General features: G+C 48.3%; 47 protein-coding genes, 2 pseudogenes and 1 other annotated feature (1 of these 50 running past the window's edge). Of the genes and pseudogenes, 13 read left to right on the forward strand and 36 right to left on the reverse strand.

Features of this window, described 5'->3' with window-relative positions; genetic code table 11:
* Positions 1-693: 693 nt before the first annotated feature.
* The 4 genes from plaP to CWM57_RS21700 all read right to left on the reverse strand — a co-directional run bounded on the left by plaP (position 694) and on the right by CWM57_RS21700 (position 4095).
* Positions 694-2052: a putrescine/proton symporter PlaP gene (gene plaP / locus CWM57_RS21685; protein WP_061153942.1), complete on the reverse strand. Its 1359-nt coding sequence runs from the start codon at positions 2050-2052 to the stop codon at positions 694-696.
* Complete coding sequence (gene yoeI / locus CWM57_RS28460) at positions 2042-2104, reverse strand: membrane protein YoeI (protein ID WP_096335043.1); 63 nt, start codon at positions 2102-2104, stop codon at positions 2042-2044. The genes plaP and yoeI overlap by 11 nt, the downstream gene beginning before the upstream one ends.
* Before the next feature lie 237 nt (positions 2105-2341).
* Positions 2342-3232, reverse strand: coding sequence for a LysR family transcriptional regulator (locus CWM57_RS21695; protein ID WP_100676353.1), 891 nt, complete (start codon positions 3230-3232; stop codon positions 2342-2344).
* Positions 3233-3270: 38 nt separating this feature from the next.
* The gene (locus CWM57_RS21700) at positions 3271-4095 is read right to left on the reverse strand and encodes an SDR family oxidoreductase (protein ID WP_074385334.1); all 825 of its coding nucleotides are present in this window, start codon (positions 4093-4095) and stop codon (positions 3271-3273) included.
* Positions 4096-4271: 176 nt separating this feature from the next.
* Here CWM57_RS21700 and hisL point away from each other — a divergent pair, with 176 nt between their 5' ends.
* The 9 genes from hisL to hisIE all read left to right on the forward strand — a co-directional run bounded on the left by hisL (position 4272) and on the right by hisIE (position 11511).
* Positions 4272-4322 carry a his operon leader peptide gene (gene hisL, locus CWM57_RS21705; RefSeq protein ID WP_004899375.1) on the forward strand — a complete coding sequence of 17 codons (51 nt, stop codon included), beginning with the start codon at positions 4272-4274 and terminating at the stop codon, positions 4320-4322.
* Positions 4298-4420 (forward strand) — a sequence feature (His leader region). Its footprint overlaps the gene before it by 25 nt.
* A 47-nt stretch (positions 4421-4467) precedes the next feature.
* Positions 4468-5367, forward strand: coding sequence for an ATP phosphoribosyltransferase (gene hisG / locus CWM57_RS21710; protein ID WP_002912152.1), 900 nt, complete (start codon positions 4468-4470; stop codon positions 5365-5367).
* Positions 5368-5406: 39 nt separating this feature from the next.
* On the forward strand, positions 5407-6711 hold the full coding sequence (gene hisD / locus CWM57_RS21715) for a histidinol dehydrogenase (RefSeq protein ID WP_100676354.1): 1305 nt from the start codon (positions 5407-5409) through the stop codon (positions 6709-6711).
* Positions 6708-7769 (forward strand): histidinol-phosphate transaminase, encoded by a 1062-nt coding sequence (hisC, locus tag CWM57_RS21720; protein ID WP_012967604.1) that lies wholly within the window; start codon positions 6708-6710, stop codon positions 7767-7769. Before hisD ends, hisC begins: the two co-directional genes overlap by 4 nt.
* The gene (gene hisB, locus CWM57_RS21725; RefSeq protein ID WP_032735996.1) at positions 7766-8833 is read left to right on the forward strand and encodes a bifunctional histidinol-phosphatase/imidazoleglycerol-phosphate dehydratase HisB; all 1068 of its coding nucleotides are present in this window, start codon (positions 7766-7768) and stop codon (positions 8831-8833) included. The genes hisC and hisB overlap by 4 nt, the downstream gene beginning before the upstream one ends.
* Positions 8833-9423, forward strand: a complete 591-nt coding sequence (gene hisH, locus CWM57_RS21730) for an imidazole glycerol phosphate synthase subunit HisH (RefSeq protein WP_002912227.1) — start codon at positions 8833-8835, stop codon at positions 9421-9423. Before hisB ends, hisH begins: the two co-directional genes overlap by 1 nt.
* A complete protein-coding gene (gene hisA / locus CWM57_RS21735; protein WP_061153937.1) occupies positions 9423-10160 on the forward strand; it encodes a 1-(5-phosphoribosyl)-5-[(5-phosphoribosylamino)methylideneamino]imidazole-4-carboxamide isomerase in 738 nt (245 codons plus the stop codon). The genes hisH and hisA overlap by 1 nt, the downstream gene beginning before the upstream one ends.
* A complete protein-coding gene (gene hisF / locus CWM57_RS21740) occupies positions 10142-10918 on the forward strand; it encodes an imidazole glycerol phosphate synthase subunit HisF (RefSeq protein ID WP_008804112.1) in 777 nt (258 codons plus the stop codon). Before hisA ends, hisF begins: the two co-directional genes overlap by 19 nt.
* Entirely contained in the window at positions 10912-11511 is a 600-nt protein-coding gene (hisIE, locus tag CWM57_RS21745) for a bifunctional phosphoribosyl-AMP cyclohydrolase/phosphoribosyl-ATP diphosphatase HisIE (protein WP_016161460.1), read from the forward strand. Before hisF ends, hisIE begins: the two co-directional genes overlap by 7 nt.
* An 88-nt stretch (positions 11512-11599) precedes the next feature.
* Here hisIE and CWM57_RS21750 read toward each other — a convergent pair whose 3' ends face one another.
* From CWM57_RS21750 to rfbB, 9 genes are all read right to left on the reverse strand, one after another.
* Positions 11600-12415: a glycosyltransferase family 2 protein gene (locus tag CWM57_RS21750; RefSeq protein ID WP_016161461.1), complete on the reverse strand. Its 816-nt coding sequence runs from the start codon at positions 12413-12415 to the stop codon at positions 11600-11602.
* Positions 12416-12426: 11 nt separating this feature from the next.
* The gene (locus CWM57_RS21755) at positions 12427-13347 is read right to left on the reverse strand and encodes a glycosyltransferase family 2 protein (RefSeq protein ID WP_100676355.1); all 921 of its coding nucleotides are present in this window, start codon (positions 13345-13347) and stop codon (positions 12427-12429) included.
* A 54-nt stretch (positions 13348-13401) separates the two neighbouring features.
* Positions 13402-17229, reverse strand: a complete 3828-nt coding sequence (locus tag CWM57_RS21760) for a rhamnan synthesis F family protein (RefSeq protein ID WP_100676356.1) — start codon at positions 17227-17229, stop codon at positions 13402-13404.
* Between the two features lie 13 nt (positions 17230-17242).
* Positions 17243-18604 (reverse strand): ABC transporter ATP-binding protein, encoded by a 1362-nt coding sequence (locus CWM57_RS21765; protein WP_100676357.1) that lies wholly within the window; start codon positions 18602-18604, stop codon positions 17243-17245.
* On the reverse strand, positions 18594-19367 hold the full coding sequence (locus tag CWM57_RS21770; protein WP_158609881.1) for an ABC transporter permease: 774 nt from the start codon (positions 19365-19367) through the stop codon (positions 18594-18596). The genes CWM57_RS21765 and CWM57_RS21770 overlap by 11 nt, the downstream gene beginning before the upstream one ends.
* A gap of 88 nt (positions 19368-19455) precedes the next feature.
* Positions 19456-20010, reverse strand: coding sequence for a dTDP-4-dehydrorhamnose 3,5-epimerase (gene rfbC, locus CWM57_RS21775; protein WP_047666783.1), 555 nt, complete (start codon positions 20008-20010; stop codon positions 19456-19458).
* Positions 20011-20024: 14 nt separating this feature from the next.
* Entirely contained in the window at positions 20025-20915 is an 891-nt protein-coding gene (rfbD, locus tag CWM57_RS21780; RefSeq protein WP_000698223.1) for a dTDP-4-dehydrorhamnose reductase, read from the reverse strand.
* A 31-nt stretch (positions 20916-20946) separates the two neighbouring features.
* Complete coding sequence (gene rfbA, locus CWM57_RS21785) at positions 20947-21816, reverse strand: glucose-1-phosphate thymidylyltransferase RfbA (protein ID WP_100632268.1); 870 nt, start codon at positions 21814-21816, stop codon at positions 20947-20949.
* A gap of 13 nt (positions 21817-21829) precedes the next feature.
* On the reverse strand, positions 21830-22894 hold the full coding sequence (rfbB, locus tag CWM57_RS21790; RefSeq protein WP_100676358.1) for a dTDP-glucose 4,6-dehydratase: 1065 nt from the start codon (positions 22892-22894) through the stop codon (positions 21830-21832).
* A gap of 852 nt (positions 22895-23746) precedes the next feature.
* Here rfbB and CWM57_RS21795 point away from each other — a divergent pair.
* Both CWM57_RS21795 and CWM57_RS27900 read left to right on the forward strand, forming a co-directional pair.
* Positions 23747-24751: an NAD-dependent epimerase gene (locus CWM57_RS21795; protein ID WP_061153931.1), complete on the forward strand. Its 1005-nt coding sequence runs from the start codon at positions 23747-23749 to the stop codon at positions 24749-24751.
* A gap of 397 nt (positions 24752-25148) precedes the next feature.
* Entirely contained in the window at positions 25149-25271 is a 123-nt protein-coding gene (locus CWM57_RS27900; RefSeq protein WP_004144151.1) for a small membrane protein, read from the forward strand.
* Between the two features lie 424 nt (positions 25272-25695).
* On the opposite strand, the gene ugd is transcribed toward CWM57_RS27900, so the two are convergent.
* The 17 genes from ugd to CWM57_RS21890 form a co-directional block, all read right to left on the reverse strand.
* Complete coding sequence (gene ugd, locus CWM57_RS21810) at positions 25696-26862, reverse strand: UDP-glucose 6-dehydrogenase (RefSeq protein ID WP_000704907.1); 1167 nt, start codon at positions 26860-26862, stop codon at positions 25696-25698.
* A gap of 163 nt (positions 26863-27025) precedes the next feature.
* Positions 27026-28396 carry an O9 family phosphomannomutase RfbK gene (gene rfbK / locus CWM57_RS21815; RefSeq protein WP_080820820.1) on the reverse strand — a complete coding sequence of 457 codons (1371 nt, stop codon included), beginning with the start codon at positions 28394-28396 and terminating at the stop codon, positions 27026-27028.
* Between the two features lie 21 nt (positions 28397-28417).
* Positions 28418-29833, reverse strand: a complete 1416-nt coding sequence (locus CWM57_RS21820; RefSeq protein ID WP_012967599.1) for a mannose-1-phosphate guanylyltransferase/mannose-6-phosphate isomerase — start codon at positions 29831-29833, stop codon at positions 28418-28420.
* Between the two features lie 227 nt (positions 29834-30060).
* The gene (gndA, locus tag CWM57_RS21825; protein WP_000043543.1) at positions 30061-31467 is read right to left on the reverse strand and encodes an NADP-dependent phosphogluconate dehydrogenase; all 1407 of its coding nucleotides are present in this window, start codon (positions 31465-31467) and stop codon (positions 30061-30063) included.
* Between the two features lie 135 nt (positions 31468-31602).
* Positions 31603-32670 (reverse strand): acyltransferase family protein, encoded by a 1068-nt coding sequence (locus CWM57_RS21830; RefSeq protein WP_100676360.1) that lies wholly within the window; start codon positions 32668-32670, stop codon positions 31603-31605.
* A 52-nt stretch (positions 32671-32722) separates the two neighbouring features.
* A complete protein-coding gene (locus tag CWM57_RS21835; protein WP_100676361.1) occupies positions 32723-34162 on the reverse strand; it encodes an MOP flippase family protein in 1440 nt (479 codons plus the stop codon).
* Positions 34163-34220: 58 nt separating this feature from the next.
* Positions 34221-35216 (reverse strand): hypothetical protein, encoded by a 996-nt coding sequence (locus CWM57_RS21840; protein ID WP_227520644.1) that lies wholly within the window; start codon positions 35214-35216, stop codon positions 34221-34223.
* Between the two features lie 19 nt (positions 35217-35235).
* The gene (locus CWM57_RS21845) at positions 35236-36390 is read right to left on the reverse strand and encodes a glycosyltransferase family 4 protein (protein WP_100676363.1); all 1155 of its coding nucleotides are present in this window, start codon (positions 36388-36390) and stop codon (positions 35236-35238) included.
* A 46-nt stretch (positions 36391-36436) separates the two neighbouring features.
* Positions 36437-37453: a glycosyltransferase family 4 protein gene (locus tag CWM57_RS21850; RefSeq protein WP_100676364.1), complete on the reverse strand. Its 1017-nt coding sequence runs from the start codon at positions 37451-37453 to the stop codon at positions 36437-36439.
* 43 nt (positions 37454-37496) lie between these two features.
* Positions 37497-38699 (reverse strand): glycosyl hydrolase family 28 protein, encoded by a 1203-nt coding sequence (locus CWM57_RS21855; protein ID WP_100676365.1) that lies wholly within the window; start codon positions 38697-38699, stop codon positions 37497-37499.
* 45 nt (positions 38700-38744) lie between these two features.
* Positions 38745-39548 (reverse strand): hypothetical protein, encoded by an 804-nt coding sequence (locus CWM57_RS21860; protein ID WP_100676366.1) that lies wholly within the window; start codon positions 39546-39548, stop codon positions 38745-38747.
* Between the two features lie 366 nt (positions 39549-39914).
* Positions 39915-41003, reverse strand: a complete 1089-nt coding sequence (locus CWM57_RS21865) for a glycosyltransferase (protein ID WP_165784239.1) — start codon at positions 41001-41003, stop codon at positions 39915-39917.
* Between the two features lie 60 nt (positions 41004-41063).
* Positions 41064-42491, reverse strand: coding sequence for an undecaprenyl-phosphate galactose phosphotransferase WbaP (gene wbaP, locus CWM57_RS21870; protein ID WP_100676368.1), 1428 nt, complete (start codon positions 42489-42491; stop codon positions 41064-41066).
* A gap of 106 nt (positions 42492-42597) precedes the next feature.
* Complete coding sequence (locus tag CWM57_RS21875; protein ID WP_100676369.1) at positions 42598-44760, reverse strand: polysaccharide biosynthesis tyrosine autokinase; 2163 nt, start codon at positions 44758-44760, stop codon at positions 42598-42600.
* Positions 44761-44774: 14 nt separating this feature from the next.
* Entirely contained in the window at positions 44775-45212 is a 438-nt protein-coding gene (locus CWM57_RS21880; protein WP_063119109.1) for a protein tyrosine phosphatase, read from the reverse strand.
* A 1-nt stretch (position 45213) separates the two neighbouring features.
* Positions 45214-46350, reverse strand: a complete 1137-nt coding sequence (locus CWM57_RS21885; RefSeq protein ID WP_065800833.1) for a polysaccharide export protein — start codon at positions 46348-46350, stop codon at positions 45214-45216.
* Positions 46351-46494: 144 nt separating this feature from the next.
* Positions 46495-47934 carry a capsule assembly Wzi family protein gene (locus tag CWM57_RS21890; RefSeq protein ID WP_100676370.1) on the reverse strand — a complete coding sequence of 480 codons (1440 nt, stop codon included), beginning with the start codon at positions 47932-47934 and terminating at the stop codon, positions 46495-46497.
* Positions 47935-48263: 329 nt separating this feature from the next.
* Between CWM57_RS21890 and CWM57_RS28465 the strand changes: the two are divergent.
* A pseudogene (locus tag CWM57_RS28465) lies at positions 48264-48347 on the forward strand (hypothetical protein); the annotation flags it as partial.
* Between the two features lie 545 nt (positions 48348-48892).
* On the opposite strand, the gene CWM57_RS21895 reads toward CWM57_RS28465, so the two are convergent.
* Both CWM57_RS21895 and galF read right to left on the reverse strand, forming a co-directional pair.
* On the reverse strand, positions 48893-49522 hold the full coding sequence (locus tag CWM57_RS21895; protein ID WP_100676371.1) for a phosphatase PAP2 family protein: 630 nt from the start codon (positions 49520-49522) through the stop codon (positions 48893-48895).
* A gap of 315 nt (positions 49523-49837) precedes the next feature.
* Positions 49838-50811 (reverse strand): annotated as a pseudogene (gene galF / locus CWM57_RS21900) (GalU regulator GalF).
* Between the two features lie 770 nt (positions 50812-51581).
* On the opposite strand from galF, the gene CWM57_RS21905 reads away from it, so the two are divergent.
* A complete protein-coding gene (locus CWM57_RS21905; protein ID WP_100676372.1) occupies positions 51582-53165 on the forward strand; it encodes a TerC family protein in 1584 nt (527 codons plus the stop codon).
* 738 nt (positions 53166-53903) lie between these two features.
* Here the strand turns inward: CWM57_RS21905 and asmA are convergent.
* From asmA to alkA, 4 genes are all read right to left on the reverse strand, one after another.
* A complete protein-coding gene (gene asmA / locus CWM57_RS21910) occupies positions 53904-55751 on the reverse strand; it encodes an outer membrane assembly protein AsmA (protein ID WP_100676373.1) in 1848 nt (615 codons plus the stop codon).
* Positions 55752-55781: 30 nt separating this feature from the next.
* The gene (gene dcd / locus CWM57_RS21915) at positions 55782-56363 is read right to left on the reverse strand and encodes a dCTP deaminase (RefSeq protein ID WP_004151145.1); all 582 of its coding nucleotides are present in this window, start codon (positions 56361-56363) and stop codon (positions 55782-55784) included.
* Between the two features lie 90 nt (positions 56364-56453).
* Positions 56454-57095 (reverse strand): uridine kinase, encoded by a 642-nt coding sequence (gene udk, locus CWM57_RS21920; protein ID WP_002912442.1) that lies wholly within the window; start codon positions 57093-57095, stop codon positions 56454-56456.
* Between the two features lie 114 nt (positions 57096-57209).
* Positions 57210-57671, reverse strand: partial view of a DNA-3-methyladenine glycosylase 2 gene (gene alkA / locus CWM57_RS21925; RefSeq protein WP_100676374.1) — the 3' portion only. 387 nt of this gene lie beyond the right edge of the window; the window shows 462 of its 849 coding nt (coding positions 388-849); its start codon lies off the right edge, out of view — the gene reads right to left on this strand; it ends in the stop codon at positions 57210-57212.

Genomic DNA, 57671 nt, shown 5'->3' on the forward strand with positions numbered 1-57671 from the left:
TACCTGCCTGGCGGATTTCATCATGGTTCGGGATAAAGAAATCCCATCAGAAACCGGATATATGGCTGCACCTACCCGTTTTATTACTGAACTGAAGAAAGCATTGCATTCCGGGAGCGTCCATATACGCTGCCTCGGCCCGACCCGAAGCCTGCAGGGATAAGTCGAAGGTACCACGAAGTGGCGATTTTGCTGGCCGGAGCCGGGGGGTACAGGGGGCGGCGGCGACTGGCCGCCCCCTGTGCGCTCCCTGCGCCATAAGAGACATAACGCAGAAGACTAACCGGGAGCGCAATGTGCGCTGAAGTCACTAATAACATAAAGGATCGCACGACGGTGCTTGCCCTCACCCTAACCCTCTCCCGGAGTGAGAGGGAACCGTCCGGCCGTCGTTTCCGTGGCCAACATATTGCCGGGTGGCGGCTGCGCCTGACCCGGCCTACGGAGTCTGAGAACGTAGTAAACCGATAACAGTCTCCCCGCCGCCGGGTAATACATCAGGCTCCGTGCCCAACATATTGCCGGGTGGCGCTTCGCTTACCCGGCCTACATAACCATTGAATTTCAGAAGGTTAACCATCACCGTAGGCCCGCGCAAGCGCAGCGCCGCCGGGCAAAAGATATCGCACCGGGCCAAACGAAAAAAAGCCGGAGGTTTCCCTCCGGCTTTTCTCATTTACATCACGCTATGCCTTAGGCCACATCTTCGTACTGCGGCACCGGGTTGCGGAAGCTTTTGGTCACGCAGGCCAGATAGACCAGACCGATACCGGCCCAGATCAGGCCCAGAATCATCGAGCTCTCTTCCAGGTTGACCCACAGCGCGCCAACGGTCAGGGCGCCGCACATCGGCAGGAACAAATACTGGAAGTGGTCTTTCAGCGTCTTGTTGCGTTTCTCACGGATCCAGAACTGCGAAATCACCGACAGGTTAACGAAGGTAAACGCCACCAGCGCACCAAAGTTAATCAGCGCCGTCGCCATCACCAGGTCGAAGTTAATCGCCAGCAGCGCAATAGCGCCGACCAGGATGATGTTCATCGCCGGGGTGCGCCAGGTCGGGTGGACGTAGCCGAAGAAGCTTTTCGGGAATACGCCGTCGCGGCCCATCACGTACATCAGACGCGCCACGCCAGCGTGCGCCGCCATACCGGAAGCCAGCACGGTGATGGTGGAGAAGATCAGCGCGCCAACCTGGAAGGCTTTGCCTGCTACGTAGAGCATAATTTCCGGCTGTGACGCATCCGGATCTTTAAAGCGCGAGATGTCCGGGAAGTACAGCTGCAGGAAGTAGGTGGCAAAAATGAAGATCAGGCCGCCGATCAGCGCGGTCAGGAAAATCGCGCGCGGGATGACGCGCTCTGCATCTTTGGTCTCTTCAGACAGGTTGCTGATGCCGTCGAAGCCGGTAAACGAGAAGCACAGGATCGTCGCCCCGGTAATCATCGGGATCACGTGCGCGTCACCGGACCAGAACGGACGGCTGCTGGCCAGCGTACCGGCGCCTTCGCCTTCAAACACGCCATAAATCACCATGCCGAGAATGACGGCAATCAGCACCACCTGCAGCACCACAATCACGGTGTTGAAGTTGGCCACGGATTTAATGCTGCGCAGGTTAAAGGCGGTCATAAAGGCGACCAGCGCGATAACAAACACCCACGAGGGTATCGAAGGAATGAGCGCTTCAAAATAGATTTTCGCCAGCAGAATGTTGATCATCGGCGCGAACAGGTAGTCAAGCAGCGAGGACCAACCCACCATAAAACCAACGGTCGGGCTGATGGATTTCTGGGCATAGGTATACGCCGAGCCGGCAGAAGGGTAACGACGTACCAGCTTGCCATAGCTCAGGGCAGTAAACAGGATAGCGATTAACGCAAAGGCGTAGGCCGTCGGCACGTGACCGTCGGTCATACCAGAGACGATACCAAACGTATCGAACAGCGTCATCGGCTGCATATAGGCCAGGCCCATCATTACAACCGGAACTAACGTAAGTGTTTTACGTAATTCCACGCGAGAGGTATTTGGAGTAGCGTTATGCGACATAGTTATCCCCTTTTACGGTGAACGCCAGCGCGTAAGCAAAAAATTGCCCCATTTCTTTCTATTCCTCAGCGACAACGACTGTCGGTTTTTAGTAAATATCTATCCGGTACGAAGCCCGGCCTCTTGGTATTGAATGATGTGTCTTTCGACCAAAAAAATAACCGACACTTTAAAAAAAAGCGTCGGCTAGTCTCTGGTTTTCAGGCCGCATATTTTGCAACAAATTCAACGGCGTTGACAAGATGCTATGAAGTTCATTGCGTAAGCATAATTTTTAACATGCTAATATCTATACGATTTCCGTATGATAAATTGCAAAAATAGCACTATTTGCTAATAGCGCTTCGCGCCACCATTTGCTCGCCAAACCGCAGGTGGCGTCATTCCAGGCGATCCAGGCATGCTGGCGGGGCGACTGCCCGCTCACGGCCATGCTGATGAGCTCGCCGCTCTCCAGCAGCCCCTGCACCTGATAGCGCGGCAGGCAGCCCCAGCCCAGACCCATGCGCAGCAGCGCCAGCTGCCCCGCGGCGTCACACACCGTCAGGGTCTCCTGATCGCTGAGCAGCACCCCGCCCTCGCCGGTGGCCACCGCCCGGTAACGGCGCAGGGTCCGCCAGCTCAGCGGAGCACGATGTCGCGCCAGCGGATGCTGCGGGGAAACCACCAGCAGCAGCTCCAGTTCGCCGAGGGGGAGAGAGTCATAGCCGCTCAGCGGCGGTGGCTCGCCGAGGGCGCCCAGCAGCAGATCGGCCTGCCCGTCGGTCAGCGGCCGCCAGTCAAACAGCGAGGGACTCAAACTGAAGTGCAGCCGGGTCAGCGGCTGTTGTTGATAAAATGCCGCGATCAGCGGCGAGAGCTGCGCTACGGGAAAAGTACTGTCCACCGCCAGGCGGAGGGTGTGCTCCCACCCCTGCTGCAACTTGACCGCCCGGATCTCCAGTTCGCGGGCGATATGCAGCACCTCCCGCCCTTTCTCCAGCAGCATTTGTCCGGTGGGGGTAAAGCGCGCACGGTGGCCGCTGCGGTCGAGCAACTGAATATTGAGATCGCTTTCCAGCCGGTGAATGGTGTAGCTCAGCGCCGAGGGCGTTTTAAAGAGCTTTGCCGACGCGGCGGCAAAGCTCCCCTCTTTTTCCAGGGCATCCAGGATCACGAGGACATCCAGCAGTGGTTTCATCGCTACCCCCTTACGGTATGCGAATCACCGCTGGCAGATCACTCCATCGGCATCACCAGCGGATCGGGGTACTGGTACTCAAACCCCAGCTCATTGCAGATACGATTGCCATCCACAATCTTGCCCTGACCGCCGTCCGGGCTGTCGCTGAACACCGGCGGCGGCAGCCCCAGCTCACGGGCCATCTGCGGATAAAAGAGGCCACGCGCCGGATGGCGGGGCGCACATAGATTATAGATGTGCCCGCCCTTCGGGGCCTGCAACAGCAGTTCGATAGCGGCCACCACATCCTGCAAATGCACCAGATTGACCACGTGCTGGCCATCCGGCGCCGACTTACCGGCAAAAAAACGTCCCGGATGACGGGAAGGCCCCACCAGCCCGGCCAGGCGCAAAATATCCACCGACGTCCCCGGCAGGTTGTGCAGCCAGTCCTCCAGCTCCTTGAGCACCTGCCCGCTGGCGGTTTGCGGCTGGCGCGGGGAGTTCTCTTTCACCGTGCCGTTGACGTTGCCATACACCGAGGTGGAACTGGTGAAGACGATCCGCGGAATATGGTGCGCCAGCGCGGTATCGACAATCTCCTGCACCGCCTGCAGATAAAACCCTTCTCCTGCCCCGGTACGCCGGGCCGGCAGCGTGATCACCAGCGCATCGACGTTCATCAGCGCGTCGAGGTCCTCGGTATCACAGACCAGCTGCGGCTCCAGGCGCAGCGGATAGCTGTCAATCCCGCACATCCGCGCCGCCTCCACGCCATCCTGCGTGGTTTTACTGCCAGTGACCTGCCAGCCTCGCGCCATCAACGACAGCGCCAGCGGCATCCCCAGCCATCCCAAACCGACTATCGCGACCTTTTTCATCCCAGGCTCCTGACTCTTTCGCTGTGCTGATTACAGGCTACGCCAGCCAGCGGCAACTGACAATTTCTTCGCTCAATGTGAAATGAATTAATGATAGAAAAAAGCCCTTGCTTTCTGCGGCGGAAGTGGTTTAGGTTAAAGGACATCAAATGCATAGTCATTCACAGAGAATTTTTATGAACCGCGTTCAATTTAAACACCACCATCATCACCATCATCCTGACTAGTCTTTCAGGCGATGTGTGCTGGAAGACATTTGGATCTTCCAGTGGTGCATGAACGCGCAGAGAGCCCCCGGAAGATTCACTTCCGGGGGCTTTTTTTTGGACCAAATTCGGACAGATTCAGACAGGTATTCAGAGGAAAAGAACAATGTTAGACAACACCCGTTTACGCATAGCTATTCAGAAATCAGGCCGTTTAAGCGAAGATTCACGCGAATTACTCAGCCGCTGCGGCATTAAAGTCAATTTGCACACCCAGCGTCTGATTGCGCTGGCGGAAAATATGCCAATCGACATTCTGCGCGTGCGTGATGACGATATCCCGGGCCTGGTGATGGACGGTGTTGTCGACCTCGGCATTATCGGCGAAAACGTGCTGGAAGAAGAGCTGCTCAGCCGCCGCGCTCAGGGCGAAGACCCGCGCTACTTCACCCTGCGTCGTCTGGACTTCGGCGGCTGCCGCCTATCGCTGGCGACCCCGGTGGATGAAGCCTGGAACGGCCCGGCGGCGCTGGACGGCAAACGCATCGCCACCTCTTACCCGCACCTGCTGAAGCGCTACCTCGATCAAAAAGGTATCTCCTTTAAATCCTGTCTGCTGAACGGCTCCGTGGAAGTGGCGCCGCGCGCCGGCCTCGCCGACGCTATCTGCGACCTCGTCTCCACTGGCGCCACCCTGGAAGCCAACGGCCTGCGCGAAGTGGAAGTGATTTACCGCTCCAAAGCCTGCCTGATCCAGCGCGACGGCGAGATGGCCGACGCCAAACAGCAGCTGATTGACCGCCTGCTGACCCGTATTCAGGGCGTGATCCAGGCCCGCGAGTCGAAATACATCATGATGCACGCTCCGACCGAACGCCTGGAAGAAGTGGTTGCCCTGCTGCCGGGCGCCGAGCGTCCGACTATTCTGCCGCTGGCAGGCGACAAGCAGCGCGTGGCGATGCACATGGTCAGCAGCGAAACCCTGTTCTGGGAGACCATGGAAAAACTGAAAGCGCTGGGCGCCAGCTCCATTCTGGTGCTGCCGATTGAGAAGATGATGGAGTAATCGGCCAGCCGGTCACGGGACACACAGGGGAAAACAATCATGAGCTTCAACACAATCATCGACTGGAACGGCTGTAGCGCAGACCAACAGCAACAACTCTTAACGCGCCCGGCGATTTCCGCCTCCGACAGCATCAGTAAAACGGTGGCGGAGATCCTCGATAACGTCAAAGCCAACGGCGACGCGGCGCTGCGCGAATACAGTGCGAAGTTTGATAAAACCACCGTCGCCGCGCTGCAGGTGAGCGAGGCGGAGATCGCCGCCGCCGGCGAACGCCTCAGCGACGAGCTGAAGCAGGCGATGGCGGTGGCGGTGAAAAACATCGAGACCTTCCACAACGCGCAACAGCTGCAGGCGGTGGATGTCGAAACGCTGCCGGGGGTGCGCTGCCAGCAGGTCACCCGCCCTATCGCCTCTGTCGGGCTGTACATCCCGGGTGGCTCGGCGCCGCTGTTCTCCACGGTGCTGATGCTGGCGACGCCGGCGCGCATCGCCGGCTGTCAGCAGGTGGTGCTCTGCTCACCGCCGCCGATTGCCGATGAGATCCTCTATGCCGCGCAGCTGTGTGGCGTGAAAACCATCTTTAACGTCGGCGGCGCCCAGGCTATCGCCGCCCTCGCCCTCGGGACCGAGTCGGTGCCGAAGGTGGATAAAATCTTTGGCCCGGGTAACGCTTACGTCACGGAAGCCAAACGTCAGGTCAGCCAGCGTCTGGACGGCGCAGCCATCGACATGCCGGCCGGCCCGTCGGAAGTGCTGGTGATCGCCGACAGCGGCGCCACCCCGGACTTTGTCGCCTCCGACCTGCTGTCGCAGGCGGAACACGGCCCGGACTCGCAAGTGATCCTCCTGACCCCGGACGCCGACCTCGGCAGCCGCATCGCTGAGGCCGTCGAACGCCAGCTGGCCACCCTGCCGCGTGCGGAAACCGCCCGCGTGGCCCTATCCGCCAGCCGGATCATCGTGGCCCGCGACCTGGCGCAGTGCGTGGCTATCTCCAACCAGTATGGTCCGGAGCACCTGATCATTCAGACCCGTCAGGCCCGCGAGCTGGTGGACAGCATCACCAGCGCCGGTTCGGTTTTCCTCGGTGACTGGTCACCGGAATCCGCGGGCGATTACGCCTCGGGCACCAACCACGTCCTGCCGACCTATGGGTATACCGCCACCTGTTCGAGCCTCGGCCTGGCCGACTTCCAGAAGCGGATGACCGTGCAGGAGCTGTCGCGCGACGGCTTTGCCGCCCTCGCCTCAACGATTGAGATCCTGGCCGCCGCCGAGCGCCTTGACGCCCACAAAAACGCCGTAACGCTGCGCGTTGCCGCCCTGAAGGAGCAAGCATGAGCATTGAAGATTTAGCCCGCGCCAACGTCCGTGCGCTGACCCCGTATCAATCCGCTCGCCGTCTGGGCGGCAAAGGCGACGTCTGGCTGAACGCCAACGAATTCCCGACCGCCGTGGCTTTCCAGCTTACCGCGCAAACGATGAACCGCTATCCGGAGCCGCAGCCGAAGGCAGTCATCGAGAGCTACGCCCGCTACGCCGACGTCAAACCGGAGCAGGTGCTGGTCAGCCGCGGCGCCGACGAAGGGATTGAGCTGCTGATCCGCGCTTTCTGTGAGCCCGGCAAAGACGCGCTACTCTACTGCCCGCCCACCTACGGCATGTACAGCGTCAGCGCCGAGACCATCGGCGTCGAATGCCGCACCGTGCCGACCCTCGCCGACTGGCAGCTCGACCTGCCGGGTATCGAGGCGCAGCTGGACGGCGTGAAGGTGGTCTTTGTCTGCAGCCCGAACAACCCGACCGGTCAGATCATCGATCCGCAGTCGATACGCGACCTGCTGGAGATGACCCGCGATAAAGCCATCGTGGTCGCCGACGAAGCCTATATTGAATTCTGCCCGCAGGCGACGCTCGCCGGCTGGCTCAGCGACTATCCGCACCTGGTGGTGCTGCGCACGCTGTCCAAAGCCTTCGCCCTCGCCGGCCTGCGCTGCGGCTTCACCCTCGCCAACGCCGAGGTGATTAACGTGCTGCTGAAAGTGATCGCTCCGTATCCGCTCTCCACGCCAGTGGCCGATATCGCCGCCCAGGCACTGAGCGCGGAAGGGATCGCGGCGATGCGCCAGCGTGTGGCGCAGATCCTCGACGAGCGCCGCTACCTGGTGGAACAGCTGCGCGGCATCGCCTGCGTGGAGCAGGTCTTCGATTCCGAAGCGAACTATGTTCTGGCGCGGATAACCGCCTCCAGCGCAGTGTTTAAATCTTTGTGGGATCAGGGCATTATCTTACGTGACCAGAATAAACAACCTTCATTAAGCGGCTGTTTGCGTATCACTATCGGTACCCGTGCTGAGAGCCAGCGCGTGATTGACGCCTTGACTGCGGAGAATGTATGACCCAGAAGTATCTCTTTATTGACCGTGACGGCACCCTGATTTCCGAACCGCCGGTGGATTTCCAGGTGGACCGTTTCGACAAGCTGGCGTTTGAGCCGCAGGTGATCCCGGCGCTGCTGAAGCTGCAGCAGGAAGGCTATAAGCTGGTGATGATCACCAACCAGGATGGCCTGGGAACCGACAGTCTGCCGCAGGAAGCGTTTGATGGCCCGCACAACCTGATGATGCAGATCTTCGCCTCGCAGGGCGTCAATTTCGAAGAGGTGCTGATTTGCCCGCACTTCCCGGGCGACAACTGCGCCTGCCGCAAGCCGAAAACGCAGCTGGTGCTGCCGTGGCTGGAAGACGGCGTACTGGATAAAAGCCACAGCTATGTGATTGGCGACCGGGTCACCGACCTTGAGCTGGCGGATAACATGGGGATTACCGGCCTGCGCTATGACCGCGAGACCCTGGACTGGCCGACCATCAGCGAGCAGCTGACCCGCCGCGACCGCTATGCCCACGTCGAGCGTATCACCAAAGAGACCCAGGTGGACGTGAAGGTGTGGCTGGACCGCGAAGGCGGCAGCAAGATCCACACCGGCGTCGGCTTTTTTGACCATATGCTCGACCAAATCGCCACCCACGGCGGCTTCCGCATGGAGATCAACGTCGGCGGCGATCTGTACATCGACGATCACCACACCGTGGAAGATACCGGCCTGGCCCTCGGCGAAGCCCTGAAGCTGGCGCTTGGCGACAAGCGCGGTATCAACCGCTTCGGCTTTGTGCTGCCGATGGACGAGTGTCTCGCCCGCTGCGCGCTGGATATCTCCGGCCGTCCGCACCTGGAGTATAAGGCGGACTTCACCTATCAGCGCGTTGGCGATCTGAGCACCGAGATGGTGGAACACTTCTTCCGCTCGCTCTCTTACACCATGGCGGTGACCCTGCACCTGAAAACCAAGGGCAAGAACGATCACCACCGCGTGGAGAGCCTGTTCAAAGCCTTTGGCCGTACGCTGCGCCAGGCGATCCGCGTCCAGGGCGATGCCCTGCCGTCTTCCAAAGGGGTGCTGTGATGAATGTGGTGATCCTTGATACCGGGTGCGCCAACCTCAATTCGGTGAAATCGGCGATTGGCCGCCACGGCTATGAGCCGGTGGTCAGCCGCGATCCGGAGGTGGTATTACGTGCCGATAAACTGTTTCTTCCCGGCGTCGGCACCGCCCAGGCGGCGATGGACCAGCTGCGCGACCGCGAGCTGATCGACCTGATCAAAGCCTGTACCCAGCCGGTGCTGGGGATTTGCCTGGGTATGCAGCTGCTCGGCAAGCGCAGCGAGGAGAACAACGGCGTCGATCTGCTGGGCATTATCGAAGAAGAGGTGCCGAAGATGACCGACCACGGTCTGCCGCTGCCGCACATGGGCTGGAACCGGGTGTATGCCAAAGCAGGCGATCGTCTGTTCCGCGGCATTGAAGAAGGCGCGTATTTCTACTTCGTGCACAGCTACGCCATGCCGGTCAACCCGTACACCATCGCCCAGTGCAATTACGGCGAGGCGTTCACCGCCGCGGTGCAGAAAGATAACTTCTTTGGCGTGCAGTTCCACCCGGAGCGCTCCGGGAGCGCCGGGGCGCAGTTGCTGAAAAACTTCCTGGAGATGTGATGATTATTCCTGCTTTAGATTTAATCGACGGCACCGTCGTTCGTCTCCACCAGGGCGATTACGGCCAGCAGCGCGACTATGGCAGCGATCCGCTGCCGCGCCTGCAGTCCTATGCCGCTCAGGGGGCGGAAGTCCTGCACCTGGTCGACCTGACCGGGGCGAAGGATCCGGCGAAACGCCAGATCCCGCTGCTGAAATCGCTGGTCGCCGGCGTTGACGTCCCGGTACAGGTTGGCGGCGGCGTGCGGACCGAAGCGGATGTCGCGGCCCTGCTTGAGACCGGCGTCGCCCGCGTGGTGGTCGGCTCCACCGCGGTGAAGTCCCCGGAGGAAGTGAAAGGCTGGTTTAAACGCTTTGGCCCTGAACGGCTGGTGCTGGCGCTCGACGTGCGCATTGACGCCGACGGCAATAAGCAGGTGGCGGTCAGCGGCTGGCAGGAAAACTCCGGCGTGACGCTGGAGGAGCTGGTGGAAAGTTATCTACCGGTCGGCCTGCAGCATGTGCTGTGCACCGATATTTCCCGCGACGGCACGCTGGCAGGCTCTAACGTCTCGCTGTACGAGGAAGTCTGCGCCCGCTACCCGCAGGTGGCGTTTCAGTCATCCGGCGGCATCGGCGATCTTAATGATATTGCCGCGCTGCGCGGCACTGGAGTGCGCGGCGTGATTGTCGGTCGCGCGCTGCTGGAAGGTAAATTCAACGTAACGGAGGCCATTCAATGCTGGCAAAACGGATAATCCCCTGCCTCGACGTCCGCGACGGCCAGGTAGTGAAAGGCGTGCAGTTCCGTAATCACGAGATCATTGGCGACATCGTCCCGCTGGCCAAGCGCTATGCCGACGAAGGGGCCGACGAACTGGTGTTCTATGATATCACCGCCTCCAGCGACGGCCGGGTGGTCGACAAGAGCTGGGTGTCGCGCGTGGCGGAAGTGATCGATATTCCTTTCTGCGTGGCGGGTGGGATCAAGTCGCTGGAAGACGCGGCGCAGATCCTCTCCTTCGGCGCCGATAAGATTTCGATTAACTCCCCTGCTCTCGCTGACCCGACGCTGATCACCCGCCTTGCTGACCGCTTTGGTGTGCAGTGCATTGTGGTGGGGATTGATACCTGGTTTGATGCTGAGACCGGCAAATATCACGTCAACCAGTATACCGGCGACGAGACCCGCACGCGGGTGACGCAGTGGGAAACCCTCGACTGGGTGGAGGAAGTGCAGAAGCGCGGCGCGGGCGAGATCGTCCTCAATATGATGAACCAGGACGGGGTGCGCAACGGTTACGACCTGCAGCAGCTGGCGAAGGTTCGCGCGGTGTGCCATGTCCCGCTGATCGCCTCCGGCGGCGCAGGCACCATGGAACACTTCCTCGAAGCCTTCCGTGACGCCAACGTTGACGGCGCGCTGGCGGCCTCGGTATTCCACAAACAGATTATTAATATTGGCGAACTGAAAGCGTACCTGGCGGCACAGGGCGTGGAGATAAGGGTATGTTGACTGAACAGCTGGACTGGGAAAAAACGGACGGCATGATGCCGGCCATCGTGCAGCACGCCGTATCCGGCGAGGTGCTGATGCTGGGCTACATGAACAAGGAGGCGCTGGAGAAAACCGAAGCCACCGGCAAGGTCACCTTTTACTCGCGCACCAAACAGCGGCTGTGGACCAAGGGTGAAACCTCGGGCAATGTCCTCAACGTAGTGAGCATCACGCCGGACTGTGACAACGATACGCTGCTGGTGCTGGTAAACCCGATCGGGCCGACCTGCCATAAAGGCACCACCAGTTGCTTCGGCGAAACCGGCCACCAGTGGCTGTTCCTCTATCAGCTGGAGCAACTGCTGGCCGAGCGTAAGCATGCCGACCCGGAGAGCTCCTACACGGCGAAGCTGTATGCCAGCGGTACCAAGCGTATTGCGCAGAAAGTGGGGGAAGAAGGCGTGGAGACCGCGCTGGCCGCCACGGTGAACGACCGCTTTGAGCTGAAGAATGAGGCGTCGGACCTGATGTACCACCTGCTGGTGCTGCTGCAGGACCAAGGGCTGGATCTCGGGGAAGTGATTGATAATTTAAGAGCACGGCATAAGTAATATTAGTACTAGTTAATTCCGCAAATATAAAAGGCAGATTTGTCCTCAAATCTGCCTTTTGTTTACCATTAACTCATGTTACAAGCCATTATTCCGATCTGGTGGGTAATGATGAAAGACAACGTTTGTTGAGTTGTTGTCTTTCTTTATCAAAAAACCAACCCCACTTATTGAAATATTTAATCGCAGAGGTCATATGATAAAACAGGAATTTAAAGCTGTGATATGATTTTCTTTGCGATAGATGAACCACTGTAGAATCAGGACAATAAACAACATTAAAATTTCCCGCACTGATACGGCGCGAAAAATCGACATCCTCTAAATACATGAAGAATCGAAGGTCGAAACCTTGAACTTGTAGAATGGCGTTATTGCTCACCATCATAAAACATCCTGACATCGATGGCGCGTAGAATGCAGCATTAAAATTAGCGTTACGCAATTCATACTCATTATTTATGTTGGGAAAAAATGATGAGAGAAAACGACGTCCGAAAAGTTGAAATGGTGCCGGCAATAGCTTTGTCGCATATTGCAATGCACCATTTGGATATATGATTTTAGGGACTGAAAGGTCGACCGAATTTTCCTTACAAAAGGAAAAAAGTTTATCAACCTCGCCCTGAGCATAGTAAATGTCAGGATTACAAATCAAAAAATAACTACATTGGTTTTTATAATGTTCAAAAACTTTATTATGCCCTGCGCCAAAACCTTCATTATCAGTTAATCTTATGACATCAACTTTATCGTGCTTATAATCATCCAACCAGGTACAAAAAGAACCATTATCCACTATAACTAGTTTATCGATATTCTTTTCATTTAATAACGAATCAAGCGTAAGCTCAATTTCTTGAAAAGAATGTTTATAAAGAACAAGCGAAGCTAGTATATTCACATAGCACCTTACTACATTTTCCCAACACAAACGTAAATTATGGTTGATAATGTACCGAGTTTATATTGATGGTAAACACCAGATTTTATGTAAAAATAAATCCTTTTCAAAAACCTACTTTTACTTATATTATTATAGTTATAATAAACTTGCTTTTCATTCTCACCGAAGTGAGCCACTATCTTATCGAGAACGGTTTTATTCCGTTTATTCCAGTCCGCACGATTTCCTTTAAAAGATGAAAAGAAATTACGCACACGTAGAAAAATATTACGTCCATCACCAATCACATTATTACTATGTTGGCGATACAACACTCCAGGGGTGTGATCAAAATAAATGCGTCCATTGCATGCGCTTACTATCTGATAGAGCGACCAATCATGTACCACCATTTCTTCAGACGAGGCAGCCATTAATAACTCTCTGGCTTTATGATTGAATACCATAGTATTGCCGCTAGCAACATTATGCAACAGAGCATTGGCAAAACTGAGTGCCTTATTGGGTGAAAGTGATTCCCCAATAATATTATCAGCCTGATCGATAAGAGTAGTAGCCGAGCAATAGAGAGCAGGTGTATCTGAGGGGACACTGTCCAAAAAGCGAACTGCATTTTCTATTTTTTCGGGTAACCAAATGTCGTCCTGGTCAGAAAAAGCATAATAATCAGCAATGATTTTTTCATCGTTGATCATGGACTGAAAATTTAGGCAGAAACCAAGACAAGGGCCTTTTTTTAAAAAACCAGAAATCTCTGGATGAGAAAGATAAAAGTTATTAACAATTTCGGCTGTCGAATCGGTCGAGCCATCATCAGAAACATATAAACACCAGTTCTTATATGTTTGGTTAAGAAATGAATCAAGTTGAGGCTGAAGGTACTCCTGACCATTTCTTACAGCCATTAAAATAGCAACACTTCGGTTCATTCTGAAACCCTGCCCCTCTATCTGCTATTCGCGGATAGAGGGGTTATTTTTAATTTAATTTACTAAACCACGACCACAATAATCATCATCTAAGGTCATTTTTTTCACGAAGTCATTTTCTTTTCGATTGCAACTTGAAATAAACTCACTATATAAAGAATCAGCTATTGTCAATGAAGGCGAAAAATCAGGGTAAAGCGTATTTCGTACATCTCTTGCATCACGAACGAAATCCATGCAGCCCTTTTGTAACTCCGTTCTGATGTCTTTTGTTATAAGCTCTTCTGGACGCTGCTGTTTATATACTGGCGTAACGGTCGCGTTTTCCAGGATATATTTAACAATTTGGGTATCATCCGAGCTTAACAATTTTTCAAGTTCGAAGCTTTGACGTAGAATCACTGAGTTTTCATTTTGAAGTGAGATCGAGTTATCAATAAAACAACCATGAGCTTTACTTCCGTTCTTTAAGCCCTTTCCTGCAGTTTCAGATGTTGCCATATAATAACCATCGACTCTGTCAGCTACAATATTTATAAGCGCTTTCTGGATCGTTCCTGAGTATCCAACATCAACGACCGTCTTATGACCTGATGTTAAGAATCCTTCCTGTTTAAGGTATTGTAACAAACCTTGCTTTTCAGCATGAGCTTCAGAAAGAATATCAGGCATAAGATATTCCAGTAATGACCTAATTTCGGAAATATCCTCATTCTGCACTTCTACTAACTTGCCTTTAGACCAAAGCCCAGAAGAGTATAAAGAGGATAATTTCTCTTCAGGTAGGACCAATCCATAACGTTCCCGTAAAAACATCTCGAGTGTATTGGCAAAGAAAGTCGACTTAGCTATATCCAAGACATCATTCAGTGTTGTTACATTAGGAACGTTAACCGCACGGCGAGACAAAATCAGGTAATGACTTTGAGGTGCAGTTTTTGCCCCATCACACCAAAGATCATAAACGTCTTTAATTATCTTCCCTTCTCTGGCAAGAAAATATAAGTCTTGAATATCAGATTGTGCGGCGCGCTTTCTCAGCCATTCAGCAAATGAGGTAAGCAATGGACCTGCAAGATTGTAACCAATCTGATACGGACTTGAAGAGAAAAGCTTTAATTTTTCCGGAGAGAAACTCCCAATTTGACTTAAATTTTTCCTCGTCAAAAGACCAAAGGTCAGTTCTCCGTCTAGATCCGAATTAAACGCCTGCTTTGCTAACCCTGCATACTCTGGAGTATGAAGTGCTAAGTCCGTAGCTCTAACAATATGCAAACCGAGAGTGTTGAACCGATCGCAAGGCAACTGTAAATCACTACGCTCGTTATCACCAATCATCACGACTTCATTACCGGAAACACCATACTCGGTAAAAAGAAGCTCGTACAGTTCACCCGTATCCTTTCTTTTACCTTTATCTGATGATAAATAAATTTTATCCCATCCGGTAAAACCATTAGATTCGAGCATATTAACGATAGTTTCAAGCGGTAAAAACATATCGCTGACAATAGCGATTTTTTTACCACTCTTTTTAACAAACTCAAAAATTCCCAACATATCCGGCCGAGCCGAAACAGAAGCAATTTCAACCCGTTCTTCGAGCTCACGAAACTTTTTGGCGACTGAATGTTCAACCTGATAATGTTGCTGCAATTCATTATAGATATCGTCAATACTGATATCCCGCCCAGCGCGGTGCCTTGCACTCTGCTCTGCGGCAGGCCTTTTAGACAGAAACTCGGACGCTTCCTCAGCAGACAATTGGCTGGCAATGATCTGTTTTGTATGGTCAGGATGAAGTAAAGGACGAATCAACAAAGTATCAAAAATATCAAAAGCAATAACTTTTTTGCTTGGATCAGAAATTATTTGATGAATCGACTCTAACGTTCTAGGGAAATATTGATGATCCCAACGGAAAGTGGATTTTGACTCATTCTCACAGTCTTTTATAATTAATGAACCATAATTCAAAGCCTGAGGGACTATACCTAACAAACGTTCAATTGCATGTGCTGTAGTCCCATCAGTCTGTCCTTTTTCTTCAGGAAAATCTTGCCACGCTAAATTCATCTCGAATAACGGGGACAAAGCATCTACACGGGCCCAAAACATTGAACCTGCTGGGAAATTGAAATATCCATCAGGACAGGCTATTCCCATTTTAGCGCAAAGTTCACTGCCTTGCTGTTTGTTGGCTAACCAGGTAAATGCCATATAAGGCAATGTATGATGAACTTGAGGATAGATAATCCCTAACGAATTATCATCTTTAAATGCTTTAAATATTCGTTTTACATTAGATTCCGAACCGAACAAACCATTCAGTAAATACTCTCGCCAACCGGTTGTTTTTCCCTCATTATATAATGACTTCTTACTTTGAATATGACAAACAAAATCATATTGTTTTAAGGCGGAACCAAACTCGGCGAATACTGGAGCAATATCACGACCGCGATTAGGCACTACTCGCACATCGAGATTTTCGATATTTTTAATCTTCTTAAATTGCAGGTTGCATTGTTGTTTGGCTTCTTCATTTGTTACTGAAATGTAAACATCGAACTTAAACGGCATTGTTGACAATTGTGCCACAAATTCATCGATTAAGTCTGGATAAAAAATATGACATTGAACAGCAATTCTTCCAGGCTGTGTATTAATATCGTCACTTAATAAATTAATATCGATAAGCTTATCACTTACCTCTAATTCATTTGATATCAGAGAATGAGCAGCCATAAATTTAGGATGACTAGTGAACCAACTAGGTCGAACCTTAAATGCCATGGTTAATAGTTGTTCGCGATACTTATAAGGGGTTCGATAATAAGCTGACTTGGCAATGTTACGGACTTCTTTTTTAATATGCCACATCGCATCTTTCTGTTGGCCGCGGAGTACTCGAAACATGAATCTTAGCGGCTTAGTGATTTTCCACGAGTTAGTATTAATCAGCCGCTCAATTTCCTTTTCGAGTGCATGGACATTGCCGGAAATATGATGCTGACTGTTTTCCAGTTCATGGATTCTGCCAGCCATAACATTTTTAATATTTTTATCTTCCTGGATTCTCTTTATATAGAGTTCGTTTTCTTCTTTTGATTTATTAAGTTGATGCTGAAGTTCTTGGTTTTGACTCTCAAGAACGGATCTGGCTGATTCAATATGCTGGATATGATTATGGGCTTCTTCGCGTAGAGTAATTAACTCACCTAGGCGTGAAAATGCTTCTCGAATGAGAGCAGGCTCACCAAAAGAAGCCAACTTTTCATAAAGAGCTTGGCTTTTTTTGCCTACAAAAAGCACACCCAGGCCATATGAATGCAAAAATTCAAAAGATGGATACTGTTGTTGAAGTTCATCCCAAAGCTGCCATACACCAAATCCTCGTTCACGGACATTGGTGTCATGGAACAGGACAACCGCATCATCTGCTAATTTTGATTTCCAGGATTCAAAGTCATGTTTAACAGCTTCATAGGTATGTAAGCCGTCGATATGCAATAAATTAACGCTACCTGCAGAAAAATATTCGTTCGCCTGATCAAAGGTCATGCGCATTAAACTTGAAAATGCAGAGAAATACTGCTGATTCCATGCACTTACATCCCTGAAAACATCTTCACTGTAGCTACCAGCATGCTCATCCCCCTGCCACGTATCAACAGCATAGCATTTGGAACCGGTATTATTTTCCAGGACAGCCTGGCAGATTGCAAAATATGAATTTCCTGAATGCGTACCTAATTCAACAATAGTACCCGGTTTCATTTCCTCAACAAGCCAACTGACAAAGGGGATATGGCCGCACCAGCCAAATGGGAAAGTCAGTTTTCTAGGTCTGGAAAGCATTGATTTATTAATCATAGTCATAAAATAATTACTCTTAATTCACCGAGATACTAATATTTTTCATTGGAATACCGACTAGCCCAGTCACCGTACTGGAAGAATGCGATTTAAAAATTACCGCATCATGTATCCAGTGATGTTGGATATGTTCTTGCTGACTACCTTCTGCTACTGCGACGCAAATACTATATTCACCGACTGGAAGTATAGGCATGTTAAACTCGAAAATGCTATCCATATTGTCATTAGGTTGCATACTGAGTGGTGTATCCATATAAGAAAGGTATGTATTATCACCAAATAAGGTTTGTCCAAGTCGGTCTTTTATATAGAAACCGATTATTGGGCTAAACATACTTTTCAAGCATTTAACACTTATTCTAAGCTTAACTTCTTCACCACCAACTACCCATGATAAGGGTTCACCGTTTTGATCCTCTAGCCTTACACTATAGATCTCTGCGCCATTCTCACCAAACTGTTTACTTTCATCATTAAAAGAAAACAGTTCTATATCATTACGTAAATTACTAGCATTAATAAAACTAGTACGCATATCTTTATAAGCTACAACCTCGGTAACATCCTTGTTTTGACGCTTGACGGATACATTCCTGTTACTCTGTTTAAATAATGCAGCAAGATAAGCTTCCGAAACATCTTTCGCAGAACCTTCCATCTTCTTCTGCCCATGATCAATCCAGATAGCACGATCGCATAAGTTTACAATTGAAGCGGTATCATGGCTAACGAAGAGCACAGTACCATGTTCCATAAATGCCCGTAGAAAACGCATACATTTTTGAACAAAGAACGCATCACCAACCGAAAGCGCTTCATCTACGATTAAAATATCTGCATCAACGTGAGCGATAATTGAAAATGCCAACCGTACAAACATACCACTAGAATATGTTTTTACCGGTTGCTCAATAAACTCTCCAATTTCGGAAAACTCAACGATACTGTCGAAACGTTCTTTTATTTGCTCGTCAGTTAGCCCCATTATTGATGCTGAGATAAAAATATTTTCTCTACCTGTGAAATCAGGGTTAAACCCAGCACCAAGCTCTAAGAGAGCAGCCACTCTACCGTTTACAGTTACATTGCCATTCGTTGGCGACAGCGTCCCACAAATAATTTGCAATAGGGTTGATTTACCTGCGCCGTTGGCACCAATGATCCCAATTGTCTCTCCTTTATTAATAGTTAAGGAGACATCATTAAGTGAATAGAATTCTTTATGTTTCTTTATACGCTTTGCCCCAGCAACTCGGCGTGGTAAATTTGCCAGGAATTCTTTTATCCGATCTTTTGGAGAGTTGTAGATGCGAAAAATTTTTGTAATATGTTCTACTTGAATGACAGCTTCGCATTTAACTGAATTATAGGACATCTGCAAAACCTTTTTTAGCCTTCTGGAATATTTTCATTGCAATAATGTAAAATATAATACTTGAAATATACAGAATTGAATATGATTCAATTGACATGTTTTTGCCAAAGATTAATACATCCCGTGTGTTTTCTATTAAAAACGCCAACGGGTTGTACATCATAACATCCTGAAAACTTTTAGGAATTGCGCTTAACGGATAAAATATCGGAGATAAAAACATCAGAAACGTTATCATAATTGGCACAGCCTGAGCTATATCTCGAAAATATACGCCAATGGTTGAAAAAATAACAATTAATGAAAAACCGATAAGAAACAAAGGAATCAACAACAACGGAAAGAATAAAATTGTCCAAGGCACTGAATTGAAGACAATTAGTTGAGCAATGAGCAAAATTATGAAACTTATAAAGAAATTAAACACGGCCGAAAGAAAAATGCTAAACGGAAGACAGCCAAGTGGAAAAACAACTTTCTTAACGTAATTTACATTACTGGTAAATAATGTCGGTCCTCGACTTAAACACTCTGCTAAGAAGTTGAATATAATCAACCCAGCAAACAATACTACTGCGAAGGTCCCTTTCCCTCCTTCTAAACTACCCCATTTAGCCTTGAAGACTTCTGAAAATACAAACGAATAAACACATAACATAATTACTGGGTTAACAACTGCCCAAAAACCGCCGATAAAAGATCCCTTATATTTAGAATCAATATCTCTTTTCGCCAGTTTCAAGATGAGGGTTTTGTTTTTCAAGAAATACTTCAGCATCGCTTAGACATACCTTAATTTATATACTGGATTCAGGCTCTGGTAATTTTTTGAGCCCGAATCCAGGTCATCACTAGATATACACTTCCGCGTTGGCCAGCGTATGCGCCTGCAGATCTTTCTCCGACAGCGACAGCGCGCTGTCGCTCAGCGCCGGCCAGTCAATCCCGATCTCCGGATCGTTCCAGATGATGCTCCGTTCTGACTGCGGCGCGTAGTAGTTCGTCGCCTTGTAGACAAACTGCACCGTGTCGCTCAGCGCCATAAACCCGTGGGCGAACCCTTCCGGGATCCACAGCTGACGTTTATTCTCTGCGCTGAGCACCGCGCCCACCCATTTGCCAAAGGTGGGCGATGAACGACGGATATCCACCGCCACGTCAAATACCTCACCTTCCACACAGCGCACCAGTTTGCCCTGGGCGTGCGGATCCAGCTGATAGTGCAGCCCGCGCAATACGCCTTTCTGGGACTGGGAGTGGTTGTCCTGAACAAAATCCACCTGGCGGCCCACCGCCTCATTAAACACCTTGCTGCTGAAGCTCTCGAAGAAGAAGCCCCGCGCATCACCAAACACGCGCGGTTCAAAAATCAGCACCTCAGGAATATCTGTTTTAATAATGTTCATCGTTTGCCACCCGTTTATTTGCCCAGGACTTCTGTTACCACGCGAGCCACACCCTGACGCCAGTCCGGGAGAGTCACCCCAAATGCCTGCTGGAATTTTTCATTCGACAGGCGTGAGTTGAGCGGACGCTTCGCCGGCGTCGGATAGGCCGTCGTCGGAATGCCCTTCACTTCCTGGACCGCCAGCTCTGCACCGTGCGCCCTCGCCACCTCAAACACATAGCGGGCGTAGTCGCACCAGCTGGTCTCGCCGCTGGCCACCAGATGATAGGTGCCGGCCAGCGCCGGATTGCGCAGCGTTTCACGGATTGCCGTCGCCGTGCAGTCTGCCAGCAGCTCAGCGCCGGTGGGCGCCCCGTGCTGGTCGTCAATGATGGAGAGCGTCTCTTTCTCACCCGCCAGGCGGAGCATCGTCTTGGCAAAGTTGGCGCCGCGGGTGGCGTACACCCAGCTGGTACGGAAAATCAGGTGACGCGGGTTGCCCTGCTCCAGGGCCAGTTCACCGGCGCGTTTGGTTTCACCGTAGACGTTCAGCGGGCCGGTTGCTTCATCTTCCCGGCGATAATGGCTGCCGGCGCCGTCGAACACATAGTCCGTGGAATAATGCACCATCAGGGCACCCAGCTTCGCCGACTCCGCCGCCAGCACCGCCACCCCTTTGTCGTTCAGCAGGTCGGAGAGCTCCCGCTCGCTTTCTGCCTTGTCCACCGCCGTGTGCGCGGCGGCATTCACCACCACATCCGGGCGGACGGTACGCACGGTCTGCGCGATGCCTTCCAGATTAGTCAGGTCACCGCACAGCTCTTTGTCAAAGTAGTCCACCGCGACCACGTCGCCGAGGGTGGACAGTGAACGCTGCAGCTCCCAGCCCACCTGGCCATTCTTGCCAATCAGTAAAATCTTCATTCTCTGTATCCTGTCGTTGACGGAGAGGGCATTAACGCTCGTTCAGCAGGCGCTTCAGATAAGCACCGTACTCGGTTTTCTTCAGGCGTTCCGCCTGAGCCGCCACCCCTTCCGCCGACAGCCATTTATTACGGTAACCAATCTCTTCCAGGCAGGCCACTTTCATCCCCTGGCGCTTCTCAATGGTGTGAATGAACTGTGATGCGTCCATCAGGCTGTCGTGGGTGCCCGTATCCAGCCAGGCAAAACCACGCCCCAGCAGCTCCACCTGCAGATCGCCGCGCTCCAGATACATCTGGTTCAGGGTGGTGATCTCCAGCTCGCCGCGCGCTGAAGGCTTCACGTCCTTCGCCATCTCCACCACGTTATTGTCGTAGAAATAGAGCCCGGTCACCGCCCAGTCCGATTTCGGCTTCAGCGGTTTCTCCTCGATGGACAGCGCCTTAAAGTTCTCGTCGAACTCCACCACCCCGAAGCGCTCCGGATCCAGCACCTGGTAGCCAAACACCGTGGCACCGGAAGTCTTCGCCGCTGCCGCTTCCAGCTTTTTACCGAAGCTCTGGCCAAAGTAGATATTATCTCCCAGCACCAGGGCGCAGGCATCGTTGCCGATGAACTTCTCGCCAATAATAAAGGCCTGCGCCAGGCCGTCCGGCGACGGCTGGATAGCGTAGCTGAAGTTCACCCCGAACTGCGACCCGTCACCCAGCAGGCGCTGGAAGGAAGGCATGTCGTCCGGCGTGGAGATGATCAGGATGTCGCGAATCCCCGCCAGCATCAGGACGGACACCGGGTAGAAAATCATCGGCTTGTCGTAGATAGGCAGCAGCTGCTTGGAGACGCCCTGGGTGATGGGATATAAACGCGTGCCGGAGCCGCCGGCCAGAACAATACCTTTCATCTTTACTTCCTTATTAGTTATTCAGGCCCAGACGCTCGCCGGCATAGGAGCCGTCCAGCACGCGCTGCCACCAGGTCTGGTTGTTCAGGTACCAGTGCACGGTTTTCTCAATCCCGCTCTCGAACGTCTCCTGCGGCACCCAGCCCAGATCGCGCTGAATTTTTGCGGCATCAATGGCGTAGCGCAGGTCGTGTCCCGGACGGTCGGTGACAAAAGTGATCAGGTCGGCGAAGTGGGCGATGTTACCCGGCTTCTGCGCCACCACCTTGTCGAGAATGGTGCAGATGGTGCGCACCACGTCGATATTTTTACGCTCGTTATGACCGCCGATATTGTAGGTCTCACCGCTTTTGCCTTCGGTCGCCACTTTGTACAGCGCACGGGCATGATCCTCGACATACAGCCAGTCACGGATCTGCTCCCCGTTGCCATACACCGGCAGGGGTTTACCCGCCAGGGCGTTAAGGATAGTCAGCGGGATCAATTTTTCCGGGAAGTGATACGGACCATAGTTGTTGGAGCAGTTGGTCACCACCACCGGCAGGCCGTAGGTGCGGTTCCAGGCGCGAACCAGATGGTCGCTGCCCGCCTTGGAAGCAGAGTACGGGCTGCTCGGCGCGTACGGGGTTTCTTCGGTGAACAGGTCATCGGTGCCGTGCAAGTCGCCGTACACCTCATCGGTGGAGATATGATGGAAGCGGAAGGCCTGCTTCTGCTCCTCCCCAAGCCCGGACCAGTAGTGACGGGCCGCCTCCAGCAGAGTGAAGGTGCCGATCACGTTGGTCTGGATGAAGGCGGCCGGGCCATCAATGGAGCGATCCACATGACTTTCCGCCGCCAGGTGCATCACGATATCCGGGCGGAACTCGCTGAACTGGGCCGCCACGGCAGCGGCATCGGTGATATCGGTCTGGGAAAACGAGTAGCGTTCGCTCCCGGCCACCGGCGCCAGGGATTCGAGGTTGCCGGCATAGGTCAGGCAGTCCATCACGCGGACTTCATCCAGGGTATTTTCAATGATATGACGAACCACGGCAGAGCCGATAAAGCCTGCGCCCCCGGTGACAAGAATCTTCATACTTTCTCTCGTTTTTCAATGATTTAAATAATAAATTCTGTAATAACAAAAAACGCAGGCACGCTACCGCCATTGGCTATCGCAACCAAAATGCGTGGTGCCTCAGTAAATTGTATCTAACATGAGCTAAGATCAGCGGTGTCTGCCGCGCTGTCTCATCATGCTGGATAGTGCAAAGCAGCCAAACCGCGGTAACTTTGCTTGCTTCAGCGTCCATTTGCTATCAGGACTTTCCCAAACACCACACGATACGTCATCGAGACGGAATCTGAATGTGTCTTTAAACTACCTGACAATCATCCCTTCATGCGCCATTCAGCGATTGGTATCATGACAAAGCCATGCAGTCACCATTATGGCGTGCAGCATACTCAACAGTGAATAGTACCGGACGAGGTCGCGACGCATTATAGCGCTGGTCATGAAGAATAAAAATCAAAAAGCGGTTTGAATCAATTCAAGGTATGAATGGAACACTTTCGATACAACATCAAAACATTCAATAACTTGGCCATACATGATTCGGTTACAAGTTATCTCTGGTGACAACAACACTAATTAATTCGTATTTCACGAATAGATACACCTCTTAGTTCGGAAATTCATGATGTGTTTTATCGTGATAGCAGAATCCCAAGGACTGGCTGCCCTACAACTGATTTTTATAGATAAGCTACAGGCATACTCAATGATATTTTTCTAAATGAATATCATTTGCATTAAATAGGAATTAAGCACTACGGCGCCACTAGAACTCACATCCTGCAACTGTAAAGCAAGTGATCCCAACCGCAAGCCAGTGTAAAATCGGCACTTATGTAGAACGGGATATCCACACCCCGGAGGAAAAATATGAAGTTTTTGGTCACTGGTGCCGCAGGTTTTATCGGCTTTCATATCGCGCAGCGCCTGCTGAATGAAGGGCATGATGTTGTCGGGATCGACAACATGAACGACTATTATGACGTCAGCCTGAAGCAGGCCCGTCTGGATCGCCTGGCATCTCCGGCATTCCATTTCCAGCAGCTGGATCTGGCCGACCGGGAAGGTATGGCAAAGCTGTTCGCCGCAGAGCAATTTGATCGCGTGATCCACCTGGCGGCCCAGGCCGGTGTGCGCTACTCGCTGGAAAATCCGTATGCCTATGCGGACGCTAATCTGATGGGTTATCTGAACATTCTTGAAGGCTGCCGTCATACCAAAGTGAAACACCTGGTGTACGCCTCCTCCAGCTCGGTTTATGGCCTTAACCGTAAAATGCCGTTCTCCACCGAAGATTCCGTCGATCATCCGGTCTCCCTGTATGCCGCCACCAAGAAAGCTAATGAGCTGATGGCGCATACCTATTCCCATCTGTACAGCATCCCGACCACCGGGCTGCGCTTCTTTACGGTCTATGGCCCGTGGGGCCGCCCGGATATGGCGCTGTTCAAGTTCACGAAAGCAATGCTGGAAGGGAAAAGTATTGACGTCTACAACTACGGCAAGATGAAGCGTGACTTCACCTATATCGACGACATCGTCGAGGCCGTGGTGCGCGTTCAGGATGTGATCCCGCAGGCCAATGCCGAGTGGACCGTTGAGAGCGGTTCACCGGCGACAAGTTCCGCGCCATATCGGGTTTATAACATTGGCAACAGCTCACCGGTGGAACTGATGGACTACATCACCGCTCTGGAAGAAGCGCTGGGGATGGAAGCGAAGAAGAATATGATGCCTATCCAGCCGGGCGATGTGCTGGACACCAGCGCAGACACCCAGCCGCTGTATGACCTGGTGGGCTTTAAGCCGCAGACATCAGTGAAGGACGGCGTGAAGAACTTCGTGGAATGGTACAAGAATTACTATCAGATCTAATTCCCTGCCCTGCCGCAATCGTCAGGTTGCGGCAACCTCTTTTATGTAGCCCCCGTCATCCTGATCATATGTCGACTGAATGCACATTCATTGTTTTATATATAATATTTTGTGCTATAGACGGAATTTTTGTCTTTTTAGTTTCCCGCCTGAAACCAGTTTCATCCAGCCTTTATCAGAAAAGCAAATATCCACGCGCCTGGTACTCAGACTTATCTTACATCCATCCCATTTTTGATAGTGAAAACAGCATTATATGCTGATAGATAAAAAACATTACTCATTGTAGGAATTTTCTCAAAAACAGGATATGTTAGGGATCTCAGTACGACAGACACGTACTGGCGTATTGCTTAACAACCTAATAATTCAACTAACAAACGCTGTGGTAGATATTATGGAAAACCTATTTTTCTTAGTGGTGGCTGCCATACTACTTGCTGTATCCGTTTATTTCTTGATTTCTTATTTGAAAGATAGAAAGAAAACGAAGCTGACATTTAATAAACGCAAGTGGTAACGCTAGCGCCTTATTGCAATTAGATTAAGATAATATTAAGAAATAAAATAATGATATGACAGAATGATCGTTCATTCTGCGTTTTACTGTGGCTCTAAGCCAAGGAAAAATAGTGCCTACAGCGCCCTGTTCATCGTTTTTTTCTTAGCGTATAAATAACAAAAGCCTGCATTGCAGGCTTCGTTTTACCTCCCGGCGCTTATCTCCGGCATCTACATCACAGTGACGGTAGCTCTTCACAAGGTAAGTTTAACTTATCGGACCTGTTTTGAACCCGCAACGGCTTTTGAGCAGGATCGTAATGTCCATCACAATTTATTGAGGTTAATCTGAATGTGCGAGAAATACGCGTAGTGAGGGATATAACGGGGGAGATAAAGAAGAACACTGGCGGCAGGGAACCGCCAGTGTCAGACAGGCAGAATTAATCGTTACCAAACAGATCGCGGGTGTAAACCTTGTCCGCCACATCCGCCAGCTCTTCCGCCATACGGTTGGAAATGATCACATCCGCCTCTTGTTTGAAGGCATCCAGGTCGCGTACGACGCGTGAGTTGAAAAACTCATCCTCCTGCATCACCGGTTCATAGATAATAACCGGAATACCTTTCGCCTTGATGCGCTTCATGATGCCCTGAATAGAAGAGGCACGGAAGTTGTCCGAACCACTCTTCATGATCAGGCGATACACCCCCACCACTTTCGGCTTACGAGCGAGAATAGAATCCGCGATAAAGTCTTTACGGGTACGGTTGGCATCGACGATAGCCGCGATGATATTGTTCGGGACCGATTCGTAGTTCGCCAGCAGTTGCTTGGTATCTTTCGGCAGGCAGTAGCCGCCGTAGCCAAAGGACGGGTTGTTATAGTGGTTGCCGATACGCGGATCCAGGCATACCCCTTCGATAATCTGCTTGCTGTTCAGCCCCTGGCTTTCAGCATAGCTGTCGAGCTCGTTGAAATAGGCAACGCGCAGCGCCAGATAGGTGTTCGCAAAAAGTTTGATCGCTTCCGCTTCAGTGGAGTCGGTAAACAGGGTCGGGATATCCTGCTTGATCGCGCCTTCTTTCAGCAGGTCTGCAAAACGTTCGGCACGCGCAGAGCGCTCACCAATGACAATACGCGACGGGTGCAGGTTGTCGTACAGCGCACGGCCTTCACGCAGGAATTCAGGAGAGAAAATAACATTATCAATCCCTAAACGTTCTTTGATGTCGCGGGTAAACCCCACTGGGATGGTCGATTTAATGATCATTACCGCATTTGGGTTTATCTCTGTCACATCGCGAATAACCGCTTCCACCGTGGAGGTGTTGAAGTAGTTAGTTTTGGGATCGTAATCGGTCGGCGTCGCTATGATCACGTAGTCGGCATTACGATAGGCGTCGTGCTTGTCCGTGGTGGCGCGGAAATTTAACGGTTTTTCTGCCAGATATTCCTGAATCTCTTTATCCACAATCGGAGAGATCTTCTGGTTAAGCATATCCACTTTGGCCTGTACGATATCCAGAGCAACCACTTCGTGGTTTTGCGCAATCAGGACACCGTTCGATAAACCAACATAACCTGTACCGGAAATAGTAATTTTCATTCGATTACACTTTAATCAGTTAACTGGGTAATGGCGGATAGCCACGAATTTAAATATTGCTGTGGGCGGTTTTACGCTTTGACCAGTGGGATGTCAAGAATAAGCCATAAGGTCAATAATACGATTAAAATCTGACCCTATGGCTTCCATTATGGATAATGCATTACTTGAGAAGAGCTAAAATCTCTTCGGTTTTTGCATTCATTAACGCAGTATCCGCTCTGGACTCCACGTTCAGACGCACCACCGGCTCCGTATTGGACGTGCGCAGGTTAAAGCGCCACTCAGGGTATTCAATACTGATACCGTCCGTTGTGTCGATGTGTGCGGCCGCCGGCTCATACTGCGCCCGGATGCGCGCTATCGCCTCCGCAGCATTTCCCAGCTTGCGGTTGATCTCCCCCGACGCCGGGAACGCCGCCTGGCGGTCCTCCACCAGGGATTTCAGTGAACTGTTCTTCAGGCACAGCAGCTCCGCCACCAGCAGCCACGGGATCATCCCGCTGTCGCAGTAGGCGAAGTCGCGGAAGTAATGGTGCGCGCTCATCTCCCCGCCGTAGATGGCGTCTTCCTGGCGCATCCGCTCCTTGATGAACGCATGCCCCGTTTTCGACATCACCGGCTGGCCGCCGCTGCGGGTCACGATGTCCACCGTGTTCCACGTCAGCCGCGGGTCGTGAATGATTTTCGCCCCCGGCTGTTTCTGCAGGAACGCTTCCGCCAGCAGGCCGACAATGTAGTACCCCTCGATAAACGACGCCTCGTCATCGAACAGGAAGCAGCGGTCGAAGTCGCCGTCAAAGGCGATCCCCATATCCGCCTGATGCGCACGCACCGCGTCGGCGGTGTCCTGGCGGCACTCCGGCAGCAGCGGGTTCGGGATACCGTTCGGGAAATGGCCGTCCGGCTGGTGATGCACCTTGATAAAGGTCACCGGCGCTCCGGCCGCCGCGAAGCGTTTCTCCACCTCATCAATCACGTGCCCCGCCGCCCCGTTGCCGGAGTTCACCACCAGCTTCAGCGGACGGGTGAAGTTCGCCAGGTCCACGTAGCCCATCAGGTGGTCGACGTACTCCTTCAGCACCGAAATCTGGCGCAGGGTTCCGCGACGCGCCGGGTCCACCGGCGGGAACTGGTTCTCCTCCGCCAGGCGCTGGATATCCCGCAGGCCGGTGTCGCCGCTGATGGGCTTCGCGTTCTCGCGCACCAGCTTCATGCCGTTGTAGTTCATCGGGTTATGGCTCGCCGTCACCTCGATGCCGCCGTCCACCCCGAGGTGGAAAGTGGCGAAGTAAATCTCTTCCGTGCCGCTCAGGCCGATATCCAGCACGTCGGTGCCGGCGTCCATCAGCCCGCGGGCCAGCGCCAGCTTCAGCGACTCGCTGGTGAGGCGCACATCGCCCCCCACCACTATCTTCCCGGGTTTCAGAAATTCGCCGTAGGCGCGGCCGATACGGTAGGCGATGTCCTCGTTCAGCTCCTCGCCCAGTTCACCACGGATGTCATAAGCCTTAAAGCATGTTAACTGTGTCATTCTGCGTTTTGTCCCGAAAAATTAGCAACGACCATACTGGTCTTTAATACGAATAATGTCGTCCTCACCGAGGTACGACCCCGACTGGATCTCCAGCACTTCAAGCGGAATACGGCCCGGGTTTTCCAGGCTGTGCTCGGCGCCAATCGGAATAAAGGTGGACTGGTTTTCGGTCAGCAGGAACTGCTTGCCGTTCACCGTCACCTGCCCGGTGCCGGCGAGGATCACCCAGTGCTCGGCGCGGTGGTGGTGCATCTGCATCGAGAAGGCGCCGCCCGGTTTCACGGTGATGCGGTTGACGTTGAAGCGCGGGGTCTGGACCACCACGTCGCAGCGGCCCCAGGGACGGTAAATCTCGCGGTGGCGCTTGTACTCGCTGCGCTGGTTCTGCTTGAGGAACTCGACCGCCTTCTTCACGTCCTGGGAACGTTCACGGTTCATCACCAGCACGGCGTCCTTGGTGCTGACAATCACCAGGTTCTCCACGCCGATGGCCGCCACCAGCTTCTCGTCGCTGTTGATGTAGCAGTTTTCGCTGTTATGCACCCACGCGTCACCGCTGAGGACGTTGCCCTGCTCGTCTTTCGGGCTGACCTCCCACAGGGCGGACCAGGAGCCAACGTCGCTCCAGTCGGCATCGAGACCGACCACCACCGCGTCTGCGGTTTTCTCCATCACCGCGTAGTCCACGGACTCGTCCGGGCACTCGCAGAAAATGTCATGCGGAATGCTGATGAAGTCGCTGCCGTTGTCGGCGGCATTCACCGCGGCCTGGCAGGCTTCGAGGATATCCGGGCGGAATTTGGCCAGCTCGGAGAGGTATTTTTTGGCGCGGAACATAAACATACCGCTGTTCCAGTAGTATTCTCCGGAGGCGAGGTAGGCCTCGGCACGCTCGCGGTCCGGCTTCTCCACGAAGCGGGCCACCTGGTACGGGGTGTGGGCGCTGTCGGTGAGCGCCACGCCGCGCTGGATATAGCCGTAGCCGGTTTCCGGAGCGTTCGGCACGATACCGAAGGTGACCAGATGGCCTTCATCGGCATACTGCTCGGCGACGCGGATAGCGTCGTGGAAGACCGGCTGGTTATTGATGATATGGTCGGCAGCGAGCACCAGCATCAGCGGGTCGTCGCCGTGGCGGGTGGCCTGGAGGGCCGCCAGGGCGATGGCCGGGGCGGTGTTGCGCCCGACCGGCTCCAGAATAATGTTGTTGGACAGCTTGTTGAGCTGGCGCAGCTGTTCGGCCACCAGGAAGCGGTGCTCTTCGTTACAGATGACCATCGGTTCATGGATTTCAAGGCCCGAGAGTCGGGTGATGGTTTCCTGCAGCATGGAGTTCTGCCCGTACAGCCGGAGGAACTGTTTCGGGTAAAGCTCGCGAGACATCGGCCAGAGACGACTGCCGGTACCACCAGCCATTATCACAGGAAGTAACATATTAATTTCCTTTAATTAAAACCCTGTTATTTAACACCCAGTAATTTACTGAGGCCAGAAGCAGACTAATATAGGAGTACAAGATAATAAATATGGCAAATTCTTAAAAAAAATTAAAATCAGATGGTATAAATATTTTTAGAAAGGAAAAGCTTATGATCAGAGTACAATGTTAAATATAAAGTTAAAAAACAGTCAGGCCAAATGGCCTGACTGCGTAAAGAAATTTATTCCAACCACTCTGTATGGAATACACCCTCTTTATCGGTACGCTTATAGGTATGCGCACCAAAGTAATCACGCTGAGCCTGAATCAGGTTAGCGGGTAGAACCGCGGAACGGTAGCTGTCGTAGTAGGCAATTGCGGCAGAGAACGTCGGTACCGGAATACCATTCTGCACGGCATACGCCACGACATCACGCAGCGCTTGCTGATAGTCATCAGCGATCTGTTTGAAGTATGGCGCCAGCAGGAGGTTAGCAATGCCAGCGTTTTGCGCATAAGCATCGGTGATCTTTTGCAGGAACTGCGCACGAATGATGCAGCCTGCACGGAAAATCTTAGCGATCTCGCCGTAGTTCAGATCCCAGTTGTATTCATCAGAAGCAGCACGCAGCTGGGAGAAGCCCTGAGCATAGGAAACGATTTTACCGAGGTACAACGCGCGACGTACTTTTTCGATAAATTCAGCTTTATCACCGGCCGGCTGAGCCTGCGGACCACTCAGCACTTTCGAAGCGGCTACACGCTGGTCTTTAAGAGAAGAAATATAGCGCGCAAATACAGACTCAGTGATCAGGGACAGAGGTTCGCCTAGATCAAGTGAGCTCTGGCTGGTCCACTTACCGGTACCTTTGTTTGCAGCTTCATCAAGAATAACATCGACGAGGTACTTACCCTCTTCGTCCTTCTTGGTGAAGATATCTTTGGTAATGTCGATCAAGTAGCTGCTCAGTTCACCTTCGTTCCATTCGGTGAAGGTTTGCGCCAGCTCTTCGTTGGAAAGTGCCAGACCGCCTTTCAACAGCGCATAGGCTTCGGCAATCAACTGCATGTCGCCATACTCGATGCCGTTATGAACCATCTTCACATAATGGCCAGCACCATCAGCACCGATATAGGTCACACATGGCTCACCGTCTTCAGCAACCGCAGCAATCTGCTTCAGAATCGGAGCGACCAGCTCATAGGCTTCTTTCTGCCCACCAGGCATGATGGAAGGCCCTTTCAGAGCGCCCTCTTCACCACCGGAAACACCGGTACCGATAAAGTTAAAACCTTCGGCAGACAGTTCACGGTTACGACGGATGGTGTCCTGGAAGAAGGTGTTGCCGCCATCAATGATGATGTCGCCTTTGTCGAGGTAAGGCTTCAGGGAATCGATGGCGCTGTCGGTGCCAGCCCCGGCCTTCACCATCAACAGGATACGGCGTGGTGTTTCAAGGGATTCAACGAACTCTTGTACTGTATAGTAAGGGACCAGCTTCTTGCCTGGATTTTCGGCAATCACTTCTTCGGTCTTTTCACGGGAGCGGTTGAAAACGGAGACGGTATAACCACGGCTTTCGATGTTCAGCGCAAGATTACGCCCCATCACAGCCATACCGACAACCCCGATCTGTTGCTTGGACATTACATACTCCTGTCATATGTGTAAACTACACTTCGTAGCCTAATTGCGATTCTATTTTAACTCAAAGGAAAAAAAGCACATAGTTTAAAGCGTAAAAAATTAATTTCATGCCTATGAGAACTAAAAATACAACCTTTATGATTTATAAGCACCTGAAATTTTAGAAGAAAAATATCTACCAAAAGTAAAAAGAATTCCTTTTTTATTTTCAAAAAGATAAGAAAAGAAGAATGTAATAAGTATTGTGATAACCACTACAAAAAGAGAACTTATAATTGTTTTCGGATTATACAATGAACAGATAAGCATCATTACTGGTAAATGCATAAGATATAATGTAAAGGTTTTACCAGAAAGATATCTGATATAAGACTCGCATGACGTTAATATTTTTTTTAACCCAGTAAATTCAAAAAAGGCCCTAGCGGTAAAAATGTTAATCGAAACCACTAGAGAAAATAAATAAAAATAAATAACAGAAGAAAACTGATGTAAACTCCAAATAAATGGTTTATACATTGGGATATGAGTTAATGGTAATTTTATCGTTAAATAGAAAAGCGGGAATGTTAAAATAAATAAAAAATGGGAATACTTGAAATTTATACTGGATATTTTGTATACAAACACCCCCATTAACCACAATGGAAAGTAAACAATAACTTTCGGTAGTGATATTAAAATAAAAATAAAAAATATTAAAATTAAGAGTGGTTTTTTTCTACAAAAAAGCAATGCACCAAACAAAATGTAATAAATACATTCAAAGCCAATTGACCAAATAGGTTCGTTTGAGCCAAAAACCAAATGTTGATTAAATCCTTCCCCCAAGAAAAAAACTAATTTAATAAATGTTAGAATAGAGTAATCATAATAAAAGTTGGAATGTGAAAAATAATAAGAAGGATTATATTTAAGACCAACGCGGTCAAAAAATAATGTAATTAAAATAGCAGGAATAAGAACGGAGTATATACGTATGGCTCGAGCTTTAAAAAAAGCAACGTAATTATTTTCTTTATTGTTAGAGACGTATGCTATTACATAACCGGATAATACAAAAAAAACCACTACAGCTTCAGTGCCTAACCCTGAGATTATGGGGATTTTTAGTGAGGTGAACCCGGCAGCATGTGATAATACGACTACCAAGGCAGCCATAAAGCGAATTAGATCAAGATATATGGATGTTAACTTATTCATATGCTATCTCATCAAAAACATAATGATATTCATAAATCATTAACTAAAATGATCATCCTATAAATGGTACTTTATTAAGTATAAAAGCCCTAACAGGTTTCAATAAAACAATTGCCAGGATAAAATAAGTAGTGGCACCAATGAATGTCATCGTAAGCAAAAATGAGAACGTAAACTCATCAAATAATGAATTGATCGGTTTTCTAACAATAAACATGACAACAATCATAATTAGGCCCATACAAAATATTGGCAATACCTTTTTGAAAAGCTCGAAAAGGTTACCATTTATAATGCGCATAAGTAAGTACATCGCAGGAAAGAAGTTAATAATATTAGCAAAAAAATAAAACTTAGCAAAAGTAATGATACTATACTGCACTCCTAGAATAAATGCAGACATGTAAAGTAACATGCCCAAAATACCCAGTTTCATTAAAATATCTGTACGACCCTTTGCCATAAACACTGTGCCACTTGTACTTAATACAGACTGAATTATAGCAGTAGGGGCCAACCATAATAGTATACTTGATGTCAGTAGCCACTCTTTTCCAAAAACCAAAATGACGAACGGTTTACTAAGAAATGCCAAACCACTCATCAAAGGTACAACGATGAACAAAATAGCAAAAACACAGTCTAAATAAGTCTTTTTAAGAGCATCATGATCATCTTGGTTTTTACTCAGGATAGGAAAAAGAGCTCTAGTTGCAACAAAAGTCAAACTCGCTATAGGAAATAACATTATTCTATATGCAAGACTATACGCGCCGAGCACTGAAGATGCCATGTACCTGCCAATTATAAAACTATCTGCATTTCGAGAAAAATAATTTATTAAATTAAAGATAGATAAATGAGCACTAAAACCAAAAATCTCTTTTAGGCCTGAAAAATCGAACATTTTGTTAAATGCAGGACGCCATTTTGAGGCTTTCCAAAACTGAATTGTAGACAAAGCATTGAAGATAATTGTCTGCCAAACCAAACTGTAAACACCAAAACTTTTATATGCCAAGAATAATGCAATAAAGACACCGATAACTGACGAAGTGATTTCTATTGAGGCTATTTTTTTAAATTTAGAGTCTCTTTCCAACAAAGCCAAATGCGCTGAAGAACTACTCGACAATGGAAATATAATAGAAATACATAGCAAAACCATGATTAGTTTTGGTTCACGGAAAAAATATGATATCAAAGGAGAGAACAACACGATACATATTGCAATTCCAAGCCCCATATACAAATTGAGCCAAAAAATTGAGTTTATTATTTTACTATCAATATCTTTTCTCTGAATTATTGCGGCAGCGGTACCAAGATCTCGAATCAACATTCCAAAATTGATAATGACTAAAGCCATAGCCATGATGCCATATTCACTTGGGGGTATTAACCTAGCCAAGTAAACAATATTAATTAACTGAACAAAGATTTTGACTACCTGAGAGATAGCTACCCATCTGGCATTATTAAATAAACTCATCTATTAATCTCAGTTTAGAGTTTTGATTTTCATTGTATAATTTAGTAATTATATAAAATCATTTTTGACATAGACAACTAAAAGAACTTGCAATAGTTTCATCTGAAAAAAAACTATTGATGTCATTAATTGTCCCGTTGCTTATATGTTCACGAATTGGCCTTTTATTAATCCGCTTACATAGACTAACAACATCAGGGAAAGTTTCAATTACGTCAGTGCCAAATTGTTCTTCTGCCCATTTCAAAAAAGGGGTTGATACTGCATACATCTTAATTCCAATAGTCAAGCCATAAAAGAAAGAACCGCTGACAATCATATCATCATCAGCATGACTAATGATCAACCCACCTGTAGAATTTATTAATTCTTTTGCTGCTGTATCATCAAGATAAGATGGGAGAATAGTTATGTTTTCCTTTTCCCGGCTAAGAGATTGTATTTTATGTAAATAGTCATAATCCTCACAATGGCCGACAATTAATAATTGTTGTTCCGCAGGAAAACTTTCAATTATAACTTCAAATTTTTTATATTCTAAAATCCTTCCAAATATAATAAACTTATTATTGTCACACTCATCGGTATTTTTATTATCAATTAAAAGAGGATATCTGTATAGAGGGTGGGGTATATACTCATATCCCTCTTCCTTATAAACCGGAGAATGAACGACTTTATGATCAAATAAACTCTCAAGTTTATCTACTAATTTCTTTGCCTTTTTACTGCTTTCCTTATTTGCCTTATGGGGATAAATATTATGTCTTACAAAAATTATTTTCTCGAACTTTAATTTGAAAATAAATATTTTGAGCAAGACCTTTGAAATACCAGTTAGAGACACCTTCCCATTTTTACCTATTATATCTGACTCAATCCAATTTAAAATCAGCACATCTTTCTTAGAAAAATTAAATTTTAATATTTCTCTCATTGTACTTTTCAGATTAAGTCCTTCAACATCTGAAAAAGACGATAATATATTTTGCATCCTAAGCGGATAAGCGTTTGCTCCACCACTTTTAGGAAAATAAACTAATTTTTTTTTCATAGAGTCACCAACAAAAAAATTAATATTTGATATTTTTATTATTCAAAAAATCTCGATATTTTATAGAAATATAATTTCCTATTTCATCGTTAAATCTTTGAACAGAAAACTTTAAAGCATGACTTCTACAGTTTTCATAATCAAACATTGACTCATTAGCTTCAAATGAATTAACTGCATCAACTAAATCTTGAAGTCTTTGTTCTTTAAAGAATATCCCAGTTGGATTTGCATTACCTAAGGGTTGTATTGTCTCCAATGCTCCGCCTTTTCCGAAAGCAATGACCGGAGTACCACATGCTTGTGCTTCTACAGGTGTAATACCGAAGTCTTCTTCTGCAGCAAACACAAAAGCCTTAGCTTTTTGCATATGTTCTTGCATTATCTGATCAGATTGATATCCTAATATATCTATATTTTTTGTTGCTTTAGATTTTATTTTCTTCATCTCAGGACCATCACCAATAACGACTAGCTTTTTATCCGGCATTTTAGAAAATGCTTCAACAATCAAATCAATACGCTTATAAGGGACCATCCGGGAAGCCGTTAAATAGTAATCTTCTTTATTTGTGCATAAAGTAAATCGTTCAACATCAACTGGAGGATAAATAACATCTGCTTCTCTACCATAAACCTTTTTTATACGTCTTGCGATGAAATGAGAATTAGCTATAAAATGATCAACACCATTGGAAGTACGATGATCCCATAACCTCATTTTATGAAGTAGCCATTTAGCCAACATCCCCTTCAGTCCGCGGTCGAGACCTGCCTCTTTTAGGTATTGATGTTGTAAATCCCACGCATAACGGATAGGTGAATGAACATAACTTATATGCAGTTGATCCGGCCCCGTTAAAACTCCTTTTGAAACAGCATGACTGCTTGATAGAATAATGTCATGTTTTGATACGTCCAATTGTTCGATCGCAAGGGGCATCAAAGGCAGGTAATTTTTATATTTACTAGCGGCTTTAGGCAGATTTTGTATAAATGTCGTTTTTGCTATTTTATTATTAAAGTGAATACGCTTCTCATCTGATAAGAAATCAACCACTGAATACAGTTCAGCTTCAGGATATAATTTGATGAATTCCGCGATAACCTTTTCTGAACCTGCATATGTTATAAGCCAGTCTGCAACTATTCCAATACTAAAATCATTCAACATAAAGCACCTTACATTTAAAAATTTAAAAATAACAACAAAACCTCAATTAACGATACGGATCATTATATTTTTTTTCAATAACTTCTCTTTTTATTATGTCGATGGTATTTTCCCAAGTGTAACGTCTGCATCTTTCGAACCCCTTACTGATTAGTGTCTCCCGTAAACGTTCATCGGTACAGACAGACTCCAAGGCATATGTCATTTCATTAATATTTGTTGGATCTACTAAAAATGCAGCATCCCCAGAAACTTCACCTAAAGATGTTGTATTAGATGTAATTACAGGAGTTCCACAAGACATAGCCTCTATAACAGGAAGGCCGAAACCTTCATATAGAGATGGGAAAAATAAAACAGATGCCCCTTTATAAATTGACGCCAGTTCTTTATCGGTCACTCTTCCACAAAAAATCGTATCATCAGTAATATCTAACTCTTTAATAAGGAATGAAAGTTCTTCAGTTATATTACCGGTCATAATTACTGAATGAGAATTGCGAAGGGAAGATTTCGCGAATGCCCTAAGAGCAGCGTGTTCATTTTTATGGCGTTTCCTATTACCAGCAATAAAGATAAATGGCTTTTCATGTTCATAAGGTGGAACATTATCACTGAAAGCATCGGAAACACCATTACCAACGACAACAATTTTATCCTTAGGAATACCAGCCCACTCCGCAATCCTTTGTTTTGAAAATTCAGAAACGGTTAAAACCTTATGACATCTCTTGCACGCACGTTTCAATATTAATCTATAATATATTTTCTTCAATAGAGAAGTATTATGCTCTACATCTACATGATTCAAATCATGTACTGTTATAACACTTCTCTTCAAGAATAAAATTGGTGCATTGTAACCAGGGCTGAAAAATTTTTTTTTCTTACGAGCTAAATATAATGTCAACCATAAAAAATCTAACTTTCCAGAGGGTTTTCCTGTTATACCAATTTTTTCAAGACAGTCTATACGTTCAAAAATCTCTCTGGCAAAGCGGCCTATTCCGTGGTCGCCAATCCATCTTGAATCAAAAATAATTGTCTTGTCCAATTCTGTCATCCTACGTATTCATAAAAAGATATTTTCAAATGGGAAAATGTTTTCAGTTATCAGTCAACTTTATAATCTTGCTTTTTGAAACATATACTTTTTTATCGCCATTATAATTCCTTGACTTGAAGAATCCAGAAACATTTTCACAGTTAAAAATACTTACACCATAATATCCTATTACTCTACTCAACCCGTATGCTACATTCTCTGCTTGAATGTTTTTTGATTTCACTAAATAAATAGCATGTTTATTTAATGATGTAACATCAATTCCGTTAAGTGTTACATTTGTAGCACCACCTATATACACACCATAACTATAAGAGGTACCATTAATTCGAGATAACTTAATATTACTTATATCAGAGAGCGGATTATAAGCATAAAATCGCACTATATTTCTAGCTGTACCATTACTTTTGACCGAGATATTATCTATAGTTATAAACCCAGTCTTACTAGCATAGTATGTCTTATCATGTTTTTGTTCTTCATTACATGCAACTATAGAACCAATTTCTGAACTTCCTACTACATTATTGATTGAACCGTAATAACAATTCCCCTTCTGTGTCGTTATGCCAATACAATCGTCGCCAGAGGTTATATCAGCTCCATTCACATAAAAATATGAGCAGTCAAGGAAATGAATCCCATCTCTCCCACCTGGTTTATGATGTCCCCCGCCTGAAATAACAATATTTTCAAGTCTAATCTGAGAGGAGCTTTCGAATGAAAGGCACCAATCCGCACTATTACAGGCATTAAATGACTCAATCGAAATATCATGACAATCAACGAGCCTGACTAAACGAGTATAATTTTTACCTGTATTTTCTGTAACTTTACCATCAACACTTAATCCCTTGATATTAATATTACTACTTGAATTTGCATAAAATATGCTTATAGGTTCTTCAGCATCGCAATGAATCAATGAACCAACCTTTCCAAGTATATATATGTTATTAGGTAATATAATTGGTTTGGTTATTTTATATTTTCCTGATAGATACAAAACGGCATTATTCGAAGAGCAATAGGCAATCCCTTTTGTTATTGCATCCGTATAATCTTCGTCTGAATTTATATAAAACTCCTCTACTTTGTGGATCTTATTAGGCCATATCTTTTTTTGTTTAGGTGTATATATGCCTTCAACATGTGAGTTTTCATTAGTTAAAGCCTTATAAGTATAAAAAAAGCATGCACATGATATTGCTTTGAGAAAATTGCGTTTAGATATAGGCATATATTTTCCTAAGTTTTATAAAGACTTTATCATGAAGTTTAAAATTTATTTTTTACGAAGTCTCAACATCAAACTTAACGTTAAAAAAATACAGGAAAAAATGAGCGTGATGATAATCCCTTGAAAAAATAAAAATATCCGCCAAAACTCAACAATAGAATAGAAAATTGGAATATTCATATAAATGTATTTCCCATATTTGTAGCTTTCAAAAAAGGAAATATACAATCCCGAAGAAAACAGAACAACAGCTGATAACACTAACCCCCAGATTCCGTACAACCTTACTACATCTAAAATTGCAGAATTAGTTGTCAGCGATGGTTCAATCGTTGTTCTACTATAAAATACAGCAGAACTTTCATCCCCTACAGAGGGGTTACTAACTGCATAAAGCGCCCCCTGGACAGGAGTTCCAGTATAGGCCAGAATTTCAGATACACCAGCGGAAAAAAAGCCTAATCCTTTAGATTCGTAAAAATTTGCATTTCTACTCCAATTCATCGCCGATAATAAAAGGAACCCCACCATTATTGCAACTGAAACGGGTAAGAGCTTAAATTTAACCTTTCCTTTCCAATATATGAATAAATACAGGCCTCCAAATATCGCCGCGATAAGAGTTAAACGACTAGACATCATTGAAACAAACAATAATGACAGTATTGCCAATAAGTCCATCCATAGATTTTTGACCCCTATCAATCTCCTGTATATGACAAAACTTCCTGATAATATGACACCGTATCTTAGACTAACAATGCCGAATGAATAGTCTTCGTATAATGCTTGTTTTAATGCATTGGCCTGTCCTCCCTGAACAACAAAAAGAATATCACCAATAGACATAGTTTTCATTATTGCTAAAAAACTTGCACACAATCCTAACATCGAGATACATATACTGAAGAAATACATTCTATCATTTACGATTATCGTCTCAAATCTTTCAAGTCCTCTACTTTTTGGAAACAAATTATAACCTAACCATAGGAAACTCAGTAGAAGTAGCATGACAGATATATAACCAAGTGTATCTTCATCTAAAATTGGAAACTGAGTTGTAAAGCCTTTACGGAGGAAGCCAAAGTCGGGAAACAGCCAAGATAATATAGAAACTCCATTAGTAATTATAAATATCGCGGCTGGAGTAAAATTTTTTCGCGTAATATACATTTCGATAAGATCTCACATTAGTCATTATTTTTCACATGACTATTCGGGAAAATAGGCAGTCAATAATTTTACTTTATGTTCCCAAGAATTAATTGCTAAGCTATCATTAGCGTCTAATATAGAGCATGAAGTGTCTATTGCTTTATTAAATACAACCGAAATATCATTTTCATTATTGTATTGATACGTATTTTTTACATGAGCAATATTATCAATATTCGAATATAGAACATTTAAACCACATGCTATATACTCCCATAACTTCATAGGACTCCTTCCTTTATTCGAAGGATCATTTTTAAGCAAAAGCAATCCTACCTTGTAGTTATTTAGCACATTATTTGTGTCATCATAATCGACACTACCATGAAATTTTACATTATTGAGTATTTTTAGTTCATCAACTCTTTGCTGTGCACTTTTGTTTATTGGACCAAAGATATCGAAAATTTCTTGTTTGTTATTTTGAGCAAGTATTTTTAGCGCATCAAAATCAAAACGGTCATCTAAAGAACCAATATATACGGCCCCTTTTCGATCTTTATTTTTATTTTTTATAAAAAATTTATCTGCATCAAACCCATTTGCTATAGTATCTATCTTGTTTTTGGGGATAGAATATCTGTTAATGATCACGTTTGATACTACTTCAGAGGTTGGTACTATTTTCGTGGCATCTATACAGATCCTTGATTCATATGCTCTTACCTTCTCCCCCCCCATAGCCAAGTAATCATCTGTAGGACGATATATTAATGAAAAATATTTCAGGTGCTTTATCAGTGGATAGAAATATGGATAGTCACAAATAATAACATCATAATACTCATCTAAAATTATTGAGTTGCCCTTGTAAAAAGGTAGTAATCGACAGTTTAATGTCTCTGTAAATATTGATGAAGGAAGAGTTACTGGGAACAAAGTGCTAAGTTGTGCGTTTTTAACATTTGCATCTAACTTATAAGGGCCTCTAATTTCTTTTTTTAGAATTTTATGGAAAATTGTTTCAGGCACACCAGAGTATGAAACTTGAAAGCCTAAATCTGCCAATTTGTTTGCATAATGATGACTTCCAATCTTGAAGTCTGAAAATGCGCGAGTATGACTTAGTATCAATATTTTTTTCAAATTACGATACCTCTTTATCCCATCTAAGATTTTCATATTCTATTTAAAATGCGGGATGCATTAATATGCACCATCTTTTCTTAATACAACACTTATTGTTTTAAACAAAATTGCTATATCGTTCCACATTGACCAATTTTTAACATACCACGCATCGAGGTATACTCGGGTTTCATAATCAACATCACTTCTTCCACTTACTTGCCATAACCCAGTCATACCTGGCTTACTTAATAAGTAATAGTCTACCTCCTCATTATATCGTTCTAATTCAGCGGTGATTATGGGTCGAGGCCCTACTAAACTCATTTCCCCACGTAGCACATTGAATAACTGAGGCAATTCATCTAAGCTTGTTCTTCGTAGGAATTGTCCTATTTGGGTTATACGAGGATCGTTCTTGAGTTTGAATGTTGCATCCCATTCAGCTTTAGCATCAGGATCAGTAGCAAGTACCTTCTCTAAAACTTCCTTAGAATTAACAACCATGGATCTAAATTTTAAACATTTAAATGGTTTACCATCTTTGCCTATTCTCTCATGACCATAAATAGATGGTCCGCCATCCTTTCGAACTTTTAGACTAATATATAATAAAGCAGGAGACAGTATAACAATAATAGCCAATGCCCCTATAATATCAAAAACACGTTTTAGTACTCTTGAAGACCATTTAGCTAAGTTTTGTTGTACCCGGAAAATCATAACCTCATGACTAAATATAAATGACATATCAGTACTATCCAAAGGCATACCACGCAACGTCGGTATAACGGATACATAACGATACCCTTTAATCATAAAATTTCTCAACCAAGCGTTTCTGATTTCGCCTTGAAACGATTCGACTGCAACGATAAATTGAGTTTTCTTACTTTTAGTAGGAAGCCAATTTTTATCTACAGCTTCAACTTTTATATTTTCTATTGTATTGCCAGGAAGTGTTCCAACATCTGTATATATGAAACCAACAATATTTAAACCAAGATTTCTTTCGCTACTTATAGCTTTGTATGCTTCATGCGCATTTGAGCCGCTTCCAATGATCCATGTATCCCTTTGCCAAAGATTACACTTATCTAAAATATACTTTGTTAACATCCTTGAAAAAGGTACAAGTATCATTGCTAATAACCAAGTTCCTCCCCATAAATAACGAGGAAACGGCCAAGACGCGAATGCCACAATCGCGATTTCAATAATTGAAAAAATTAGCAACGTACGAAGTATTTCTTTCAACTCAAACCAGAATGTTTTACGATAAAAATAATGCCTTAATCGCATTGAAAACCAAGCTATACAGCATAGCGCTAAAAGCCAATGTAATATTATCCATTGACCTAATGCCGGATCTAGTAAAACATATTGTTGTGGGCCAACAAATATAGATAAAATACCTAAAGCGAAATAAATAGAAGCTATAAAGCTTATAAAATCTGATAATGCCAGCATCATACTGACAATAAAATTCCTGCCGAGAAGTGTCATAACTTCCTCTTTAATAGTTGTTCGCACTTAGTGTGATTAACTTTTCATTGCCAATGAGAATATGTTACTTCTGCCAGGCCCCAAAAGAGACCTGGCGATAAATTAATTACTTGTCATTGTTATATGAATATCCATAGTGGTTATATCCATATCCATAATAACTGCTAGCTTTTTTGACAACTCCATTTAGAATACAACCTTTTACTGCCACTCCACTTTGATCAAATCTTTTGAAACTGACTTCGATTTCTTTAACAGTATTCTGCTCGAAACGCGCAACTAAAAGGGTAGTACCTGCATAGTTGCCAATTACAGCAGCGTCTGTTACAGCTAATATTGGTGGTGTATCTAAGACAATAATATCATAATTTTTACTTGCCCATTCGATAAGTTCTCCAAATCGTCTGTGCATTAAAAGTTCAGCTGGATTAGGGGGAACCATTCCTCTAGAAATAAAATCTAATCCTATATCCTTGACTGGTTTTACAGCATTTTCAATTTTGATTTTGCCTGACAGAACATCTGATAAACCATTATCGTTTGAGACATTGAATAACCGATGCGTATAACCTTTTCGCATATCTGTATCAATGAGAAGTACTTTCTTGCCAGTTTGTGCTATGACAGCAGCCAAGTTTGTACTAACAAATGTCTTACCAGCATTTGGGCTGGCACCCGATATCATTAGAACATTGTTTCTAGCTTCCATCATTGCAAAATGTAAACTTGTTCTTAACCCTCTTATGGCCTCAATGGCTAAGTCAGCTGGGTTATCAATTGCAAGAAAACTACTGTATTCTTCTACCGATTTCCTTTTCCAACTTGATTTCTGCAGAGCTTTTTCAGCAACGGCTTCTGCCACTGGAATACTTGCATAAACGTTAATGCCTAACTCTTCAAGTTGCTCCGGGCTTTCAATTCCTCTTCTTAGGAAGACTCTAAATAATACAAAACCAATTGATACAAAGCACCCCAAAACAAGTCCCACAATAACGATCAAGACTTTTTTTGGTTTGACTGGTTTTGGTTGCGTCACTGCGCTATCAATAATTCTGACGTTTCCTATCGCACTAGACTTTGCAATATTCAATTCTTGCTGACGATTAAGTAGCTGCATATATACAGCTCTACCGGACTCGACATCCCTGCTTAGGCGTAGTATCTCTTGTTGTGTTTCTGGCATGCTAGAAACACGTTTATTAAGTTTCCCTTTCTCATCCTGCAGAGTTTTTCTTTTCTCTAACAATGCCTTATAAGTTGGATGTTCTTTTGTATAAAGCTGTGATATTTCTGACTCTCGGAATGTTAACTCATTCAATTGGTTATCAACATTGACAATTTGATCAAGAACTGATTTTGCTTCTAAGGATAAATCAACTGAATCATTCTGCCGTCTGTACGCATTCAACCGATCTTCTGCATTATCTAAGTCACTTCTGACCTTAGGGAGTTGTTGATTTAAAAACTCTAAACTTTTTTGGTCCTGTGCAGCCTGACGTGCTATATTTTGTGCTAAATAATTCTCACTTATACTATTTAAAATTTTCTTAATAAGAACAGGATCCTCACCAGTTATAGTAAGACTTAATATTCCTGTATCTTTTCCTTGATCCGCAACAGAAAATATCTTTTGAAGATCACTAATGGCTTTTAACTTAGTGATTGAGGAAATTTTAAATTTAGTACCAATGGGTGCATCTATCTCGTCTATTTTGACTGATACACCATTTCCCTCTACAAGTTCGCCAACGGTGCCTTTCAACTCAAAGTTTTCACCAGTAATGCTATAATTTTTCGAACCTAAGACAGTCAATATAACATCTGTTTCATCGTTATGATCTTTCTCTCCAACATAAAATCTTGAGACAGATATAGAGTGGGAATTCTGGCCTGTTAATTTTGCCCATCCTTCCCCAAATAAAGGGAAATATTTCTCAGAAACAAGCGTTTGGAGATTAAGATCATCAACTGTTTTACCTAAAATCATTCGAGACTGCAGCAAGGCAATTTCAGGTGCAGACTGCGGTTGACTATCAGGTAGCATTTGACTTAAATTACTTAGTATAGCATTCGCTTGTTTTTCTTCGACTTGTACCATTGCATCAGCTTGATATACTGGCGTAGCGAATAGAGCATAAATAATTGCAATGAGTGTAAACAAGGCGGTTATAGAAATAATTAATTTTCTATGATCAATTAACTCCCCGACCAGTTTTCCAAGATCGATATCATCAGACTCTGTAACTGTGGTTTTTTTATTTACTGACATTCATGAATTCCTGATTATTTGGCCCCAAGTTTTTCCGCCCAGAGGATCCCAGCCTGTTCAATTAAGGCATAGACTGACAAAAATGCCTCCTCACTTTTGCGATAAGGATCCGGAATATCTTTTTTACCGATCCAGTGACCGAATAGCATAGTTTTGCCTCTTGCTTCGGGCGCAATTTTACCAATTTGCTCAATATGTTTTTTTTCCATAGCTAAAATCAAATCATATTGGCGTGCTAAATCTTGCGTAAACTGCTTTCCCTTGTGACCGCTTAAAGAGATATTATTCATTGATGCGACTTTTATTGCGTGTTCATCAGCATCATGGCCTTCCAATGCCCCCGTTCCTGCCGACGCGATATTTTTATTAGGTAGCATCTTTAATAAGAACCGTTCTCCAATAGGTGAGCGACATATGTTTCCTGTACACACGACCAGAATAGATTCAAACATTTTATGGCCAATCCTTAATGAACTTCGCTGTTTCAGTCATATCGTGTACACCTGTAATCGTTGGTACAAGTTGTGACATCACACGATTCCAACGAACCAATGGAGCAGTGGTGACGTATACAATATCATAAGGTTGTAATTGGAATTCAGTACCAAGCACCATGGCTGATGCGTCTTGAGCATTCAATTGATATATATTCGCAATTTTACCAGTCTTATCATTTTTTAATTGACGTATTACAAAAACACCGGTTGCATCGCTAAAAGCTTGAGACATCCCTTCCGCATTACCCAAAGCTTCAGCAAGGGTCATACCGCTACGATCCATTTTCATCGTGCTCTGCTTACCGACTTCACCCATAACGAAAACTTTAAGGTCATCATTACGTGGTACAAACAGAATATCGCCCGGGTAGAGCAAGCGGTTTTGAGTTAAATCACCTTTCTGCATTAATTCATATAGAGAAATTTTAGAATCTTTCCCGTTATGAGTCAGCACAACATTTCGCCAGTCAGCATCAGGAGCCAAACCTCCTGCCGCATTAATCGCATCCATCACTGTTAATGGTATATTAGTAATTGGCTGCTGGCCCGATTTAGCAACCTCTCCTGTAACATACACTTTTTGCGAGCGGAATGCGGCAATACTAACATCAACTTGTGGGCTTTCAATATAAGTGGTCAAACGGCTCGCAATATCCTGACGCACCTGAGCGAGTGTTTTACCCGCTACCTGTACCTTACCGATATAAGGATAGAAAATAGTACCGTCTGAATTAACCCAGTTACCGGTGTCGCTGGCGCTACGGTACTGGCCTGCAGGAGTAGTTAATTCAGGGTGATCCCAAACAGTAACCATCAATACATCGCCCACTCCAATGCGATATTCATAACTTCGGAGCAAACTATCTAACTGAGGGTTAGAACGTGCCAGTACGCTTTCCGGGCGCAGTTTATCGATCAAACCAGGTGTCATTGGGTACACATTGACCAGTTTATCCAGATCGTAGTCGCTGTCCGGAAGTTCTACCACATTCTTACGCAGGCTATTTAACCCCTGCCCAGGAATAATCGTACAACCCGATAAAAACCCAATTGCCAACGCTAATGCCGAAAATCTAACAAGTTTTTTCTTCATAATGTCACATCATCAGTAAATCAAATTTGCCAATTCCTGAGCAGCTGTCATCGCCGTTACTTCCCTGCCGGCTTGTGGAGAGATAAAAGCTGACTGCGTCCTGCAGCGCTACCATCCTCCCTCCCCTGTTTTCAGCATTCAGCCTTATAAACTAAACGGTATTTCTATCCCTGCGCTGGCCCCAACGTCGTCGCTGTCGCTATTGTTAGCGTTGGTGTACCACAGTGAGGTATTCAGACGAACCGACTGATAAACATCTCCGCTCCAGCCCAGTTGTACACCTTTTAGAGTATCCGCATGAGGGAACGCTTTGTTGATCGACTGATTCTCAGGGTTAACCTTCGCGTATACTAAGCGCGTGCTCCAGCGCTGGTTATCCTCCGTAATAAGCTCAACCCTACCAGCAACGAGTTGGCCATCCCCGCCCATTGCGTCACCCAGCGGATAGCCCTGCTGATAGTAGCCATCCTTATAGATATGATGGGTATAACTATAATTGGTTCGGCTCATATTGGTGCGCGTGTCATGTGCTTCCACGTACCAGTTAACAGCATCCTTACCCCAGCCGTGGTGCCCTTCGACACCACCGAGGAACATATTAGACGATGGAAGAAAACCCGACTCATCCTCTCCGATCATCTGTCCGTAAAAGCTTACAGGCCAGCCCAGGGTCGGCTCCAGTTTGAACTTAAAGTCAAAACCGGCCAGCTGGTTGCCCGGTTCATTGGGATCATTCGCGGCGGTATTATCTTTACCTGTTAAACCATCCCAGAAATTGCTGAGTGATTCAGGCCGCCCTTCCCCGCCCCACTGCATAATGCGCGACGCGCCTAATTCTAAAGACTGGAAAGGAGAGAAAGTAAAACGACCGCCGATAATTTTGGCATGGGGCACGGCAGTGTACTGATTCATTTGGCTGGCGGAGATCTGATACTGCCATGGGCCCACCCAGCGCAGCCACCAGGTTTCCGGCGCTGCCTGCTCGGCTCGCTGCATCAGGAAACCGGTCATTGGTCGCATTGCATCCCCGCGGATCAGGCTTCCTTCATAGCCCGGCCCCCACCACTGCGGAACCTGACCAAAAGAGAGCCACTGGTTCCAGAACTTCACCGCGCCGTAGGCGCCGTTGGCGTTGAAACGCGATCCGTTGCTGATTCGCTCTCCCCCTTCAACGTTGCCCTGGAGGTGAACGTCCCACCACTCGCCGCTGTTGTTGAACGCCAGGCCTAACGAATTATCTGCCGGCTGCGTCTGACCAAACCCCTGCGGAGTGCCCGGTTGGTCGGTTGAGGTGTAGCCGGTGACCCGGAAATCTGCTTTTAGCGCTGACAGTCGCTGATTGATACGAGCCAGAACCACTTGTTCAGAAGAATAGGACGGTTTGGCCTTTTTTAGCGCCCGAGTGATCTCTTCCTGGCTCAGCGGCCAGGTCGACAGGCTCAGATGGATGACCCCGCGATCGGAAAGCCAGGCAAGGTCGTTTCGCAGATCGTTATCATTTACTACTAACCCGGCCGCGTAAGACTGGGCTCCCAGTGAGGAAAGCAAGCCCAATGTCACGGCAATGCGCGCAATTTTTATCATTGTACAAGATCCATTTTCAGCCCCGCTGTCGTATCTCAATGAGAATGAGGGGAATACCAAGATAGAAAGCGCTCGCGGCACCAGCTGACTTCACTGTGCAACACCGGCGAGGCAAGTACAGTTACCCTAAGCTGCTTGAAACCCTTATAACATCACCCAGCTCACAATGTAGGCGAATTTTACCGTACAGGCTATCGATGAGATGGGAAAGTTGATGTACAGGCGATATCAGCAGTCGCTCCTGACCCCTTTATGAGGATATCTGATGAGCATGATAGATATCTTATGGCGTTAATCACCCAAAGTGCATCGATTTTTATAGACGTTCAGAGAAGGTATTTTGTGCAGCAGCACGTGGTTTCAGCGACGCTACCGCCCCTGGCTTAACAGCTACCAGCGCACTGACTACCTGAACGGCGTATTTAATCGGCCTGTGGGTGATAAATTGGTCAGGCCTTTATTTTTTGCGGCGTTAAGTCTACGGGATTTCGGTCACAATTGGGAGTCTTGCTGCCGAATATCTGCCAATTAATCCCATCCGCTGTTTTATTGGCGAAAAATAAGCGGCTCGCCAATAAAGATTATTTATTGTTCTCAACTATCGAACATCTGCCTGGCGCTGCCACACCAGCACAGATACAGCTAACCATTTGAAAAAACTAAAATTTATCGTGACACTGACGTCATTCCAAAATCAGATGATGACGCAATAGTCAACTACAATTTCTAATAGTTTCTCGTTGGTGGGTTATTCATCCAACGTGGAACAGGTGCTTTCTGAACGCATTTAAGAAACGTCTGACCACGGCTATATCCAGGTAAATTGACAATAACAATGTAGTAGCACTGTGTTATTTCATAAATATGAATTATCAATTACCTGGCATATAGTAGATTATTTTCTTATTTGTCTAATTAACCGGCGAAAACTTAATTTCCCCTGTAAAACAAATGGCAATTACCAGGCCTGCTTATGCAGATCAGTTCGAGTAAAAGGTTTATCCAGCGGCCCCACCGCGGTGGCGATTTGCCCCAGCAGGGACTGAGTCGGCGCTTTATTGCCGCTATGCAACAGGATAAGCGGGACCATCACCAGGCACGCGACGCCGCCCCAGGAAATACTCACGCTTTCCGAATGGGTGGTGCGTTTTTGCAGCAGCAGGAACAAAGCGCTGCCAGCAGCACCGAGCAGCAGGCCAGCGATCACTTCCGAGACGGAATGCGCATGGATGACCAGCCGTGAATAACCCACCACAGCGGCCAGAATATAGCCGGTGGCGACGGCTGCTTTTTGCAGCCCCGCGGAGAAACGGGCACTGAGCAGCCATAAGAAGATAGGCCAGAAGGCTGCGGAGAGCGCTGAGTGGCCGCTGAAGCCGGTGTAATCCAGCTCGCGAATGCCCAGACCCCAGCCCATAAAGGCCAGTTTGGAGGCGCAGACGATGGCGCCGGTGATGCCGAACAGCAAACTCCACTGCCACGCCAGCAACCGCGACGTTTTACGCAGTATCAGGACAATAAACAACGCCGCTGCGCTGGGCAGCAAAACGGTGCTATCGCCAAAAAATGAGATGAGTTGCCAGTTCATATACCTGTGATCCTTCGATGATGTCCACTGCCGTGCTCAGGGATTATCCGTAATGTCTGTACCAGCTCGCATGCCAATTCATTTCACATTTTTATGCATGCAAGTGAGATGTTTAAAGCGGAAACATGATCGCAGTCAAGTTTTATTTTTGGCTGACGTTGACCGCTTTCCCTGCGCTTTAGGAATTGTCGCACTAAGTGACTATTCACAAAGCATTATTGCCGCTACTCCGACCATTGCACCACAGAGGCCAGAGACAAACTACCAGAAGTCTCCGAAGCCATACGTTTCTTTACAATCGTTATAACATTCACGTTATGAATAATTTCTGCATAACGTTATGAGCGGCGTGGCGAAAGCCTTTGCCCTGCCGCTCATCTTCACACCAGCTGTCAGGCCAGCAGTTTTTTAATGCTTTCGCGGAATTTAGCGCCTTCTTTCAGGTTACGCATTCCGTAGGTGACGAAGGCCTGCATGTAGCCCATTTTTTTACCGCAGTCATAGCTTTCGCCGGTCATCAGCATCGCGTCAACGGACTGCTTCTTCGCCAGTTCGGCAATGGCGTCGGTTAGCTGGATACGGCCCCAGGCGCCTGGCTCGGTACGTTCCAGTTCGGCCCAGATATCTGCCGACAGCACGTAGCGGCCCACCGCCATCAGGTCGGAGTCCAGAGTCTGCGGTTCGTCCGGTTTTTCAATAAACTCGACGATACGCGCCACCTGCCCTTCGGCCACCATCGGCTCTTTGGTCTGGATCACGGAATATTCGGAGAGGTCCCCCGGCATGCGTTTCGCCAGCACCTGACTGCGGCCGGTCTCGTTAAAGCGGGCGACCATAGCGGCAAGGTTATAGCGCAGCGGGTCTGCGGTGCCGCCGTCGAGAATGATATCCGGCAGCACCACGACAAACGGGTTATCCCCGACTACCGGGCGGGCGCAGAGGATGGAGTGGCCCAGACCCAGCGGCTGTGCCTGGCGCACGTTCATGATGGTTACGCCCGGCGGGCAAATGGCCTGGACTTCCGCCAGCAGTTGGCGCTTCACACGCTGCTCAAGCAGGGCTTCCAGCTCGTAGGAGGTATCAAAGTGGTTTTCCACCGCATTCTTCGAGGAGTGCGTCACCAGGACAATCTCTTTGATCCCGGCGGCGACGATTTCGTCAACAATGTACTGAATCATTGGCTTATCAACGATCGGCAGCATCTCCTTTGGAATTGCCTTTGTGGCCGGCAGCATATGCATGCCTAGTCCTGCGACCGGAATAACCGCTTTCAAATTCGCCATATTCATCTTCACCTGTTTGGTTGCAAAACACGCAGCTTTGCAAAATTGTACATGTCACAAATCCATTGGAACTGATAATACACGGATACTGCTCGGGCATCTGCCCGCCAAATTCTTAAATTCACTGTCACCTAAAAGAATACACACAACTTTCTTTTATCAACAGGTCGAAGTGAGAATAATCTTATTCTCCATCAGGTTATTCAGCGGCCCGCTTCCCTGCACAGCGCGATGTCGCCGCGAGGCCCGTACATTGCGGCCTTTGGCACGCAGCCCCTGCCCGCTGCAGGCTGCGGTGTTCATATGTCCGGAAAGAATAGATATAGATAATTAATTTATCCAGGCAATATATTTCAGCATAAACAGCCAGATATGGCAGGATAATAACCGTAAACCACGGCAGGGTACTGCGATCGGCGCTATTCTGCGCTCACTTCATGATATGAATTATGCCGGTTTTGTGAGCGGTCTTCGCACTTCACGCGGCGATGAGGAAGGGTGCCTACCGTGGAGAACGACGGGACAGCCCTCGCTTTTGCGCCGGGCAAAACGCAGCGGGTTATGGTTCTGATATCAGCAAGCTTATTCCAGCGCGTTCCGCCATATTGTTATTTTTCTGCTGATCTTTTCTGGAACATAATTCTTATCTGTTCACCTAATTTGCTGGAAATATATCCACCTCCGGCGGAGTGATATCCGCGTCGTTATTGCATTTTAGACTCATCTTATCCATGATCGTGGTAACACATACCGCAGTCGTACAGGTTTTAATACATATGGAATGGATTGCCGATCCGTCAATCTGGGCAGGTCTCGTCACGCTGGTGGTTATCGAACTGGTGTTGGGTATCGATAACCTGGTTTTCATCGCTATCCTCGCCGAAAAGCTGCCGCCCGCCCAGCGCGACCGCGCCCGTATCACCGGTCTGCTGCTGGCGATGGTCATGCGTCTGCTGCTGCTGGCCTCTATCTCCTGGCTGGTGACCCTGACCAAACCGCTGATTGTTTTTCACGACTTCAGCTTCAGCGCCCGCGATTTAATTATGCTGTTCGGCGGCTTATTCCTGCTGTTTAAAGCCACCGTCGAACTCAACGAACGGCTGGAGGGGAAGGACAGCGATAATCCCACCCAGCGCAGAGGGGCGAAATTCTGGGCCGTGGTGGCGCAGATCGTGGTGCTCGATGCCATCTTCTCGCTCGACTCGGTGATCACCGCCGTCGGCATGGTCGACCACCTGGCGGTGATGATGGCCGCGGTGATCATCGCCATCAGTCTGATGCTGATGGCCAGCAAGGCCCTGACGCGCTTCGTTAACAGCCACCCGACCATTGTCATCCTCTGTCTGAGCTTCCTGCTGATGATCGGCTTCAGCCTGATTGCTGAAGGCTTCAGCTTTATTATTCCAAAAGGCTATCTCTACGCGGCGATTGGCTTCTCGGTCATGATTGAAGCCCTTAACCAGCTGGCGCTGTTTAACCGCCGTCGCTTCCTGTCGGCCAATATGACGCTGCGTCAACGCACCACCGAGGCGGTGATGAACCTGCTGAGCGGCCAGAAAGAAAAAGCTGAACTGGATGCTGACACGGCGTCGCTGGTCGCCGATCAGGATCATCATCCTTTGTTTAATCCACAGGAAAGGTTGATGATTGAGCGGGTGCTGAACCTTAATCAGCGCAGCGTCAGCAGTATTATGACGTCACGCCATGATATCGAGCGCATCAACCTCAGCGCGCCGGAGGAAGAGATCCGCAGCCTGGTGGAGAAAAATCAGCACACCCGGCTGGTGGTGACCGGCGGGAAAGATAATGAAGACCTGCTGGGGGTGGTTCACGTTATCGACCTGCTCCAGCAGTCCCTGCGCCAGCAGCCGCTGGATCTGCAGGCGCTGGTGCGGCAGCCGCTGGTCTTTCCGGAGGGGTTACCGCTCCTCTCCGCGCTTGAGCAGTTCCGTCAGGCCCGCACCCACTTTGCCTTTGTGGTTGATGAGTTCGGTTCCGTCGAGGGGATTGTGACCCTGAGCGACGTGATGGAGACCATCGCCGGTAATCTGCCCAACGAGGTGGAGGAGATCGACGCCCGGCATGATATTCAGCATCATCAGGACGGTTCGTGGACGGTTAACGGCCATATGCCGCTGGAGGATCTGGTGCAGTACGTTCCGCTGCCGCTGGATGATAAACGTGAGTACCACACCGTTGCCGGTCTGTTGATGGAGTATCTGCAGCATGTGCCGCAGGTGGGAGAAACCATTGAGATTGACGGCTATACCCTGCGCACGCTGCAGGTCGACAGCCATCGGGTGCAGAAGGTGCAGATCGTCCCGCCGGCAAAGCAGGATGAGCTGGATTATGAGGTGTAATCGCCAGGCATAAAACGGCCCGGGGTATCCCGGGCGGTGGGATGGATAATCAAACCCATGCCTGATGGCGCTGCGCTTATCAGGCCTACGGGATGGCAACACAAACCGGGGGATTACCCCACCGCACAACCCAGGCCGGGTCAGGCGTAGCCGCCACCCGGCATCATCGTGACATCACACTTTGACGACATTCTCACATCGCGGGGAATTGATGCTCTATACCTGCCTCACTGCCTGATGGCGCTGCGCTTATCAGGCCTACATTAATTGGCGACGCAAGCCGATGATATTGCGCACATCCCAGGCCGGGTCAGGCGCAACCGCCATCCGGCATCAACGGGGCTCCACGCTTTGACGACATTCTCACATCGCGGAGAATTGATGCTCTACAGCTGCCACACTGCCTGATGGCGCTTCGCTTATCAGGCCTACATTAAGTGGCGACGCAAGCCGATGATATTGCGCACATCCCAGGCCGGGTCAGGCGTAACTGCCACCCGGCGTCAACGGGGCTCCACGCTTTGACGACATTCTCACATCGCGGGGAATTGATGCTCTACAGCCGCCACACTGCCTGATGGCGCTTCGCTTATCAGGCCTACATGGATGGCGACGCAAGCTGATGATATTGCGCACATCCCAGGCCGGGTCAGGCGTAGCCGCCACCCGGCATCAACGTGGCACACCCTTTGACGACATTCTCACAGCCCGGAAGATCCCGGGTCGCGGTGGTGGAGATTACAGCTTATCAAGCAGCTTTTTGGCGTCTTTGCTCTCTTTGCTGCCTTTATTACGCTCAACCCAGTCGTTGAGGCGCTGCTTCGCTTCATCCTGTAGCTGTTTGCGCAGGATCTGATCGACCTGCAGGCTGTAGCTCAGCGACTGCCAGTCGCCGTAGATGCGCAGCGGGATGGCGGTCTGTTTCAGGCGGTCGATAAGTTTGCCCTCCCCTTTCCAGCCGCCGAGCACGCGCACGTTAAAGCGCATATCGCAGTTCTCTTTCTGCAGATCAAGCTGACCTTCGCCGGTCATCGCCATCATGTCGGACTGCCCCTGCAGGCGGTTCAGCGTCACCAGTCCGTTATCCAGCGTCAGCTGGCTGCTCACGGAATCCAGGCGGGTGGCATTGTCATAATTCTCCTGCGCCCGCACGTTGGTGCTGCGCTCCACGGCCTGCTGCACCAGCTGCTGGAAGTTCAGCCCCTCGGTACGGGTATCGGCCATCTGCAGCTGGGCCTGCCCCTGCCAGTGACGGCGGAAATCATCCGCGTCAATGCGCGTTCCGGAAAACTCGCCGGTCAGCGACAGCTTGCCGGTCAGGTTTAATGAATAGTTAAAGGCTTTGATCAGCGAACCGATCTCCACATTCTGCAGCGCCGGCTGGAACGTCGCCTGCGGTGTGTCGCCACGGGCATCGAGGGTGCCGGGGAGGGAAAGCTGCCCGCCGTCGAGGTTACCCTGCATTTTGCTGACCGTCAGCAGCCCCTGCTGGTTGCTGATTTCGCTCTGCACCTGGGTGAAGTTCAGGCCGCGCCATTGCAGCTGGTCGGCGCTCAGGGCCATCCGGCCGTTAAAGCCGCGCAGGCTCTGGTAATCTTCGCGCTCATCGCTGTCGGCGATCACCGGACGCAGCGGTCGCGTCTGGCTCTGGGCCTGCTGGCTGGCACTGCTGTCCGTCGCTGGCGAGGATGGCGCCAGCAGGCTGTCGAGATTCAGGGTGGTCGCGTGGAGATCCAGCGACCAGTCCGGGCGATCCCCCAGCACCACGCTGCCGTTGCCGGTAAGGGTGCTGCCGCTGGCCATCAGATTCAGGTTGTCAAAGCGCAGGGTTTTGCCATCTTCCTGCCAGCTGGCCTGCAGACTGCCCTGGCCATTAATGCCATCAGGGGGCAGCTCGGCGCCGCGCAGCTGCCAGCTTAGCTGGCTAAAGTCGGCTTTTAAGGAGTGGGGATAGTCGCCGCCCTGCACAGTAGCGGAGAAGCTCAGCGCCAGGTCGCGCTGGTCGCGGTTGATCCGGCCGGAGAAGTCGACGGTGGCCCGGTGATTCTCATCCTGCTCCATTTGCAGGCGGATATCGCGCACGGTCACCTGCTCGCCGTTCTCATGCTGGAAGAAGAGCACGCTGTCGGCCACCTGCAGCTGGCGCACGTCGTAGGACCACCCGCGGTCCTCCGGGGCCTGCGGCAGGGTGTTGTCATGCGGCACCACCGGCGCAGCGCTATCGCGAACCGCCTCGGTTTTCGGGGTCAGCTGGATCACCGCGCCCTTGAGCATCACCTGCTTCACCTGCAGCTGGTGCGAGAGCAGCGGCAGCAGCGCCACGTCGAGGCGCATGTTGTCGGCGCGGATCACCGGCTCTTCGGCGCCCCGGGCGGTCAGCGTCATGCGTCCGCTGAGAATGCTGAGCTGCGGCCAGACGTGCCAGCGCAGCGGGCCATCGAGTTCAAGCTGATAACCGCTGCGCTCTGCCACCTCATGCACCATATAGGCGCGAAAATCGTTGGGATTGACCAGCAATACCAACGAGGTAAGCCCGGCGACAATGACCGCCAGCAGGATCATCAGCGTTGTCAGTATTCGTCTCATGGCACCCTCAGCAACACCCCGTTGACGTTATCAATCCTTGTCGATTCGGCTCGCCACCGCGCCTTGCTGGTCGCGATATTTGGCGTCTTCACGGCGGTTATACGGCCGGGCCGCCGGGCCCGATAATGGCTCAAAGCTCAGCGCGCCGATAGGCATCCCCGGACGCAGCGCCAGCGGCAGTTTGCCGGAGTTGTAGAACTCAAGCACGATGCAGCCGGACCAGCCCGGGTCGATACGGTGCGCGGTAACGTGCACCATCAGCCCCAGCCGCGCCAGTGAGGAGCGTCCGTCCAGCCAGCCCACCAGGTCGGCTGGCAGGGTGACTGATTCATAAGTCACCGCCAGCGCCAGTTCGCCAGGATGCAGGAAAAAGGCCTCCCCTTCCGGCAGGACAATCTCTTCGCTCATCACGCGGTCCAGCGCGGCGCTGACCTCGGCCTTCGGACCGCTTAAATCGATAAACGGCGCCGTGTGGCCGCGGAAGGTGCGGAATTTATTACCCAGCCGTACATCAACCGTCGCGCCATTAATACGCTCAACGGGTGGGCGCGGATTAATGGCGAGTCGCCCTTCATCCAACCAGGCTTCGATATCTCGGTCACACAGACGCATGGGCTTTCTCCTTATAAGGCTGCTTCCCGCACGCTTCGCGGCGGACAGGGCAATAGGGCTACTCTTTGCACGTTACACAATTCGGCCAGGTTATTCAAAGAACTGACTGATTTTGGCCTTCAGAATATCAATCGCGATGCGGTTTTTGCCGCCGCGCGGCACGATGATGTCGGCATACTGCTTCGACGGTTCAATAAACTGCAGGAACATCGGGCGCACGGTCTTCTGGTACTGGGCCATCACCGAGTCCATGGAGCGGCCGCGCTCGTTAACGTCGCGCTTAATACGGCGCATCAGGCAAATATCGAGCGGGGTGTCGACGAAAATAGAGAAGTTAAGCTCGTTACGCAGGCGCGCGTCGGTCAACAGCAGGATCCCTTCAAGAATGATCACCTTCTTCGGCTCGACGTGAATGGTGTTCGGCGTGCGGGTATGCTCGACATAGCTATAGACCGGCAGTTCAATCGGCTGGCCGCTTTTCAGCATCTGCAGGTGCTGGAACAACAGACTGTGGTCCATTGAGCTCGGGTGGTCATAGTTGGTTTTGACGCGCTCTTCCATCGACAGATGACTTTGATCTTTGTAATAGCTGTCTTCCGGAATGACGCCAATATGTTCGTCGCCAACTTGTTCACGCAATTCGCGATAGAGAGTACTGGCAATAAGACTTTTGCCAGAAGCCGATGCGCCGGCGATACCTACAATGACGCACTGATGGGACATATCAGTCATAAATTTTTGCGACCTGATTAACCTGGATAGAGATGGAGGGTGGCGGCGGACCGCCAAACGCGGCAATTATAGGGATTTCAGCGCCCCGATACCAGTGGTATGCGCCCCGGACGGCTATTCCGCCGCCGGGATCCAGTCATCGGTATACCAGATATGCAACAGCGCATACGATCGCATCGGCTGCCAGCGGCGGGCATAGCGGGCGATGGCGGCCGGGGTCATTGCCGGAAAGCGCTGTTTAATCAGGTAATCATCCGGCAAAAAGATATCTTTCGCCTGCCAGCCGCGCAGAGCAAAGTAGTTTGCCGTCCAGCGGCCAATCCCGGGCAGGCTCTGCAGTTGACGCAGCCCGGCGTCGATGTCCGCTGGCGCGGTCAGGGGCAGCTCGCCGCTGAGCGCCGCCCGGGCGAGGTGGATCAGCGCCTCCGCGCGCCGAAGCGGCATTCCCAGCGCCTTCAGCGCCTGCGGGTCGGCCCGGGAAAGCGCCTCTGGCGTCGGGAATAACACATAGCCGGGCGCGTCCGCCAGCGGTTCGCCCCAGCCAGCCGCCACTTTGGCGGTGAGCCGGGCGGCCAT

The sequence above is a fragment of the Klebsiella sp. G-Nf4 genome, assembly GCF_002810615.1.
Classification (GTDB): domain Bacteria; phylum Pseudomonadota; class Gammaproteobacteria; order Enterobacterales; family Enterobacteriaceae; genus Klebsiella; species Klebsiella variicola.

What these genes read in the sequence shown, in the direction of transcription:
- CWM57_RS21890 (WP_100676370.1), bottom strand. Translation starts at nt 47,934, where the DNA reads ATGATAAAAATTGCGCGCATTGCCGTGACATTGGGCTTGCTTTCCTCA.
- hisIE (WP_016161460.1), top strand. Translation starts at nt 10,912, where the DNA reads ATGTTGACTGAACAGCTGGACTGGGAAAAAACGGACGGCATGATGCCG.
- hisH (WP_002912227.1), top strand. Translation starts at nt 8,833, where the DNA reads ATGAATGTGGTGATCCTTGATACCGGGTGCGCCAACCTCAATTCGGTG.
- plaP (WP_061153942.1), bottom strand. Translation starts at nt 2,052, where the DNA reads ATGTCGCATAACGCTACTCCAAATACCTCTCGCGTGGAATTACGTAAA.
- hisF (WP_008804112.1), top strand. Translation starts at nt 10,142, where the DNA reads ATGCTGGCAAAACGGATAATCCCCTGCCTCGACGTCCGCGACGGCCAG.
- hisG (WP_002912152.1), top strand. Translation starts at nt 4,468, where the DNA reads ATGTTAGACAACACCCGTTTACGCATAGCTATTCAGAAATCAGGCCGT.
- CWM57_RS21755 (WP_100676355.1), bottom strand. Translation starts at nt 13,347, where the DNA reads ATGAACCGAAGTGTTGCTATTTTAATGGCTGTAAGAAATGGTCAGGAG.
- hisB (WP_032735996.1), top strand. Translation starts at nt 7,766, where the DNA reads ATGACCCAGAAGTATCTCTTTATTGACCGTGACGGCACCCTGATTTCC.
- asmA (WP_100676373.1), bottom strand. Translation starts at nt 55,751, where the DNA reads ATGAGACGAATACTGACAACGCTGATGATCCTGCTGGCGGTCATTGTC.
- CWM57_RS21765 (WP_100676357.1), bottom strand. Translation starts at nt 18,604, where the DNA reads ATGTCCTATAATTCAGTTAAATGCGAAGCTGTCATTCAAGTAGAACAT.
- rfbK (WP_080820820.1), bottom strand. Translation starts at nt 28,396, where the DNA reads ATGACACAGTTAACATGCTTTAAGGCTTATGACATCCGTGGTGAACTG.
- CWM57_RS21905 (WP_100676372.1), top strand. Translation starts at nt 51,582, where the DNA reads ATGGAATGGATTGCCGATCCGTCAATCTGGGCAGGTCTCGTCACGCTG.
- dcd (WP_004151145.1), bottom strand. Translation starts at nt 56,363, where the DNA reads ATGCGTCTGTGTGACCGAGATATCGAAGCCTGGTTGGATGAAGGGCGA.
- CWM57_RS21850 (WP_100676364.1), bottom strand. Translation starts at nt 37,453, where the DNA reads ATGACAGAATTGGACAAGACAATTATTTTTGATTCAAGATGGATTGGC.
- rfbC (WP_047666783.1), bottom strand. Translation starts at nt 20,010, where the DNA reads ATGAACATTATTAAAACAGATATTCCTGAGGTGCTGATTTTTGAACCG.
- ugd (WP_000704907.1), bottom strand. Translation starts at nt 26,862, where the DNA reads ATGAAAATTACTATTTCCGGTACAGGTTATGTTGGTTTATCGAACGGT.
- CWM57_RS21895 (WP_100676371.1), bottom strand. Translation starts at nt 49,522, where the DNA reads ATGAACTGGCAACTCATCTCATTTTTTGGCGATAGCACCGTTTTGCTG.
- CWM57_RS21820 (WP_012967599.1), bottom strand. Translation starts at nt 29,833, where the DNA reads ATGTTACTTCCTGTGATAATGGCTGGTGGTACCGGCAGTCGTCTCTGG.
- gndA (WP_000043543.1), bottom strand. Translation starts at nt 31,467, where the DNA reads ATGTCCAAGCAACAGATCGGGGTTGTCGGTATGGCTGTGATGGGGCGT.
- CWM57_RS21835 (WP_100676361.1), bottom strand. Translation starts at nt 34,162, where the DNA reads ATGAGTTTATTTAATAATGCCAGATGGGTAGCTATCTCTCAGGTAGTC.
- hisC (WP_012967604.1), top strand. Translation starts at nt 6,708, where the DNA reads ATGAGCATTGAAGATTTAGCCCGCGCCAACGTCCGTGCGCTGACCCCG.
- CWM57_RS21875 (WP_100676369.1), bottom strand. Translation starts at nt 44,760, where the DNA reads ATGTCAGTAAATAAAAAAACCACAGTTACAGAGTCTGATGATATCGAT.
- hisD (WP_100676354.1), top strand. Translation starts at nt 5,407, where the DNA reads ATGAGCTTCAACACAATCATCGACTGGAACGGCTGTAGCGCAGACCAA.
- rfbB (WP_100676358.1), bottom strand. Translation starts at nt 22,894, where the DNA reads ATGAAGATTCTTGTCACCGGGGGCGCAGGCTTTATCGGCTCTGCCGTG.
- wbaP (WP_100676368.1), bottom strand. Translation starts at nt 42,491, where the DNA reads ATGACACTTCTCGGCAGGAATTTTATTGTCAGTATGATGCTGGCATTA.
- CWM57_RS27900 (WP_004144151.1), top strand. Translation starts at nt 25,149, where the DNA reads ATGGAAAACCTATTTTTCTTAGTGGTGGCTGCCATACTACTTGCTGTA.
- CWM57_RS21695 (WP_100676353.1), bottom strand. Translation starts at nt 3,232, where the DNA reads ATGAAACCACTGCTGGATGTCCTCGTGATCCTGGATGCCCTGGAAAAA.
- CWM57_RS21880 (WP_063119109.1), bottom strand. Translation starts at nt 45,212, where the DNA reads ATGTTTGAATCTATTCTGGTCGTGTGTACAGGAAACATATGTCGCTCA.
- CWM57_RS21860 (WP_100676366.1), bottom strand. Translation starts at nt 39,548, where the DNA reads ATGTCTATTGGTGATATTCTTTTTGTTGTTCAGGGAGGACAGGCCAAT.
- rfbA (WP_100632268.1), bottom strand. Translation starts at nt 21,816, where the DNA reads ATGAAAGGTATTGTTCTGGCCGGCGGCTCCGGCACGCGTTTATATCCC.
- CWM57_RS21840 (WP_227520644.1), bottom strand. Translation starts at nt 35,216, where the DNA reads ATGAAAAAAAAATTAGTTTATTTTCCTAAAAGTGGTGGAGCAAACGCT.
- CWM57_RS21845 (WP_100676363.1), bottom strand. Translation starts at nt 36,390, where the DNA reads ATGTTGAATGATTTTAGTATTGGAATAGTTGCAGACTGGCTTATAACA.
- CWM57_RS21885 (WP_065800833.1), bottom strand. Translation starts at nt 46,350, where the DNA reads ATGAAGAAAAAACTTGTTAGATTTTCGGCATTAGCGTTGGCAATTGGG.
- udk (WP_002912442.1), bottom strand. Translation starts at nt 57,095, where the DNA reads ATGACTGATATGTCCCATCAGTGCGTCATTGTAGGTATCGCCGGCGCA.
- CWM57_RS21830 (WP_100676360.1), bottom strand. Translation starts at nt 32,670, where the DNA reads ATGAATAAGTTAACATCCATATATCTTGATCTAATTCGCTTTATGGCT.
- CWM57_RS21795 (WP_061153931.1), top strand. Translation starts at nt 23,747, where the DNA reads ATGAAGTTTTTGGTCACTGGTGCCGCAGGTTTTATCGGCTTTCATATC.
- CWM57_RS21855 (WP_100676365.1), bottom strand. Translation starts at nt 38,699, where the DNA reads ATGCCTATATCTAAACGCAATTTTCTCAAAGCAATATCATGTGCATGC.
- CWM57_RS21700 (WP_074385334.1), bottom strand. Translation starts at nt 4,095, where the DNA reads ATGAAAAAGGTCGCGATAGTCGGTTTGGGATGGCTGGGGATGCCGCTG.
- CWM57_RS21760 (WP_100676356.1), bottom strand. Translation starts at nt 17,229, where the DNA reads ATGACTATGATTAATAAATCAATGCTTTCCAGACCTAGAAAACTGACT.
- hisA (WP_061153937.1), top strand. Translation starts at nt 9,423, where the DNA reads ATGATTATTCCTGCTTTAGATTTAATCGACGGCACCGTCGTTCGTCTC.
- rfbD (WP_000698223.1), bottom strand. Translation starts at nt 20,915, where the DNA reads ATGAAGATTTTACTGATTGGCAAGAATGGCCAGGTGGGCTGGGAGCTG.